Below are 57671 nucleotides of genomic sequence, written 5' to 3'. Positions count from 1 at the left end.
ATTTCCTCCCGTTTTCTCAAGCCACGCCGGCGCGATGGACGCGGGTGTTGCCGTATTCGAGCGTCTCGGCGACGTAGCCGGGCGGCACCAGGGTCGTTGAATCGTGCTGGACGAGAATCGCCGGTCCGCTCACCTTGTCGCCTGCGTAGAGCTTCATGCGATCGTAGCGCGGCGTCTCAAGCGTCCGGCCGTCGTCGAAGGTCGTCGCCCGAACGAACATCAGCGCCCGGTCGATGCTGGAGCCGTCTGTGGGCCTGACCTTCGGGATAGCGATCCGTTTCACAGCGGCGCGGCCGATGGCGCGCAACGTGATCAGTTCCACCTCCTGCTCGCGATAGCTATAGCCGTAGTCGAGTTGATGTTGGTCATGGAAGCTGGTGATGATCACCGGCTTGTTGGTTTGCGTGATTGGCCCTTCGGGCATCTTCGCTCGCAGTTCGAAGCCCTGGCCGTGATAGCGGCATTCCGCCACGATCTCGATCTTCTGCTGGTCGCGGGCGATGCCGTCCGCGTCGAGGTCTGCCACGACCCGCTCGCGCAACGCGGTGGCGGCGCGGTTGATGCGCTCGAGTTGGGCCTCGTCCGCCGCATTGAGTTCGACGATGACCGCCTCGGTCTGCTCGTATTGAAGATCGGTCTTCAACAGGCCGACGGCCGCCGTGATGCCCGGCGCCACCGGCACGATGACGTCTCGCGCAGAGATCGCCTCCGCCAGCGCGACACCGTGCAACGGCCCGGCCCCGCCGAACGGCAAGATCGAGAACTGACGTGGGTCGATGCCGCGGGCCACCGAATTGGAGCGGATGGCGAGCGCCATATTGTTGTTGATGATCTTGATAATGCCCAGCGCCGCGTCCGTCACCGACAGGCCGAGCGGTTTGGCGATCCTTTCCTCGATCGCTGACCTTGAAAGCGTCGGATCGAGTTTCAGGTCGCCGCCCAGCACCAGGTCGGGGTCGAGGCGGCCAAGCACGATCTGGGCATCGGTCACCGTAGGTTCCTTGCCGCCGCGGCCGTAGCAGGCGGGGCCCGGCTCTGATCCCGCCGAACGCGGCCCAACGTTGAAGGCGCCGGCCTCGTCGATATAGGCGACCGAACCGCCGCCGGCGCCGATGGTGACGAGATCGATCATCGGAGTGAGCACGGGATGGCCGGATACGTAGGTGTCGCGCGGGTTCATGATCTTGACCCGCCCGTCCGGAATGGTGCTGATGTCGGCTGAGGTGCCGCCGATATCGACGGTGATAATGTTTCTCACGCCCGCCATCTCGCCTTCCGAGGCACCGCCGATGACGCCGCCAGCCGGACCGGACATCAGGATGCGCACCGGGCGCGTTGCGCAGGCCTCGACGGTGGAGACGCCGCCGTTCGACTGCATGATGCGCAGCTTGGACGACACGCCGGCCTCGCGCAGCTTCGATTCCAGGTCGCGCAGGTAGAACGCGGTTTTCGGGCCGACATAGGAGTTCATCGCCGCCGTCGAGAAGCGCTCGTATTCGCGCATGACGTTGGCGACCTCGCTCGACAGCGTCACATAGGCATCCGGCATCTCCTCGAGCACGATGTCCCTAGCGCGACGCTCGTGGGCGTCGTTCAGGAACGAAAACATGAATCCGATGACGACCGAGTTGATGCCGCGCTTCTTGAAGAGCCTGGTCGCCTCGCGCACCTCGTTCTCGTCAAGCGCCGTCTCGACATCGCCGCGCGGCGGGAGGATGCGCTCGGAGATGGCGATGCGGTTGCGGCGCTTCACCAGCGGCTGGCTTTGCCATGGAACGATGAAGTGAAGCGAGAAATTGTGCGGCCGCTTGTGCCGCCCGATATGCAGGATGTCACGGAAGCCGCGCGTCGTGAGCATCCCTGTTTCCGAGCCGTTGTGCTCTATCGTGATGTTGGTCGCGGTGGTCGTCCCATGGACGATGACATCCACCTCGGACGGCTCGATCCCGGCCAGGCCGCAAATGCCCTTGACGCCTTCGACCACGCCGATGGACTGGTTTTTCAAGGTCGTCGGAACCTTGTGGTAGAACACCCCTCCGGCACATTCGAGCACCAGGTCCGTATTTGTTCCGCCGACGTCAACGCCGATGCGTGCCATGTTCACTCTCCCGATAGACGAAGGCGCGTCCCGAGGGACGCGCCAGCCAAGTCATTCCGCCGCGATGCGGGCGGTGTTGACCGTGTTGAGATACTCGACGCATTCGTCCACGCTGTGGACATCGGCGAACTTCGCGTCGATGTCGTAGAGATTCCACGCCACCGCGCCCGGAACGCGATCGCCGATGCACTCACGAACGGCGATGGTGCGGAAGCCGTCGGCCAGCCCGTCGCAGATCGTGGTGCGGACGCATGCCGTCGCGGTGACGCCGGTTACCAGGATGGTGTCGATACCGGCTGCCCGGAGCAGGCCGGCCAAGCCGGTGCCATGGAAAGAGCTCGCCCGCTTCTTGAGCAGCGTGTATTCGCCTTTCACCGGCGCAATGCGGGAATCGATCGCCCAGAGATTCTTGTCCTTGAGGTTCACCACATCGATCGGGATCTTGCAGTGCCAGAGGCCCATGTCGGTGAAACCGGCATCGCGATCGGTGATCTCGTAGGCCGTCGTAACGTGAATAACCGGGTGGCCGTTGGCACGGCAGGCCTTCAGCAGCCTCTGCATGCCCGGGATGATCTCGTTGTCCATAGCCTGCTGATCGCAGGTGAAAGGATTGCCGGGCCGGGTCCAAGCATTGGCGAGATCGACGCTGACCAACGCGGGACGCTTGCCGAAACCGACACGACGCTGGAAGCCGCGCTCCTGGTAGATTTTCGTCGATGCCGCGAACGCCTGCTGCAGCATTCGGTCGAGTTGCTTGTTGTCCACGTCGCTCATGGCGTTTCCTCTGCTTGGCCGGCAATGCGGCGCCGTTGCTGTCCGATGACCATGGGACATTTCCGTCCACCGGTTATCCGTCAAAAGATTGCCGCGTCTCGACCTTGAGCTGAAATGGTCTTTGGCCAATTATTCATGCGTCAAACGCATCAATTGACGGTGCCTGGTATGGAAGCGGAAGCAGGACTGGACCTCACCCATTCTTTTCTTGTCGTGGCGGAGGAATTGAGTTTTCGCCGTAGCGCCGAGCGGCTGAACGTCGACCAGTCAGCACTGAGCCGACGCATCCAGAAGCTCGAACATCTACTGGGCTTCGCGCTCTTCGAACGCACGACGCGCGAGGTGGCGCTGACCCCTGCCGGACGCTCCTTCTACGAGCAAAATGTCCGGCTCATGCAGACCTATTCCAATTCGGTGAAGGCGGCCCGCCTGGTTGCGGAGGGCAAGACCGGTAGCCTGCGCGTGGCCTATATGGCCTTTGCCGCAACTGAGCTTATGCCGTTCGCCGTATCGCGGTACCGGCGGCTCTATCCGCACATCGACGTCAGCCTCCGTTACATCCGCACTCAGGGCCAGAAAGTGGCGCTGGCGCATGATGAAGTCGATATTGGCTACATGATCGGTCCGTTCGATCACAGTGATTTCCATTCGCTGCTCCTGTCGGAGGATCCACTTTATGTGGTCACGCCAAGAAACCACCGCCTCACACGGCTTCATGAGGTGCATCCTACAGACCTTGCCGAGGAAGATCTTATTCTTGGGGACATGATCGAATGGGAGGCCTATCGTTGGCGGCTCGACGATATGTTTTCCGCCGAAGGCGTGCGACTCAACATTAGGCTTGAGGCCTCCAATACGCTCGCGCTGCTTGGCCTCGTCGCTGCCGGTCTCGGCGTAACCATCTATCCCGAAAGCCTGATCAATTTTCTCGGACGCAATGTCGAGGTCCGGCCGATCCTTCATCCGGGCTTTCGTAGCCAGACGGTGCTCGTATGGAAACGCACCAATCGGGCCAAGGCGGTGCTTAACTTCGTCGAGGTGGCAAAGCACCTGCCGGCGCGCGGATGATCGCCATCAGTGTCCCCAGTCATCGCCACGGAGACTGCAAAAAAGATCAAAGCGCTTGGCTGCAGTTTTGCGAACTTCCAGGCCTGCAGGGAGGCTATGTGGGTTGTCCGCGATTGATGATGAGAGAAGTGCGGCCTTTAGAAACAAGGAAACGCAGAACGCAAAAACCACCCCGGCTAGACCGGGACGGTAATTGATTTATGATAGAATTGGTTGCGGGGACAGGATTTTGGCTTGTTTGTCCTACGACGTCGGCTTCGCCTCCTTGCGGGCCCATGATGACAGTTCAAATCAGCCGGCCACCACAGCCAGAGGATAGGATGTGATCCTGTCGGCCCTGCTTGCGAGTACATTCAACAGACGAACTCGGTTGCAGCGCTGTACTGGCGGTAGCCCTCTCCCGCTACCAATCTCCTTCTATATTTTGAAATCATAGCTAAAACGCGAACCTCTGGTGGCGCTTCGCCCAAAGCCGTGCCTGCTGGCCAATGTGGCGCCAAGCAGCGCGATACTGAAGCCTGGTGACGACATGACGAATGTCTTGGCCGAGCCGTCAGCGAACGGCGGCTTCGCGGCACCGATTTCCATATGCGACCCCCCGCCTCTCCGGAATCGATCCGACCCCGAAATGAGCGCCTGGATGATCGCGACGAGCCACGAGCGAGCTGCTAGACCCGATCCTGTCGGCGTCTTATCTCCGCCGCGATCATCGACGCGTCGCGATGCAACGCGAGACGCTGAGCGGCCGCAAGCCCACGTTGCCAGGTTGAGATAGCCAGTTCATTGCGTCCATCCAGCCAGTGCGCCACGCCGACCCACAACGCATATTGCGGGACGCCTACAGAAAACACACGGCGAAAGCGCTTGAGCTCATGCAGTGCTTGCCGCTCCCAGTGCCGCCATTGGTCGTATTCTCTCGACAAACCCGCCTCGCGGCCGCGCAAGAGCACTTCGATCACTCCAGTGATGCCGGGCAGTGTGCTGTGCACGGTCGGTCGACCCATCTCGCGCAGGAGGCGTAGCGCATCCACAACCGCCCGGACGCTCTCTGCATGTTGCCCAACTCGTGCAAGGGCGAGCGCGAGGGAACCCTTTGCCGAAACCATGTCGGCGAGATCGGAAGACCCGACCATGGCGGACGTGGTCAGCCTGAGAATGTCGACCGCTTCCCGGGGGCTATCCGCCTGAAGAACGCACAAGGACTTGCATCGCAACGCCCAGACTTCCTGCTGGAGGTTTCCGCTGTTCTGCGCCCTTGAAAGCAATGCTTGGGCAGTGTGCTCCAGTTCGCCCGAGTGGCCTCGGTAGTACAGAGACCAGAAACGAATGGCCTGGGCGTTGCACCAACTCAGTTGATCTCCTGCTTGGAGACAAAGTTCTTGCGACTGATCGAGACGACGATCCACCATCATCCAATCGCAATGCCCGATACGCCATAACGCGTCGAGGTTGCAGAGGTGCGAGTGGATCGATGGGTCCGCCAGCGTGATCGCGACCCGTTCCGCCCGTGCCATGAAGTAGTGGCAGGCGCGCCGCCACCCGAGAATTCCCAAACCGCAAGCGAGTTGGGCGGACGCCACCGCCATCTCGGTCGTGACCCCAGTTCGCTCGGCATAGGTGACGGCCGCGACAGTGTGTGAGAATGCGCGTGAGAAGCGAAGTTCGAAATAATCCACGACGGCAGCCTGGTTCAGGCAGCGAGTCAGTTCCTGCTCCCAAGAGCCTAAGGCACCGTCCTGGCCTGATCGGGCCGAGGGTGGAAATATCTGTTGAAATGCGAGGCGCAGTCCGCTTCCGAGCAGCCTGGTCAAAAGAGCCACTGGTGAGCGTGGAACTGGCTCGCCTGCCAATACCAGCGCCCGTCTCACTGAAACGCCCTGAGCATGAAGGTCGCCGCGGCTATAGTGAGCCTCGCCGAGCTGCCTGCGCCAACGCACTGCCTGCAGCCTTTGAACGGCGCTCCAAGGCTGCTCGGACTCGTAGTTCAGGCAGATACCCAAAAATGACTCAACCTCGCGAAATGCACCGATCTGCAGGGCCTTGGTTGCGGCGAGATTTGCGTATCTTACTGCTTTGAGGCTGTCCCCAGCAGCCTCAAAGTGCTGGACAAGTGCCGCAGTGTCAGCGCCGGTAGCAGCCGACTGGCTTGACTCCATCCATGCGGCCAATGCTCCATGCAGCCTCTGGCGCACTTCACCGGGGATTGCGCCATAGACGACGTCCCGGATCTGATCATGGCGGAATTCGTAATTCCCTGAACTGACGACTTGACGCACGAGATGCGCGGCCGCAAGCGACTCGACGGCCGCGGCAACGGCACCGCCATGCAATACGCCCTTGAGCAAGGTCGCAAGCGCCTCGCGGCTGAAGGTGCGGCCGATCACCGCCGCCGCCTTGATCGCTTCTTGTGCGGCGGCTTCGAGCCGATCGACGCGCTCGCGAATGACCCGTTCGACCCCCTCGAAGTATCTAAGACGGTCCAACGGCCGAATTGGGCACCAGAAGCCGTCGCGCACAGCGATGAGTCCCTGGCTCTTCAGAGTGAGGGCGATCTCCTCCGCAAAGAACGGGTTGCCGCCCGCCAATGCACAAACCCGGCGCAAAAGCTCGTCATGTGGCGGCGCTTCCCCCAGCGTGCGGGCGACCAGTTCGCAAATCGATACGTCGTTGAGCTCTTCGAGATCCAAGATCCGACAAAACCGCGCCGGATCGTCGGCATCGGCTCCGCCTGTATTCATCCCCGGTGCCTCGGCCCGCCTGCGCAGGTTCTTCAGTTCCTCCGGTACCTCGTCCGAGCGCACGCACAAGATCAAGAGCAGCGACGATAACGAGGAGAGGATCCACTCCACGAGACGCCATGATGCCGAATCCAGCCACTGGCTGTCCTCCAATACCAATACCAGCGGACGTGATGACAACCTATCCATCAGATCGCCCAGAAGTCGCATGGTCGCATCAGCGCGATTGGCTCCTTCCAAATGCCTTGTCGCGTCGTTCTGCGGGATTTCGACGCCCAGCACATCACCGAGCAACGGCAGTCGCGCGGCGACCGACGGGTGGCCTTGGACACGCTCGGTGACACGTTGAAGAACCGTAACGCCGTCGCTTCCTGAGGAAAGCCCTAGAACGGCCGCAAGCAGCCGTCGCCAAGGCAAGAGTGACGTACGGCGATCGTCACGTTCGGCGCCAGCCACGAACACGGCGGTCCCAGCCGAGCGCAGTTCGTCCGTGAAAGCCTTGATCAACGCTGTCTTGCCGATCCCTGACTCGCCCAATATCACCACCAGACGCCTGCTTCCTTCCCGGGCTTCGTGAAATGTGCGTTCCAGGGCTCCTAGCTCGTTTCCCCGACCGATGAGCGAGGTCGTGTTGTGTTCGGGGGCGCGTTGGTCTGCCGGACAAAAGACGGCCGCCATATCCCCCAGCCCTTCGAGTTGCAGTGTGCCGCGTTCCTCGAAGCGAAATGACCTTCGGCTGGCTCTCTCGGTCGGTGCATCGCATAGAATGCTTGTTGATGCGGTCATAAGCCGAGCCGCACGATTCACCGGAGCTCCGAACACCATGAACTGCCGCCGGCGGGCGCTGCCGACGACACTGAAATGCGCATCGCCGGTCGCGATCCCTACGGACGTCGACAGTCCCAGATGTTGAGCCGTCAGACTGATCGCGCGGGCAGCATCGAGCGCGCGGATAGGGTCATCGCGATGAAAGCTGCCTCGCGCTCCGAACGTCGCAAAGAAAACCAGACCCTTGTCGTCCAAGAGCAGCTCGCCGGCTGGCCCGCCTCGCGAGCGCAAATCTTCCTGCAGGGCCATGTATAGCGATTGATAGCGAGCAAGGTCCTGAGGTTGGCTGTAGTCGAGCCCGGCTATTCGCGCGAACAGAGCGGTGATCGGTCTTATTTCGGCAAGGGTATCCAGGTGGACGGCTGTCCGGCGATGCTCTGTGGGGGTGACCGGAATGGCGCTGCCTTCGGCCGTCGGGCCTGATTCAACGTCAGTGATCAGATCCCTGAGCTGCAAAGGCAGAAACCGCGCTAGCCAATCGGCTGGAGGAGGGTTCGTGGCTCCGGCATCCAAGTTGGGTTGCGATCCAGACGGCCCCGCAAGGGCCTGACTGGCCTTTTCCGAAACCACATACTCCCATCTGCGCGCAACAGTCTGGGAGCGGGCGGCTTGGATGACCGCGCTTCCTCCGGCAAAGAGCGTCCAAATGCGCTGGCTGCCCAGAGCCGCGACCCAAAGGGGCCCCGCGCCGATACCAACATGCAGTGCTGGTGCGATGTCGCCTTCGCCGTTGTCCGGGCGGTCGTTCTGGTTACCGCAGATAGCCTCGGCGCAGGCAACCGCCGCTCGGACAGCGCTTGCAAGTCCGCCGCCGTCCGCCGCCCAATAGGCCAGCAACTCGTCGCCGGCGAGATATAAAACCTCTCCTGCACGCTCGTGGACCTGCTCCACACAGCGTGAATACGAGCGGCTGAGCAGGCTTGGAATTCGTTCGAGTCCTTCCTGTCCTCGGCGTGCCAGTTGCTCGACCAGGGCAGTATACCTGGACACATCGACAAACATCACGGCAGCCGGAAACTCGACGGCTGCAGGGCCGTCTGAGCGAACCGCATGGATTCTCCCAAGTAACCTAAGGGGAAGGAAACTCCCCAGTAGCTCGTGAGTTTCCCTCATGGTCCTCCCCCGCAGTCGCGACACCAGCACCCAAGGAGCAGAAGGTCGCAAACGCCTTGAAGAATACCACCACAATATGCCGGACGCGGCTTCCTGACGTTACATTAAATTTCGCGTATATTTCAGGCTTATTTCGGGGAGGGGCCAGTGTCCATTGATCTCGGGGGGGCCGAAAAGGCACGTGCAACAGTTTGGCTCTCGCGAGGGCTCGAAGCATTGGTCAGCGATCTGCCCCAGATCGCCAATCCACGCAGGAGACGCGCCAAGGACAAGTATGATTTCGACATTGTCATAGTCGGCAGCGGCTATGGCGGCTCCGTGGCTGCCGCGGAACTCAGCAACTGCAAGGATGCTCAAGGAAACCCGTTGAGGATCTGCTTGCTTGAACGCGGCAAGGAGTACCTGGCAGGAATGTTCCCAACCCGCATGGCCGATTTGGCGGGGCACGTCCGCTTCACGACGCCCTTCGCGGAGCGGCAGCGTGGTGTGTTCGATGGCCTGTACGACATGCGCTGGAGCGATGACGCCGCAGCGCTCGTTGCCTCCGGTCTGGGCGGGGGCTCATTGATCAACGCCGGTGTCATGGAGATGCCCCACCAGAAGGTTTTCAAGGAGGCGCGCTGGCCTGCCGAGATTCGTGACGAAACCAAGCTTGACGAGACGGCTAAACAACTGCGCGCTTGGTTGGGGGCCAATGCCATCGGCGGCCCCTCATTGGCCAAAACCGAAGCACTTAGGAAGCTGGGCGACGGCAACACCCAACCGACCCAGATAACGGTTGCATCCGATTGCCGTACAAATCCCGCGCGGGTCGCCATGAGTTCGTGCCTCCGGTGCGGCGACTGCGCCACAGGCTGCAACCACAACGCCAAAGAATCCCTCGACCTGAGTTTGTTGCGCCTTGCCCAACAAAGCGGAGTTCGCATTGTCACGGGCGCCACCGTCCTGCGCGTCTCGCCGTTGACGGACGGATGGCAGGTGGACGTCAACCACACCGACGGGCAGTTGAGAGATCGCCAACGGAAACCGTTTGCGCTGCGGACAAGGCGGGTGATTCTCGCTGCCGGGACGTTCGGCTCGACGGAAATCTTGATGCGCTCGCAGAATGACCGCACCAGGTTCTCCGACCAGTTGGGCCGCAAGTTCTCTGCTAACGGGGATATGCTCGTGGTTGCCCACGCCTTGACGACGCGGGTCAATGGAGTGGCCGATGAAACGCAGTTTCCGGCTGCAGGCTCTGCCCACGAGGGTGGCCGCGCGATCGGTCCGACAATAACCGCGATGATCGATCTGCGCCAAGGCAACGCAGATACCGACCTGGTGATTCAGGATCTGGCGGTGCCGGGACCGTTGCGCCGGCTTTTTGAGGAGAGCACCACCACATTCGATGTGCTCAATCGCGTGGTCGAGGGCGATTGCGGGAAACAGAAGCCAGATCCCTCATGGGCCGACGACGCTGCCGTCGACCCTGACGCCATCGCGAACTCCCTGGTGCTGGCGATGATTGGCCGCGACGACGCCGAGGGCGAACTGGCCCTGGGTAGCGCCATTCAAGATAACAGCGACGGCATGCTCACCGTGCGATGGCCGGAGTTGCGATTGGATCCGCGGTTCGAGAGACATCACAGGCATCTTGCCGACCTGCTTCAAAAATCGGGGTTGGGGGGGCGCGTGGTCAACAATCTGCTATGGCGGCCATTGTCCGATCGCCTGGAAGCGGTATTCGGCCGCCAACGCGGTCCCCTGGTGACGGTGCACCCGCTTGGTGGATGTGCCATGGGTGATGATGTCCGACAGGGCGTCACAGACCATTGCGGGCGTGTGTTCAACCCCGCCGGGACCGCCCCCAGCCCTTTCCACGAGGGACTGGTCGTGCTCGATGGCTCGATCATTCCCACGTCCTTGGGCATTAACCCGGCCCTGACCATCGCCGTTCTTGCGTTGCGAGCGATCAGCGCACTCAAGGAAAAATGGCACCTTAGCGGCGGCCGGTTGATCGACTCCCCTGTGCCCCGACATTCCGCCGGCACCCCGAGACCGGTTTATTCTACGCCACGAACCAACCCCGCACCCACTCCAACCCGGATCGAACTGACTGAACAGGTGCGAGGTCAGGTTCCCCTGGTGACAGGCAGCACTGGCACGGCAAGACTGCATACCGTCGAAGTAACCCTCACCACCAAGCCCGTGGTCCTGTCCGATCTCTTTTCTTTACGGGCACCAGGCGGCCGCTCTCTGCCGATCGCCGACGGTCGATTGCGCATTCTGCGAGCAGGAAAGCAGTTCGACCCTATCGCCGACCAAGCCTATGAAAGCGATGTCGCCGTCGAAGCCGAGATTTCGGGCACGCTGCGTCTTTTCGATCGCGAGGAGTCCGGTCCTGTCGGTCGAACAGCACGTGCTTTGCGGGCTTGGGCGATCAACCGTGGATTTCGCGATCTCGCCTACACCTGGACCCAGCAAGGCCAGAAATGGCTGCGTCTCAAGCCTCCGGACAGCGGAGGACTGTCAGGTTTCAGGTGGTGGGACATTCTGTACCTGTGCTCCCGTGCCGGTGGAGTGCGGTTGATTGAATACGATCTGCAAATCGACAAGATCGTCAAGGCCGATGACCTGGTGTCCAAGAAAGCCGCTGCGGACGCGGGGTTCGACAGCTCGATGTTCCAGCATGGGAAGATCAGAGCGGTCAAACGGCTCACATATGGACGCGGCGCCAGTCCTTGGACGCAGCTGATACAGATGTCGGTCGTGGCTTTCCCGCGCATGCGCAAGACTGCTCTCGGCAAGAAACCACCGGTGCTGGAACTCAACAAGCGCTACCTGGCCCGGCGGCAGGTGCCCCTGCTGCGAATAGTCGATCAGGAAAACAGGGTCGCCGCGCTGGCGGATTTGATGTCTTTCCTGCTCTACGGCTTGCGCGTCGTCCTTCAGATACACGCGCTGAGTTTTCGCCGTCCCGATCCTCCATCGGAGCGTGTGCCACAGAGACTGCCCGGGGTAATAGTGGGTTTGCCGAACCCGCAAATCGAATGGCTGACCTTGGGCACGGCGATGCCGTCGATTCGCATCCGCCTGGCGCGTTATGACGGTACTCCCGACGGACCGATCAACAGTAGCGTCCCGAAACGCCCGGTACTGCTTATCCATGGCTACAGCGCAAGCGGCACCACCTTTGCCCACACTGCCGTGCCCGGCAATCTTGCCCAAACTCTATGCGACGCTGGCCGCGACGTATGGGTGCTCGACATGCGCTCGAGTTCGGGCTTGACCACGGCCACCGGCAACTGGCCGTTCGAGGCGATGGCGGAGCAGGATATCCCGATCGCCATCCGTCACGTGCTGGCCGTCACCAAGCAGGAAAAGCTCGACGTCGTTTGCCATTGCATGGGCGCGGCAATGTTCAGCATGGCAATGCTCAGTGAGTCTGATCAGCAAAACATACATCAGAAAATTGGGCGGGTGGTTTTCTCACAGATCGGGCCCGTGATGCTTTTAAGCTCATCCAATGTACTCGCCGCCTATATAATGCGATACGTTCAATATTTTCTTCAAGTTCAGGATTATGTATTTAGCCCGCGTGGCGAAATTTCGTTGGCCGGTCAATTGCTCGACCGCGCCCTCGCGGCAACGAGAACGCCGTTTGAGGAGTTTCGACGCGAGAATCCGCTTTGGCCTCCAGGTAAGGTAACGCCTTGGGTCGGGACGAGGCATCGGATGGACGCGCTTTATTCGCGCACCTTTTCGCTCAGGAACCTCTCAGACGTCGTGCTCGACCAGATCGACGACTTCTTCGGCCCGCTTAGCGTCGAGACGGTCTCGCAGGTTATCCACTTCGCCGGTCTCAATACCGTTACCGATAGGGCTGGCGTAAATCGCTACGTGCTGCCTGACAGAGTCAGGGATCGACTGCGATTCCCTATGATGTCGATCCATGGCGCGGAGAACGGTCTGGTTGACCCTGCGACCCTGAGGCTGATGCGAAACATGCTCAGTGAGGCCGGCGTGCCGCACTTGAATTCATCCTCGGAAGCCGTCGAAGAGCCACAGTCAAAGGAAGCGATCAGGCGGGCTATCGATGAAAACCAGTCACGTCTGGGTCTCGGCCAGCCCTCCTATCTGACCTGGTGCGTACCTGGTCACGGTCATCAGGATTGCCTGATCGGCAAAGACGCCGCGTCGATTTGCGGTGTCATAGCGAAATACCTTGGAATTCCAGACACCTAATCAGAGGCCGCACCACGCAAGCGTTGGAGTGTTAAGCCATGACGCGTTCTCTTCCCTTCGAGGCCAGGGCGCCAGCGTTCGGCGTGCGCATTGGGGTCGAAGCTGGCAAGATCCGAGTTCAGGCGGCAGACAGCGGGGGGCGCGGGTTCCCCCATGCCGCCCTCCTTGTCCCCGTTCACCGAGCAGGAAATCGGCTTTGCATGGTCGAGACAGGGCCTGCACCTGGTCCCGACCAGATGGAACAAGGCGAGAGTTTGGTTGGTCTTTACAAACCGCAAAGTGCATCCCCGTACGTGTTCGATGTGCCGCTCCACGAATGGCCTCCCGCGGAGCAGGTCCTGGTGCTGCTGCTGTACGTACAGGCCGAGGGTATCGGCGGCCTTGCCCGGTTGCCGCGACGGCCCGATTTGTCAGCTCCAACGCCGGATGTCTTCGATACCCTTCCACACGCGCTGAAGGCCGTGACCGAGGCCGTCCGGGCGGCTCGTGATGCGCTGGAGGCTGACACGATTGACGACTTGCGCGGCGGCCTAATCGTAGGCGATCCTAAGAAATTGCGCCGAAGCTACGACCGCCAGACGGGTGGCCGGCCAACGCATATTCGTTTCGCCCTCGCCAGTTGCCAATATCCCAGTGACTTCCTGGACCATATGCCCGACAGCGAGCATGCCACACGAGGGCCTGCCGATGCCTCCCTGCTCGCGCTTGCCGATCTGCTAGGCGAAAGCGGTGCGCCAACCTTGCTGCTTCTGGCCGGTGATCAGGTGTACATCGATGCAACCGCCGGCCTCTTCGACCCCAAGGTAACCGATGATCGCTTCCGAATGGCATATGAACGTCGCGGTCAGAGTCGCGGTGTCATGGCGGTGATGCAGCGCTTGGATCTGGCGGTCGAAACCATGTTGGACGATCACGAAATCCGGGACAACTGGGCCAACGATCCCGATCCCAAAATGCGCAGCGAAGACACCGATATCGTGTCAGGCAAACAGGCGTACCTTAAATATCAACGTGGCAAAACCGGGCGCCTACCGGCTCATCTTTGGCGCAATTTCACCCACGATGGCATCCCTTTTTTCCTCAGTGACACACGTACGGAGCGGGAGGGGCGCACGGCTTCGAATTGGAACAAGGCGAGGATCATGGGCCCCAAACAGTTCGACAAGCTCTGCAAATGGCTGACCAGACCCGAATATGCCGAGCTGCCCAAGTTTGTTCTTACACCTTCAGCCATCCTGCCACGTCGGCGAGAAGTGGCCGAAGACCCCAGCTGCGCCTTACATTCCGACGCATGGGATGGATACCCACGCTCCGTGCACGCATTGCTCAAGTTTGTTTGCGACGAGGAAATCACGCGAATTGTCTTCCTGTCCGGTGATGAGCACCTCAGCAGCCTTGTTACCGCCCGCGTGACAAACTGCATTACCGGCAAGCAGTGCATCCTGCATTCGGTCCATAGTTCCGGTCTGTACGCGCCTTATCCGTTCGCGAATGGCGTTGCCGACAATTTCCAGGCTGATGAGACCTTCTTCTTTCCCGATTTGGCGAGCGGGCCGTATCGCTGCGAAGTCCAGACAAGTTTTGCACCGGGCGATGGCTTTGCGCTGCTAACGGCTGCCCATCACCCATCGGGTTGGCGCCTGAATGTCGATTTCCACAACGCCTGCGGCCTCAAAGTCGACGGGTCCTTCATACGGGAGTTGGGTTGATAACTGCATCATGATGCCGGGTTGAGACACACCCTCGAACTCCTTTGTCATGCCGGGACGCCGGCAGCGTTGATGGCGAATGAGTCCTGCTTCGGGCGGCCATGCTTTCGGAACCCAAGATCGAGCTTAATTGAATTCGCTCGGGCGGCGGCCTATACGTCGCCGATGGAAACCATAGCCAGCGCCCAGAAAGAAATCATTCCGCTGTCCGTCCGCGGGTCTCCCGCGGGGCGGGCAGCGCCATTCCTGCCGATGAGCCGCGCCGAGATGGCGGCGCTCGGCTGGGATGAATGCGACATCGTGCTCGTCACAGGCGACGCCTATGTCGATCATCCGAGCTTCGGCATGGCGATCATCGGCCGCCTGCTCGAATCACAGGGTTTTCGGGTCGGCATCATCTCGCAGCCCGACTGGCAGTCGGCGGAGCCGTTCAAGGCGCTGGGCAGGCCGAAACTGTTCTTCGGCGTCACCGGCGGCAACCTCGATTCCATGGTCAACCGCTATACGTCGGACCGCAAGCTGCGCCATGACGACGCCTATACGGCGGGCGGCGAGGGCGGCAAGCGGCCGGACCGCTGCACGATCGTCTATACGCAGCGCTGCCGCGAGGCCTACAAGGACGTGCCGGTGGTGCTGGGCGGCATCGAAGCCTCGCTGCGCCGCATCGCCCACTATGACTATTGGTCCGACAAGGTGCGCCGCTCGATCCTGGCCGACGCCAAGGCCGATCTTTTGATCTACGGCAATGCCGAGCGCGCCGTCGTCGAGGTGGCGAACCGGCTCGCCGCCGGCGACACGCCGCGCCAGCTCGACACCATAAGGGGCGTCGCCCTGTTCCGCCGCGTGCCCGAGCATTTCACCGAACTGCACGCCGACGATCTCGATTCCGCCGACGAGGGCGCGAGCCGCAAGCCGGGCGACATCGTAATCCGGCTGCCGTCGTTCGAGCAGGTCGAGGGCGACCGCGACGCCTACGCTCGCGCCTCGCGCGTGCTGCACCGCGAGGCCAACCCCGGCAACGCACGCCCGCTCGTCCAGCGCCATGGCGATCGCGACCTGTGGCTCAATCCGCCGCCCATCCCGCTGACCTCCGAGGAGATGGATGCCGTCTACGACCTGCCCTACGCGCGCGCGCCGCACCCGTCCTATGGCGACGCCAAGATTCCCGCCTGGGACATGATCAAGTTCTCGGTGACGGTGATGCGCGGCTGCTTCGGCGGCTGCACCTTCTGCTCGATCACCGAGCATGAAGGCCGCATCATCCAGAACCGCTCCGAAGGCTCGATCCTGCGCGAGATCGAGAAGATCCGCGACAAGACCCCGGGCTTCACCGGCGTCATCTCCGATATCGGCGGGCCGACCGCCAACATGTACCGGATGGCCTGCAAGGACCCCAAGATCGAAGCGGCCTGCCGCCTGCCGTCCTGCGTGTTTCCCGACATCTGCCCCAACCTCAACACCTCGCATGACGACCTGATCCGGCTCTACCGCAAGGTCCGCGAGGTCAAGGGCGTCAAGAAGGTGATGGTCGCCTCCGGCGTGCGTTACGACCTCGCCGTCAAGAGCCCCGAATATGTCAAGGAACTGGTGACCCACCACGTCGGTGGCTATCTCAAGATCGCGCCAGAGCACACCGAGCGCGGGCCGCTCGACAAGATGATGAAGCCCGGCATCGGCACCTATGACCGCTTCAAGGAGATGTTCGACGCAGCCGCCAAGGAAGCCGGCAAGAAATACTATCTCATTCCGTATTTCATCGCTGCCCATCCCGGCACGACCGATGAGGACATGCTGCATTTGGCCCTCTGGCTGAAGAAGAACCGCTACCGTGCCGACCAGGTGCAGACCTTTCTGCCCTCGCCCATGGCCACGGCGACGGCCATGTACCATACCGGCGTCAACACGCTGAAGGGTGTGCGGCGCGGCGCGACCGACAAGGTCGAGACCGTTCGCGGCGGGCGGCAGCGCCGTCTGCACAAGGCATTCCTGCGCTACCATGACCCCGACAATTGGCCGCTGCTGCGCGACGCGTTGAAGGAGATGGGCCGCGCCGACCTTATCGGTCCCCGCCCCGACCAGCTCGTGCCCGCCCACCAGCCGCCCGGCACCGGCAAGGCCGCCGGCACCAAGCGCCCCGTACGACCCATCGGCAGGGGGCAGCGATTCACCACCAAGGGCGTGCCCTTCCCAAAGAAGTAAGCAGATAGCACCGTCAGCATAGCTGATCTGCCGGGTGGCGATCCGAGCCACAGGCAGACCCGATTTCGCCGGCAACTTGGCGAGGCGGCCGTTACCGCTCTCGAAAGCCGACATTTTGGCCGACTATGCCGGGGGTCGCACATGCGCATTCGATGCCGAAGGAAGGCACATGTCTTGGAAAAAGCATGTGCAGCCGGCTAGGCTCCGGCGTACAGACAGCGGAGGACCAAGATTCCTAAGCCCACCTTCCTAGAGATTGCGCGCCGCGCCGGTGTCGGCACGGCCACGGTCGAGCGCGTGCTGAACGGCAGGGGTGGGGTTCGGCCGCAGACCGTCGAGAAGGTGGTGGCGGCGGCGCGTTCGCTCGATTATCCGCGCCGGCTGCCGGAGGCGCATCGCGGCGTCATTCGCATCGAGGTGATCCTGGTCAGGCCGGACGCGACCTTCTTCGCCCGTCTTTCCAGTGCCTTCGAGCGCATCGCCGCGACGCTCGACCGCTCGATCGCCGTGCACCGTACCTTTCTCGACGAGGCGAAGCCGGCGGCGATCGCCAAACGCATCCTGGAACCCGATCTGCGCCGCGCGGCGCTCATTCTCGCCGTGCCCGACCATCCGCTGGTCAGCGACGCCTTGCGGAAACTCGAAGCGGAGAACATCCCGACGGTGCAGATCGTCACCCAAATTTCCCGGACCAAAAGCACCTATGTCGGCATCGACAATTATGCCGCTGGCCGCATGGCCGGGCTGCTCATGGCCAAGATGCAGCGCCGGCCGGGCAAGGTGATCGCGATCTGCCATAGTCAGATCTACCGCGTGCATCGCGACCGCGTGCGCGGCTTCTTCGATTACCTGATCGAGGAGGGCCCGGACTTCGAGCCGGTCGCGGCCCTTTTCGGCTTTGACGATGGCGATCGTAATGCCGAGCAGTTGCACGAGGCGTTGAAGCGGTGGCCCGACCTTGCCGGCCTCTACAATGCTGGCGGCGCCAACACCGCACTGAACAAGGTGCTGCGCAAGCACGGCAGAGGCCGCGATATCTTCTTCGTCGGCCATGAACTCACCGAGCGCAGCACCAAGGCCTTGCGCGAGGGCACGATGGATGTCGTGCTCGACCAGGCGCCAGAAGCGCAGGCGCGCCGCGCCATTGACCTGGTGCTCGCCGAGCTCAACCTGCATGACTTGCCGGTCGGAAACCCGCCGATCCGCTTCATCACCTTCACGGCCGAAAACGTTTGATCTGATTTGATCAAGGAACAAGCGGCGCCAGCGAGCACGCGGTGCTATCCCCTTGCGAAACGGGAGGATGACCAGTGGCAAGGCGGCTGACGACATACGACCTGCGGAGCGCCAAAGGCAGCCGTAAATGGCTGCAGCTCCATGTCGACACGCCGGCCGAGGCCGCTGCCGCAGCCGCCTGCGATATCGTCATCCTCTCCTGCGAGCCCGATCACAATCTGGAAGCCATCCGACGGGCGGCACCTTACGCGTTCCTCTCCGTCGGCATGCCGCATGGCGCGGCGGCCTCGCCTGAGGAGGCGGTGCGGCTGGGCTTCGCTATGATGAAGCGCGGCGCCGATGCGGTCTATTCCTCACACTCGCCGCGCTTCATTGAGGCCATGGCGGCGGAAGGCATTCCCGTCACCGGCCACGTCGGCCTGGTGCCTAACCGCGCCACCTGGACGAATTTCCGCGCCATCGGCCGCACCGCCGAGGAAGCGCTCAACGTACTGCGCGCGGCGAAGGACCTCGAGAATGCGGGCGCCGCCTGCATCGAGGTCGAGGTCGTGCCGGTGCGACTCGCCGAGCACATCACCCGCTCCACTCCGCTGATCACCATGGGCATGGGCTGCGGCAACGCCTGCGACACGCAATACCTGTTCTCCTGCGATGTGCTGGGGACGCATGCCGGCCACTATCCGCGCCATGCCAAGCGCTATGCCGACTTTGTCACGTTGGAAGCCGAGCTGCAGGAAAAGCGCATCAGCGCCTTCCGCGCCTTCGGCCGCGACGTCGCCGAAGGCAGCTATCCCGAAGCGAAGCACCAGGTGGACATGGACGATGCCGCCTACGACCGCTTCCTCACCCTCTCTCAGTCTCTGTGAGGCCACCATGGACGACCTGCAATACGGCACGCGCAACAAAAGGGGTGATTGGGCTCCGAACGAACCGGCCGGCACCGCGCCGCTCTTCGTCTTCCCGCCGCGCCCGCTGGCGGTGCTGAAATGGCTGCCGAGCTATTTCCTGCCCTACAATCTGCTCTTCGCGCTTACGGCCGTCGTCTGGTGGCGCTACGTGCTGCCCGACGTCGAGGTGATGAAGACGCTCTCCGCCGGCTGGGTCCTGCGCCTGTTCATCGTCAACTGCGTGGCGCTGCTGGTCTTCTTCGGCGCCTTCGAGCTTCGACTCTACATTTTGAGAGCCCAGGGCAGCCGTTTCAAATACAACGGCAAATGGCCCTCGGAGCAGAAGAACAAGGCCTTCTTCTTCGAGAACCAGAATATCGACAACATGCTCCGCACCTTCGGCACCGGCATGCCGATCTGGACGGCGATCGAGGTGGCGATCCTCTACGCTTACGCCAATGGCTATGTGCCGTGGCTGACCTTCGCGGAGCATCCGGTCTACCTGCTCTGCCTGGCGCTGGTGGTGCCGATCATCCACGAGACGCATTTCTTCCTGCTGCACCGGGCGATCCATTGGGGTCCCCTCTACAAATGGGTGCATTCGGTGCACCACAATTCGGTCAACCCGTCCCCCTGGTCGTCGCTGTCGATGCACCCGGTGGAGCAGCTCGGCTATCTCGGCGTCGCTTTCTGGCACCTGATCATCCCGTCGAACCCGCTCTTGGCGCTCTACCAGCTCCACTATGCCGGCTTCGGCGCCATTCCCGGCCACGTCGGCTTCGACAAGATCGAGCTTACCGAAGGCGCCGGCGTCGATAGCCACGCCTATATCCATTACCTCCACCACAGATATTTCGAGGTGAACTACGGCGACGGCTTGATTCCGTTCGACCGCTGGTTCGGCACCTTCCACGACGGCAGCAAGGAAGGCGAGGCCCGCATGCAGGCCCGCTACGAAAAGAAGAAGGCACGCGCCAACGCGGCGGCCATCAAATGACATCTGCACGCACAGCCGCGTGCGGGGCCTCCGGGCGGCTATGAAGGCTATGCGGAGCTGCGCCGCGATCGAATTTTACGGATGGGAAAAATGACCAATTGGATCAGGGCTTGCGGCCTCGATGACATCGAACAGGAGGGTGCCCGACGTTTCGACCACGAGGGCCGGACCTACGCCGTCTTCCGCTCGCCCGACGACGAGGTGTTCTGCACCGACGGCTTGTGCACGCATGAGGCCGTGCATATCGCCGATGGGCTAGTCATGGACTACGAGGTCGAATGCCCGAAACATGCTGGCGCCTTCGACTACCGCACCGGCGCGGCCACGCGCCCACCGCCCTGCATAAATCTGCGAACCTACCCTGCGAGGGTGGAAGGCGGCTCCGTCCTGGTTGCGATGCCGGTGACAGCTGTCTGAAGACTTCGCGGGCCGATCGCCCTGGCATGACTGCTTGGGGTCAGTTCATTGGTAGGCAAGCGGCGTGCCTCACCGTCTCTGGCTATTTATACCTCAAGCTTCCGACCTGTTATCGGCCCCATTCGGGTCATTCAGGAAATGGACCGCGGATGGCTATGGGCGGCCCGCCTGCGAGCGCGCCTTCTCGCTGCATGACGGCAGCAAAGAAGCCGTCAGTGTCGTTGCGCGCGGGCGTCAGCGACAGATAGTCCGGATGAGATGAGTTCGTCAGCCGCGGCGCGGCCTCGCGAAGCGGCACGGCACGAAAGGCGGGATGCGCCGCTAGGAATGCGGCCACCTGGTTCTCATTCTCCTCGGACAGCATGGAGCATGTCGCGTAGACCAGCCGGCCCCCGGGCTTCACCAGGCGCGCCGCGCTCGCAAGAATCCGGGCCTGCAACGACACGAGCTTGTCCAGATCCTGTTCCTCCTGCGCGCGCCAGCGTGCATCGGGATTGCGTCGCCATGTGCCGGTGCCGCTGCATGGCGCGTCCACCAGCACGCGATCGAAACCGCCCTTATGACGCTTGATCCACCGATCCGTTTCGCCGGCCAGGAGCCTGGTCTCGATATTGTGCAATCCTGCCTGCCGGAAGCGCTCGGCGCCGCGCTTCAAGCGGCCTTCCATGACGTCGCAGGCGACAACATGGCCCTTGTTGTTCATCTGCGCGGCGATGGCCAGCGTCTTGCCGCCGGCCCCGGCGCAGAAATCGACCACGCGCTCGCCCGGCCGGGCATCGACCAGCATCGCGACAAGCTGCGAGCCTTCGTCCTGGATCTCGACCTCACCGTTTTTCAGCATCGGCAGGCTCGCCAGCGACGGGCGCTCATGCACACGAATGCCGTAAGGAGCCATGGCAGACACCTCCGCCCGCAAGCCGAGATCTTTCAGCGCGCGAAGCATGGCTTCGCGCGTCGCCTTGATCGGATTGACGCGCAGGTCAAGCGGTGCTGGCGTCAGAAGCGCGGCCATCTCCTGCCCGAACGCTTCCCTGAAACGGCGCCGCAGGGGATCGGCCGCCCAGGACGGGCATTCAAGGCGCACCTCTTCCGGCATGCCGGGATGGTCGATCGTGCCTCCCTGCAATTTGAGCAGCAGGGCGTGCTCGTGGTCGGTCAGCATGGCAGGCGCGAATTTCGCGCCATTGAACAGGCGTTTGACCTGATCGAGCGTCCTGCCTTCCTTCAGAGTCAGCCACGCAAGCAGCCGGTTGCGGGGCTCATCCTCGCGCCCATGCCTGCCCAGCCACCAGCCAAGCCGTGCATGGTGTCGCAGAAGCGCATAGAGCAATTCTAAAATCCGACCACGGTCGATGTCGTGGATATAGCGCCGGGCTCGAAACCAGGCCGAGACCACAGCATCCGCGGGACGCGCGACGCTATCGACTTCATGCATAAGTTCGATTGTGGCTTGCAGGCGGGCGGCAGGGGTCACGGATAGACGATCAGGCTGAAAAAACGCCTGTATAGGCGAGAGAGCCGCTCCTGGCCATCGCGCGCGTCGGCCTGCCACCAGCGGCACTACGCCGCCCGTGGCGAGATAGCGGGTGAACACGCTGAGACTGGTCAGCCGGGGCTTTTCGCCAGCATCTTTTCGGTAAATGCCTCGACCTCCCCTGCGCGAGGCTCCCTGCCGGTGTGCGTGAGCAGGTAGGCCGGCGTCAGGAACAGACGGTTGCTGACCGGCTCGACGATCTCGAGCGAGTAATATCCGATCTGCGTGAAGTAGAGCACGCGCGCCCGCACGAACGCTTCGGTGTCCGCATAGCCGTGCCGCGAGAACATGGCGCGGATGGCATCGACGCGCGCGTCGTCCTCCTCGTTGACGACCCGATGCACTTTTGCGGACTGGCGCGACCAGGCGCGCACCGCGAAATCCAGCCGCGGATTGAACAGCTTCTCGTCCAGCCAGCACTCGAAGATATTGAGCACCGCCTGCGTGATCGACGCAGCCGGCCGGCCGGCCTGCTCGACGATGAAACGGGTGTTGTTGTTGCGCCAGTAGTCCAGCAGCTGGTCGAGCAGGTCCTGGCGGCTCTTGAAATACCAGTAGAAGCTGGACCGGGAGACATTGAGCTTCTGCCCGAGCGCCAGCACGCGCACCGCCTCCACGCCCTCGGAGATCAACGTCTCCAGCGCGAGGTTCATCCAGTCCTCGCGCGTCACCTTGGTGTTGCCGATCAGGCCGGACCGCCGCACGACTTCATCAGCATTGGAATCGGAAAGCATAGCGGGCCGGCCGAGTTTGAACGCCGGCTAGATAGACCTGAAACCGCCCCCGCTACAATAGTTGCACCTGTTCGAGCCACTCCCAAACATAGGGGGCAAGGCTCCGCTCGACGTGGAAACGCGCCCGCTCGGGGTTGCCGAACCGGTAGAAGAGGACGCTGACGCCGGCGAAAAGGATTGACGCCGAAGGGCTTGCCGCTCCCGGATCGAGCGTCGTGCCCCTGGCGATCAGGCGATCCAGCTCCGGCCCCTCGATCTCGAACACATGCAGTCCCGCATCCATGACCGTGACCGCGAAGCCGGCCGCTTGCCAGCCGGCCGCAATGGGGAACGGCTGCGCCGCGACCGTAAGAAGGCGGTCGCGCGCGATCCGCACCATGTATTTGTCGCCGCTGGCAATTGCGCCGGCGCCGACGCCTTCGCCGGCAAGCCCCGAAGCCTTCGACCAGGCCGCGAGGTCGCCGCTGACCAGAAGCTGGTTCAGCCCGCCAACCGTCCGCACGCTGACGCTGCCTTTGCTGAGCGTGGAGCTGGCCCAGTCGGGCGCCGCCGGCCATTTTTCGGCAAGGTTACGCATGGAGCCGCCTCCCCTCCGGATCGAAGGCGCAAGGCGCGACGATCGTCGCCTGCCGCACGACACCCAGATGTTGAACGTCGATGGTTTCGCCGTGCCGCGCCGCGCCCCGTTCGATGAGCGCCAGGGCAACCGGGCGTCCCAGCGTCGGGCTCTGATAGTTGGAGGTGACGAAGCCGATGCTTTTGAGGCCGCTCCCGCCTTTCTCGACACCATGCGCGCCGGTGGCCAGCGGCGCCTCGCCTTCGCGAACGGCCAGGCCGACAAGCTGGTTGCGGTTCGTGCTGTTCGCCGCTTCGGTGAAAAGCGAGCGCCGGCCGACGAACTCATTGACCCTTTTGGTCCGCGGTCCGGCGACGCCGAGATCATGTGGCATGGTGGTGCCGTCGGTGTCCTTGCCGATGACGATGTAGCCTTTCTCGGCGCGCAGGATCATCAGCGATTCGAGCCCGAGCAGCACGGCGTCGAAGGCGCGGCCCTCCTGCCGCATCCTCGTCCACAGCGCCTCGGCCCGGTCGGCGCGTATGGAGATCTCGTAGCTTCGATCGCCCGTGAAGGAGACCCTGGCGATACGCACCTCATCACCGGCAAAGCGGCCGGCGGCGACGGCCATATGCGGCAGGCTGGCATCGTCAAGTGCTGCGCCCAGATCGAGCGCCTCCACCACCTGGCGCGCATTCGGACCCGAAACGGTCAAGGTGGCGTATTGCGCCGTGGCATTGTGGATATAGACCGAGTCGCGGCCGAAGCGGTCCTGCCGCCATTCCTCGAGGCGCGCATGGACCGCGGCGACATGCGAGGACGAGCAGGAGACGATGAAGCGATGCTCGTCCACGCGGACCAGGACGCCGTCATCGAAGACGACGCCGTTCTCCGACAGCATGAAGCCGTAGCGGCAATGGCCCGGCTTCAGGGTCGACATGGTGTTGTAATAGATGAAGTCGACGAACTCGGCCGCGCGCGGGCCGATCACCTCGATCTTGCCCAGCGTCGAGCCATCGAAGAGCGCCACGGATTGCCGGGCCCGCCGCGCCTCCTCCTGGATCGAGGCGCCGGCTTCGCCGCCGCCATAATAGGCCGGTCTCAGCCAACCGCCATATTCCTGGAACACTCCGCCAGCGGCGCGATGATTTGCCTCCAGCGGCAGGCGGCGGACCGGAGCGTGCATGCTGCCGCGGCGTGATCCGGCCAGGCTGGCGAACGGAACAGGCGTGAAGGGCGGCCGGTAGGTCGTGGTGCCGACTTCCGGAATGCCGCGCCCGGTGATGTCCGCCAGCAGCGCCAGGCCATTGAGGTTCGAGGTCTTGCCCTGGTCGGTCGCCATGCCAAGCGTGGTGTAGCGCTTCAGGTGCTCGACCGAGACGAAATTCTCCCGCACCGCGAGCTCGACATCCTTGGCGGTGACGTCGCTCTGATAGTCGATCCAGACGCGCCCCTTGGCCTTGGGTTTCGGCCACAGGCTGACGACGCCAAGCATTGCTTCCGAACCCGTGCCGCGAGGCGCCGGCGACGATGAGGCGAAGTCGCCGGCGGCCGCGACGCCGCTAGCCAGGGCCTCCGAAAGCGAGACCGTGCCGGCGACGGCGCCGGCGACGCCGATCCCTTCGATGGCTTCGCCGGGAATGAAGGCCGCAAGCTGATCACTCCAGGCGAGCTTGCCTTTCGCCTGCGAGAACAGATGCACGGTGGGTGTCCAGCCGCCGGAGACGAGAACGCAATCGACCGCAACGGTCGTGCCGTCGTCCAGCAGGACGCCCTGGACGGCATTGCGCCCGCGCGCCGCCGTGATCGTGCGCCCAGCCAGGACGCGAATGCCAGACTTCGCCTGCGCACCGCCTTCGCGCCGGCAATCGACCACCATCACCGAGGCGCCAGCCGCGGCCAACGCCAGGGCCGGCTCATAGGCGCTGTCATTGTTGGTCGCGACCACGATGTCCCGACCGACAAGCACACCATGCCGGCGCAGGTAGCTGAGCGCCGCATCGGCGGAAAGGATTCCGGGCAGGTCGTTGTTGGCGAACGGCACAGGCCGTTCGATCGCGCCCGTCGCCAGCACGATGCGGCGGGGCCGCACGCGCCATAGCGTGTCCGGCCTGCCGTCGGCGTGGCGCTGGTTGAGCGCGACCAGATTGTGGTCGTAAAGGCCGAAGGCGGTCGTGTCGCTCAGCACCAGCTGTCCGCCGCTGTTCAGCCTGGCAACAGCCGCCTCGACCCACGCCCTGCCCTCGACGCCGTCGATTTCGCCGCCGCGATGACGCAGCGAGCCGCCGGGCTGCGTCCGGTCGTCGACCAGGACGACCGAGTGTCCGGCCGCCGCCGCGCTGGCTGCGGCGGCAAGTCCGGCGGGCCCGGCGCCGACCACCAGGACGTCGCAATGGTGGTTGACTTGGTCCGAGACCTGGCGCGGCTTCCAGTCCGGGTCGACGACGCCAAGTCCGGCCATGGCGCGGATGCGCGGTTCGAACAGGTGCCAGTCCGGCCACATGAAGGTCTTGTAGTAGAAGGCGGCCGGCAGGAAGCGGGCGAAGCGGTCGAGCACGGCGTTGCGGTCGGTCTCGGCCGTCGGCGAAGCATTGACGCTCCTGACCCTGATGCCTTCCGCGGCTTGCACGGTCGTGGCGCGCGCGTTCGGCACCCGGCCGACCGCGCTCTCGACATCGACCAGCGCGTTGGGTTCCTCGACGCCGGAGCCCCAAATGCCGCGCGGTCGATGGTATTTGAAGCTGCGGCCAACCACCGCCTGGCCGCTCGCGAGCAAGGCCGAGGCGATCGTGTCGCCGGCAAAACCCTCGACGCGCCTGTCGTCGAAGGTGAAGCTCAGCGGGCAGCCGCGGTCGATGTCGCTGCCGCCGGTGGCGAGACGGGAAGCGCTCATGCGCCGTGCTCCACATCGCCGAGCACGGAAGAGCCCGACACCTTGTGATTGACGCTGTCGCGGCTCATGGCGAAGAACTCGCCGCAGGTCATATGCACCCAGATCTCCCGGGTCGGTCCCTTCGGATTGTCGCGCATATGGAGATAACCGGCCCAGCGCTCGGCGGTCACCTCGCCGTCGGGACGGAGATTGCCGGCCTCGCCGCCATAATGGAATTCGCTTTCTTCACGCGGCCCGCAGAAGGGGCAGGGAAAGAGCTGCATCTTGTTCTACACCTTCAATGCGCAATGCCGGAGCCGGCCGCCTCGTCGATCAGGCGGCCGCGCGCGAAGCGGTCGAGATCGAAGGGCCGGCTGATGTCGTGATGCCTGCCGGTGGCGAGCAGATGGGCAAGCAGCGTGCCGCCTGCGGGGATCGCCTTGAAGCCGCCCGTGCCCCACCCGCAATTGAGGAAGAGGCCAGGCAGTGGTGATTCACCAATGATCGGCGAGGAATCCGGGACGACATCGACGATGCCGGCCCATTGCCGCATCATCTTCAGCTGGCCGAAGATCGGGAACATTTCGAGCATGCCGGCGATCACGCCTTCCAGCACCGGCAGGTTGCCGCGCTGGCCATAGGACGGGATGCGGTCGAGCGCGCCGCCGATGACCAGTTCACCCTTGTCCGACTGGCTGACATAGACGCCCGTGTCCGGCGAGATCACCACCGTGTCGATGATCGGCTTGACCGGTTCGGACACGCAGGCCTGCAGCGCGTAGGAATTGACCGGCAGCCGGAACCCCGCCTTGGCCGCCAGCACAGACGAATGGCCGGCGACCGCCATGCCCGTACGCTCGGCGCGGATCGCGCCGCGCGTGGTGACGACGCCGCGGCAGCGACCGCCTTCGATGATGAAGTCGGTTATCTCGCAATTCTGGATGATATCGACGCCGAGGCGGCTTGCAGCGCGCGCATAGCCCCAGGCGACGGCGTCATGACGGGCGGTGCCGCCGCTCGGCTGCCAGGTGCCGCCATAGACCGGGTAGCGGGCGTCCGGGCTGAAATTGTAGATCGGCACGACACGGCGCACGTCCTCGACCGAGAACAACTCGCAGTCGATGCCGTTGACCTGGATGGCGTTGACGCTTCGCGCAGCGGTTTCCATTGCCGCTTCGCTGTGCACGAGCGTTAGAATGCCGCGCGCGGAAAACATCACATTGTAGTTCAGGTCCTTCGAGAGCGTCTTGTAGAGACTGTGCGCCAGACCGTAGATCGCCGCGCTTTCAGGATAGAAGTAGTTGGAGCGCACCACGGTGGTGTTGCGGCCGGTGTTGCCTCCGCCGATCCAGCCCTTTTCCAGCAGGGCCACGTTGGTGACCCCATGATTCTTTGCGAGATAGTAGGCCGTCGCCAGGCCGTGCCCCCCGCCCCCGATGATGATGGCGTCATAGCGCCGCTTCGGATCGGGTGAGCGCCAGGCCTTTTCCCAACCGGTCTGACCGGCGATGCCCTCCTTGAAGAGCGAAAGCGCCGAATAGTGTCTCGTCATGCGCTCAAGCCGCCGTCACAGGTCGGACATGTCGCTTCATCGTAAAGGCTTGACCGCCCTGTCTGCAGCCCGAGCTTGTGCATCAATCGCTCCCTGGACACTCGCCTTGCCATTGATCGCCGAACAGCGAACGGGCAGCGCGAAGCTCATGTCTAGCGCGAATGTACACTTGTGTCCATTCAAAGCGGCAACGATCGGCCAAGCGACGCCCACGCTCGGCCGCACTATTATCCCTTGCGTTCCTGCAGGATGTTGCCGCCATCCACCACGAGGACGGCGCCGTTGACATAGCTGGCTCCGTCGGACGCCAGAAACAAAACGGCGGCCGCGACTTCCCCGGGGCTGCCCGCGCGCCCGAGCGGCGTGTTGCGGGCAGCGGCGAGTTCCTCCGGCGTCGATGCGCCGGTCGCGATCCAGCCCGGAGCCACGGCGTTGACGGTGACGCCGCTGCGGCCAACCTCCAGGGCGAGCGCGTGCGTCAGCCCGATCATGCCGGCCTTGGCCGCGGAATAGGCGGCCTCGCCCTCATTGGATACGTAGGGGCCCGTCACCGAAGCCATGTTGACGACGCGCCCATGTCCGCGTTGCACCATGCCGGCCAGGAATCCGCGTGTGCTCAGGAACGCGGTTTTCAGGCTGACGTCGATGCCGCGGTCCCAGTCGCTTTCGCTGAGGTCGAGAAACCGGCGCTGCAGCGCCGGCTGGCCGACAGTCCCCATCCCGGCGTTGTTGACGAGGACGTCGATTTCGCCGGCCTGCGAGCACAAGCGCTCGACATCGCCCGAAAGCGTCAGGTCGGCCACGACGGCGCGGACATCAAGCCCCTCCGCCCGCAATTCCTCGGCCCGCTGCTCGACGCGCGCGGACGAAGCGGTGATGACGACTGAAAGGCCGGCCTCGCCCAGCGCCCGCGCGGTCGCGATACCGATGCCGTCGGCGGCGCCCGCGCCGGTCACCAGCGCCTTGCGAGACTTGCGGAACACGATCATTTCCTCTCCACGATTGGCATGCCGACGCGGGCAATCATGCCCGCGATGAAACCGCCCAGGCTTTTTTCAATAGCCGGCGCTGACGCCGAAATCGATCGAAAGCGCGGCCCCGGTGATCGGCGCCGCGTCCGGCTGGCAGAGATAGTGGATGAAGGATGCGATCTCTTCCACCTGAATGAACCTTGCTTTGTCCCCCTGCGGATAGTGCCCGAGAAGCCGGCGCTTGTAGCCGTCGGGATCGTCCCCACCATAGGTCCTGGCCTGATATTCGATCATCGGCGTTGCCGTATCGCCGGGGCAAACGGCATTGACCCTGATGCCTTGCGGGGCGAGTTCCAGTGCGAGAGCCTTGGTCAGCAGAACCAACCCGCCCTTCGAGGCGCAATAGACGGCCGCCCCATTGTTGCCGACGAGGCCGGCGTCGGACGCGATGTTGACGATCACGCCTTGCGCTGCAGCCAGATGCGGGACAGCCGCCGAGATCAGGAAGAACGCGCCCTTGAGATTGACGTCCAGCACAAGGTCCCACTGATCTTCCTCGACCCCGCTCGCCGGCCCCTCGAGCCAGACGCCGGCGGCGTTGACGAGGATGTCTATGGCGCCGCCCCAATCCCTGGCCTTGGCCACCACGTCGCGGCAGGCAGCGACGGAGCGGATGTCGAGCGGCAAGCCGACTGCATCCGTTCCGCTCGCGACAATCTTGGCCACGGCTGCGTCGAGCTTGGGGCCGGGAAGATCGGCGAGCGCGATCCGCTCGCCGTCGGCCGCGAGGCGCAGTCCGGTCGCAAGACCCATGCCCCCGGCGCCACCGGCGATCAGAACCGTCCTGCCAGCCATTCGATAACCTCCACGCCACGTAGCGCCCGGCAAAGGCAAACCATGTCCCTAAATCACGTCATGGGGCTCTGTCGCATGGACCAGCCAGGCAAAACAATGACTGCAGCAGCTTCGCCGGCCCCCGATCATCCCAACTCGAGCGTCGTGATGCCGAAAACCGTCGACGGGACGTTGCCGGGTTTGCCGCCCTTGTACATGCGTGTCGTCGCAAAGCCGGGGACCATGCCGGCGGCCTGAAGCATGGCGGTGAACTGAACCTGGCTGGCCGGGACGTCGATATGCAATGCCTCGTTGCCGATCCGACCCGCGAGGTCCGCCAGCAACGCCAGGGCAAGGTCCGTCCTGTCGGCGAATAGCGGCCCGACCTTGAAGCCTTCCCGGCATCGGCGGGCCGCGCCGTAGCCGGCAATGCCGCCCGATCCGCCAGAAAGCAGCGCAATCCGGGGCTGCCGCAGCCACTCCCGGAGGAAGGCTTCCCGCGGCGCCGGGAAACACCGGTGGTCACAGGCGAGTATCCCGGCCATGTCGTCGGCCGTCACTGGCCGTATGTCGCCACCCTCCGGCAATCCGGCGGGCCGGCCGCTGTAGCGGACGGTCTCATAAACCGGCACGAAGCCCATGCGCTGGTAATTGGCCCGTTGCTCGGCCACCCCGTCGAGACCGGTGATGCGGTTGCCGAGGCGTGCCATGCCGGCATCCCAGACCGCCTTGCCGTGGCCCTCGCCACGCCGGTCAGGCCGGCAGATATAGAGGCCGATGAAACCGAAGCCCGGGCCGTATGCGACGGCCGAAATGCCGGCCACCATCTCTCCGTCAACGAAAGCGCCGATGAATCCGTCGGGATCGGCCGTCCGGAACGCCGCGGCATCGCCAATGCCTGGATTCCATCCCTCCCTGGCCGCCCAGTCGACGAGCGCTTCCACTTCGCTGGCGGTCAGTGTCCGGATTGTTCTCGGCATCATTTCACCCGGGCGGCCTTGGCAAACGACGTCAAGGCATCAGGATAGGTAGCCGCTTCCACGCTGCAAAGTCCACACGAGAACTTCAGTTGACCTTCGATTACCGGTTGGCGCGCCCATCACCTGCCGACGCCCTGCTCAGCCGAGGCCAGGAGACATACGGTGGAAACCACGCCCATGGCTCGGCAGAACGCGGCCTTGTCGAAGCGGGGATCCTCGACCACCGTTTGCGTGTCGCCCGCCGGCCGGCCGGTGAAGAAGACATGCGCCGGCTGCCCGCTGCCGTGCGTGGCGGCGTTGGAGGCCACGGTGCTGGCGGCACCGACCGTCGGCATGACATTGGCCCGCTGCACCACCAGATTGGCGCCGACATAGGTCAGTTCGTAATTCGCCGACGCGCTCAGGCTGCCTTGTTCGATGGCATAGCTGCCCGGCTCGCTCGCCGTGGTCGCCTCGGTCGAAAGCGAGCCGCTGAGCATGTCGCCGGCGACCAGGCCAAGTCCGCTGATTGTGTAGGTGAGCGGCGGATTGGACATGCCCGGACGACGGCTTTGCGCATCGGCCGTGACGGTGATCGCCCGCCTGGCGATGGTGAAGTCGGCGCCGACGAAGGTGATGTCGTAGTTGGAATTTGCGGCATCGGTCAGCGAGCCTTGGCCGATCGCGTAATTGCCGGCATTCTCGCCAGCCTCGCGATCGAGCGCGCCGACCAGCGCAACGCCGTTGCCGAGATCGGAGAAACTGTAGCCGAGTGTCGGATCGGCATCGCCATAGGTCTTGTGCTGGCCCGCCGTCGCCGTCACCGTCACCAAGCGTTTGCCGATGTTGAAATTGTCGCCCTCGAAAGTGATGTCGTAATTGGCGTTGTTCGCATTGGTCAGCGAGCCTTGGCCGATCGCGTAGCTGCCGGCGTTCTCGCCAGCCTCTCGGTCGAGAGCGCCGACAAGGGCGACACCGCTGCCGAGGTCGGAATAGGTGTAGCTGTAGGATGAGGGGTCTGCATTGCCGTAGGTCTTGCCCTGGCCGGCATTGGCCGTCACCGTCACCGCCCGTCTGGCAATGTCAAAATCCGTGCTGACGAAGGTGATGTCGTAGTTCGAATTGTTGGCATCTGTCAGTGTGCCCTGGCCGATGGCGTAGTTGCCGACATTCTCGCCCGCCGCGCGCTCCAGCGAGCCGACAAGTGCCACGCCGTTGCCGAGAGAGCTGTAGGTGAAACTATAGGACGACGGATCGGCGTCGCCATAGGTCTTGCCCTGGCCGGACTTGGCCGTGACCGTCACCGCTCGCTTGCCGATCTCGAAATCCGACCCGACGAAGCTGATCTCGTAGTTGAAATTGTTGGCGTTGGTCAGCGTGCCTTGGCTGATGGCGTAGCTGCCGACATTCTCACCGGAAGCCCGATCGAGCGAACCGACGAGCGCCTCGCCGCTGCCGAGATCGGAAACCGAATAGGTCAAGGCAGGGTCAGCATCGCCATAGGACTTGCCCTGATTGGCGTTGGCGGTGACCGTGATGGCCCGCTTGCCGATGGTGAAGCCGGCGCCGACTACGGTGATGTCGTAATTGGCGTTGTTGGCATTGGTCATCGTGCCTTGGCCGATGGCGTAGGTGCCGACGTCCTCGCCTGCTTCGCGGCCGAGTGCGCCGACCAGGGCGACGCCGCTGCCGAGATCCGAAACCGAATAGGTGAGCGCCGGATCCGCGTCGCCATAGGTCTTGTGCTGATCGGCATCGGCCGTGACCGTGACCGCGCGCCTGGCCACGGTGAACCAGCCGGCGCTGTTGAAGGCGAGCCCATAGCCGTTCAAGACAGTGATATCGCCGGCGCCGACGGTGATCGCGTAGGTCCCGGCTCCGAGTTGCTGGGTGGCAAGCGGATTGGGCGTGGAGAGCGACGGCGCGCCGGTGAAAGTGGTGCTGGCGCTGTCGCCGAGATAGGCGTTGGCCACCCCTGCCTGATAGCCCGTCACCGTGTAGGTCAATGTCGGCATGGCGGCGTCGCCATAAACCTTGGAAGCACTTTGGGAGGTGAAGGTCAGCGTCGGCTGGTAGGCGAAGACATAGCGATTGCCGGCGGCGCTCACGGCGCCGCCGGCCGCCGTGTTCCAGACCGCGGTGTTGCCGCTGTTGAGATTGCCGAATGTGTTGCCGGTCGGCGCGGCGGCGTAGACCAGCCAGCGCCCGCTCGTCGCGGTCACGGCATCGCTGCCTCGGCTGTTGATGAACTTGCCGCCTGCCGCCAGCACCGGATCGGTACCGCTGACCTTCGCGCTCGCCGCGATCGTCAGGTCGCCGGTGGTTTGCAGTTGGACCTGCCCCGTCGTGTTGGCGCCGGTTGTCGTCACGCCGCGCGCGCTGGCGGCGCTGCCGATGACGAGTCCGCCGAGATCCGCCAGGTTGACCGATCCGGCATTGACGGCGACGGTGCCGACCTGGTTGCCGGCATTGGTCAGGTTGAAAGCGCCCGTGCCGCCAAGCCATAGCGAGCCCGCGCTCAGGCTGCTCGTCTGTGTGACCGCGCCGTTCGACGACAGCGCCAGCGTGCCGCTGCCGATCGATATGGCCTGGTCGAGCGCGAATGTCGTCGCCGCCGTCTCGATCTGCCAATTGGCGAAGGAGAGGCTGCCGACATAGGTCGATCCAACGGTCGCCGCGGCGACGTCCTGCAGCGCCGAAAGCGACGTGATCGAGGCGTCCGCCTCGTCGAGACGCCAGTTGCCGTAGACATTGAGGTTGGAGACATTCCCGTCCGACAGGCCCGTCCGGAGCGTCACCGCGTTCTGCGCCCCGGCGGCGTTGGGGCCGCCGTCCTGCACCGTATAGACCAGGACGCTGCTGCCGATCGTGCCGGTCGGCGTCGCGATGTAATAATAGCCGTTGACGCCGGTCGATACCGTGCCGAGGTCGACGCCGTTGGCGACCGCCGTAACGAGCCCGGGATTCTTCACATAGTCGGGCTGGCGCGTGCCCGACGACAGCGGCGTGGCGCCGCTGTCCTTGTAGGCGATGCCGGAGATCGCCTGCACACCGTTTGGATAGAAGCTTTTCAGATAGGGGTAGAGGCCGCCCGAGCCGCCGCCGAAGGCAGTGCTCAAACCATTGCCGGCGCCGTTCTGGAAGTCGGCGGTGGTAAGGCCGATTGCGCTGCCCGCGTTGCTGCCGCCGCCAAAGGCGTTGCTCAAGCCCGATGTCGTCATGTCGAAGGCGCCATTGGTGACGCTGCCGTAGTTCAGCCCCACCAATCCGCCCACCGTGGGCTCTCCGAGCGTCCCACTGGCTGGCCCGGTCGAATACGAATCGCTGATCGACCCCTGGTTCTGTCCCACAAGCCCGCCGACGAAACGTGAGCCAAGGACCCAGCCATACGAATAGGACTGGCTGATCGTCCCGCCGGCAGCATTGAAGCCGACAAGCCCGCCAGCATTATTGTCGTCACGCGCATTCACCCCCACGGTCGAGAATGACCGGGTGATCGAGCCGTCGTTCCGGCCGACCAGTCCGCCTGTAGAGCCGGCGCCGTGGATCTGCCCGCTTGCCCACACGCCGGAGATGGACCCTTTGTTCCAGCCGGCAATGGCGCCTGTTTCGTAGGAGGCCATGACGGAGACATCGACAAGCCCGACATTGCGCACCGCGCCCCCACCGCCGATATAGCCGAACAGGCCGGCATAGTTGGCCCCGCCTGGTGTCGACCGCAGATAGTCGATGGTGTTGCCGAGGCCGTCGAACGTGCCGTTGAAGCCGTTGCCGCCGTTCAGGATGTTGGTGTTGCCATCGGTGCCGAGCGGTATGAAGCCCTTGACGCCGTTCCAGTTGTAGGTGTCGCTGGCATCGATGGTGTTGGCGAGCGCATAGCGCCCGCTGAGGCCATTGTTGATCGCCTGAAGGCCGTTGACGTCGTAGATCAACGTGTAGCTCTGACCGTTGATCGACAGCGCCTGCGCGCCTTGGGTGCCGGTAAACGTCACCGAGGTGCCGAGCGCATAGGACATCACGCCGCCGCTGCCGCCATGATTGGTGACCAGCGCCAGCCCGCCGACACCGCCGATCGTGGCATCGGCGTTGAAGACGATCGAATGATAGGCATCGAGCGTCAGCGTGTTGGCGCTCCAGGTAATCGGCGCCGCAACCGTGATGTCGCCGGCCTGCGAACCGCCGCTGCCCGTCGAGATGGTGACGTTGGCGGTCGCCAGCAGGTTCTGCAGCATCGTGACGTTGATGACGCTGTCATCGGTGTTGACGCTCATGCTGCCGCCGGTGTTGCCTGCAGCGTTGGAGATGGTGACGTTGTAGGGATCGAGCAGAAGATCGCCCGTATAGCCGAAGCGGGCGCGAAGATCGGCCGAACCGGTGAAGTCGAGCCTCTGCTTGCCGGAGACTTCGACGAAGCCGCCATTGCCGCCTTGGTCACCGCCACGGGCCGAGATCTTGCCGGCGAATGCAGTCTGCTCGTCGGACCAGACGATTACGGTGCCGCCGTCGCCATTGCCGGTCGCATCGGCGCTGATCGTCGTGTCCTTGTCGATCTCAGTGGTCGCGGCATGCTGCAGCGTACCCGAGCCCTGCTTGTCGCCGCCGATCTTGACCGTGCCGCCGCCATCCTTGCCCGAGGTATCGACGGTCGCACCCTTCAGCTTCAGTTTCCTGCCTGTGACGGTCACCTTGCCGCTCTGGCCGCCGGCCTTGGCCGAAGCGTCGAGCTTGCCCGACACTTCTACCGAGCCGTCGCCGCCGCCAAGCACGATCTCGCCGGATTGGCCAGAGACAGTGCGCGCCTCGACAAGCCCCGACATGTTGACGGCTTGCCGCGCCGCTTCCTTGGCCGCAGCCGCCTTGATCTCGACCCGGCCGCCATCGGCGCTGATCACGCCCGAATTGCCGACCAGCGCGCCGGTGCCATCCGCCTTGGTCGGCACCGCGATCTGCAGGAATCCGTCGCCCGACAGATCGAGTGTCGCCTCCTCGCCCGAGCCCAGCCCGACCTTGCCGAGCGGCACGCTGACCGTGCCGGAATTGTCGACGCTGCCGCCGAGCAAGGCCGCATATCCCCCGGAGCCGATCGAGACGGACCCTTCATTCGTCACCGCGGCGGAAGCGCCCTTGCCCTTGAATCTCAGCTTGCCGGCCTTGAAGTCCTCATCGCTGATATCGAGCGAGGAGCCGACGAAGCCGGCCGCGCTCACCTTGCCGGTCTTGGAGATGGCGATGCCGTTCGGGTTGACCAGGAAGACCTGCCCGTTGGCTTTGAGCTGGCCGGCAATGGTCGACTTGGTGTTGCCGGTGACGCGATTCAGCATAACCGACGACGAATTCGGCTGATCGATATCGACGCTCGCGCCGGCGCCGATGGAAAAGCTCTGCCAGTTGACGATGGCCGAATTGGTCGACTGCTTGATTGTAAGCTGCGACGATGACGGCTTGGATATGGTCACGCCGCCCGAGGCGACGCTGCCGCCGGTCGGCAGTTCCTGCGCCTTGGCCTGGGCGAAGCCGACAAGCGCGGTGGACGCCAAAAGCAGCGCCGTCAGCGGCAGGTTCACGGTCGGAAGGATTTGGAAAGTATCACGCATGGGCTGACCTAGAACTGGATGGCGCCGCTCAACGAGAAGCGATCGCTGATGGGCTGATGGTCATTACGGTGCTGGCGGCCCCATTCGAGAGTCAGGCTGGTGTTGGTGGGATCGCTTGCGAAGGCCGTGCCGAACTTGACGCCAAGGCCGTAGGAGGCGCCGACGATGCTGGCGCTCTCGAGCGCCGTCGGCATTTCCACACGGACTTCGCCGACGGCTCCGAACAGATAAGGCGAAAGCTGGACCACGTCGCCGGCGAAGGGCACGTACCAGGGCGAGGACAACTCGCCGCGAACCACATAGCCGGAATCGCCCTGCAGGGCGCCGGCATCGAAGCTCGACAGGCCGGTTGCGCCGGTCAGGCCGATCTGCTCCGACTGCAGCAGCGGCTTGCCGAAGGATGTCTGCGCCCGCGCGAACAGATCGAGCCCGACATGCTCAGCCAGCGGCTGGTTGTAGTTCGCCGAGACCTCCAGCTTCTGGAATTCGGCATCGGCGCCCTGGCGCGACAACGGCAGGAGCGGCGTGGCGTCGGCTGCCGACCGAGCGCCGAGACCGTCTATGCCGAACGAAGCCGAGACATTGCCGACGAAAACGCCGCCGACCGGCGTGAACCAGGTGGCGTCGGCGCCGAACCGGATGATGCGCAGCCGGTCCTCGGCGATCGGCAGCGAGACCGGGGTAACGGCGTCGAGATCGTCGTTCTGCGCGTCAAAGGACAATTCGCTGCTCACCGTCAGCGCCCGGCTGCGTATCCAGGGATAGCGCAGGCGCGCCGAATAGCGTTCGAATTCGCTGCCGAAGCCGAGCGAACCCGGCTCGGCATTCGGATTGGCGCGGGTGCGGCTGGCTTCGAGATTGAGCGTCAGCCCGTCATAGCCGATCGGGAGGACGATACCGGCCGCGTAGTTGCGGTTGCGTGGGCCGTCGCTGAACAGACCCTGGTCGCCGCCATTGGGATATCCGCCGGCCCGCAGGTAGACGAGTTCGCCGAGCCCGAGCAGCGAATTGAAGTCGACGCCGACGCCGGTCGACCAGCGCTGCAATGAAGGCGACAGCGAATTGTCGACGGTGAGTTGACCGCCGACCGGCCGGTATTTGCCGTCGATGACAAGCACGCTGGCGCCCTTGGCCGAGCCTGCCTTCAGTGTCGAGCGGAGCCTTGCACCCGGCGTATCGCCGGCCAACAGCAGCTTGCGCTCGATCGCGGACAACTTGATGCCCTTTTGCCCGACCAGCGGCGCCAGTGCCGCTTCGACCCTGCCCCTTATCCGTTCCGGCAGATTGCCGGTGTCGATCTTTTCGAGGAAGCCGTCGACGACGATCAGCCGCAATGTCGCGCCGTTGCCCAGTTTCTGCGCCGGCAGCACCACCCGCACCAGCGCATAGCCGGCGCGCGCATATTCGGCTTCCAGCTGACGCGCCGCGACAAAGATTTGGGCGGCCGTGACCGTACGGCGGGAAAGGCCGGCAGTGATCTTGCGCGTCGCATCGGCCATATCGGGGAGGCCGCCCTCGATATGCACCGCGGCAAGCTTGACCTGCAGCTTTTCAGCGCCGGCGGGTGCCTCCAGCCCTTTACCCTCAGGGATGGAGACACCTGCCGTGTCCGGCCCGGGTGGTGGCCGAAACGTGGGTGGCGTGATCTGGCTTGCGGTCTGGGCGAAGGCGCTGGCCGAAAGCCAGAGGCAAGCCGAAGCGACGGCAACCGCCGTCTTGATGCCGCTTAAGCCAGACCTTCCCGCCGCGCCAGGCCTGGGCCGGGCGCCGTGTCGAACATTGCGGTTTTCATCGGCATGGATGCCGGTTCCGCCCATATGGCTCACGCGGTCACTCTTGATCCGTGACGGAATCCGGGCGCAAAGCGTTGCCACCGCCGATGCCGCGCATCGGGCGCCAGACCCTGTCCTTGTTTCTTCTTTCCCGGGATAGCGCTCCCCGCAGCCCCGATACGCGGAACCTATGTCTGCTCGACGGGACTCGTCAATTCAACGCCGGGCTGCGGGCCGGACTATTATTGGGACGGGTTTCCCGAACCGATGCAAAGAGTTAGCAACAAACGCGCCGCTTGATCGTTCGTTGTTCCAATAGGCAACTGGACACGACCGGCGAACACTGGGAATCTTCATTTGTCGTTCTTCGAAAATCGCCTGGAGTACCGCAGGAAATGCCGCTGAGTGCCGCTGAGATCGCCCATCATCCGGCAGCGCTTCGCTGTATCCAGGAGCAGGCGCGCGCGCTCATCCACATTTACGAAACAAGCCCGCGACTGGCCGCCGTGTTCGCCACCCAGCAGCGCTGGCTGCTCGGTCACGTCGGTCTGGCCTTGCATTTCCGGCGTGACCCCAACGACCGCCGCACCGAAATGACGATGGCTCGGTTCATCGAGGTCGTGCGCCGCCATTCCGTGGCCAGCCGCAACACGGCCGAGGCCTTCGTCAAGGAGATGCTGCGCTACAACATCGCCGAGTATATTTCGGCCAGCGGTGACGGCCGCGCCCACCCCATGCGGGTCACCGAGGGCACCATCGAAACCTTCACCGGCTGGATCCACGCGCATCTGAGGACGCTCGACCGCATAGACGGCGGAAACCGCCTGACGACTTTCCTCGATCGACCCGGGATGCTGTCCAGGCTGCAGCCGCTCATCGCCGACGGACTGCTGGCCAGCGACGGCGTGCGGGAGCCTGGGCGGACTTTCTCGTTGTTTATCTGGCTCAACAATGGCGGCATCGTCATGGACTGGCTGATGTCCGGTATCGATCCGGAGGACGTTCATCTCGACAGGATACCGACCAGCGTCATCTCGGTCAGTGAATTCGCGCACTGGCTGAAGCTGTCGCGCACCCACTTGGCGCGGAAACTCAACGATGGCGAGGCGCTTGGCAGCATCGGCTGGGTCGGCCAGCGCGGTCATTCCGTCATGTGGGTTTCACGCCAGTTCTTCGACGAGTACATGGCGGTGCAGGCGTCCAAGCTCGCCGTCGTCGACCTGGCTTTCGAGGACAGTTTATCCCAGGCGGACGAGAGCTGATCGGCGCAGCGATCGCTTCTCGGATCCAGCCGACAAATACCGCAGGTTGCGCTGGCAGGCGCCAGCCAAAACTGCTATCCGCATCCGCATATTGCGATATTTGGCCGAGTCTGGGGGGATGGCGCTGAACTTCGAAGACATTGTCGGTCATCCGGCGCTGAATGCCGCTGTCCAGGCACAGGCCCGGGCGATGCAGCAGGCCTATGAAGGAAACCCACGCGCGTCCTCGGTCTTTGCCACCCAGCAGCGCTGGTTGATGGCGCATATCGGTCTTGCCCTGCATTTCCGCAGGGATCCGAGCGACTACCGAAAGGAACTGACCGCCGCGCGTTTCGTCGACGTCACCGTTCAGCATGCTGTGGCAAGCCGAAACACCGCCCATGCCTTCATCAAGGAAATGCAGCACTATAATTTCATCGAGGTCGGTCCAATGGCCGACGACGGCCGCATTCGCCCCTTGCACCTGCCCGCCATAACCCTGGACCCGTTGATCGGCTGGATCCATATGCATCTGAGCACGCTTGATGCTCTTGACGGCGGGAGCCGGCTGGGAACATTCCAGGCACGGCCGCAAATGCTGGCGCGGTTGCAGCCGCTGATCGCGGACGGGCTGATCTCCTCGGTGCCGGTGCGGGAGCCGCAACAGACTTTTTCGCTGTTCACATGGCTCAACAATGGCGGCGTCGTCATGGATTGGCTGATCGCCGGCGTCGACCCGCGGAATGCCGGCCAGGAGCGCATCCCGACCGGCGTGCTGTCGATCGGCGACTTCTCCAAATGGCTGAAGCTGTCGCGTACCCATCTTGCGCGCAAGCTGCGCGACGCCGAGGCGCTCGGCAGCGTCGGCTGGCTTGGGCGGCGCGGTCATTCCGTGATGTGGATCTCGAATGAGTTCTACGGCGAATACCTCACCGCGCAGGCGGTCAAGCTCGCTATCATCGACGCGGCTTTCGCCGCCTGCATGGAGCAGGCGACCGGCTGATCGTCAGACGTTTTCTATCCGGCCTTCAGGATGGCGGAAAAACGCGGATCGAAGGCCCGGCTGATCGGTTCGGCCGCGGCGCCCACCGCGATCGCCCAGGGATCGGTGGTGCCCAGTTGCAGCCGCGGCAGGCGGCGGGCGGGTCGATCCGCGATCGACGGCAGCAGCGGATGCATGGCCTGAAGCAGAAGCCGAGCCAGCGCCTCGGGCGCGGTGCTGGTGAGGATGACGGTTTGCGGATCGAAGATCGTTTCGATCAGATGTACGCTCCAGCGCAAGTCGGACGCGGCTCTCTCGACCCAGCCCATGATCCTCGGGTCCCCCTGCAGCGCCAGCGCGCCGAGCGTCTCGTAAAGCCCCCTCTCGGCGGGGTCGAGGCCGAGATGCTGGTAGAGCGAGGCGAGCGAGGCGCGATGCTCCAAAGGCGTCGAGCCTGGACCGGCCGGCGACAGCAGCGCCCTGCCGATCTCGCCGGCATTGCCGTTGCCGCCATTGTAGAGCTCGCCGTTCAGGATGAGCCCGGCGGCGATGCCGTAGCCGATATAAAGGCAGATGGCGTGATCGACGCCATGCGCGGCGCCGACGATCCGCTCCGCCGTTGCACAGGCCGCCGCATCGTTCTGCAGCCCGACATTCAGTCCGGTGCCGGCGGCAAGCGTCTCGAGCAGCGGGAATTGCTGCCAGGCTGGCATCATCCATTTGTCGTCGGATTCCTTCAGCCCGAACGGCCCGGGCATCGCGACGCCAAGGCCGACCAGCCGCCGTTCGGACTGGGCGAACAAGGAAGCCAGCTCGCGCCTGACACGGTCGACCAGGCCGAGGATGATCTTGACGCCCGCTGATGGCTCGTCGAGCGGCAGGCCCGCCTCGGCGCGCGCGATCACCTTGCCGACGAGGTCGACCACCACCACGCGTGTCAGATGTCTGTCGATCTGCAGCCCGATGGCGAAGGCACCCTCGGGCACCAGCCGGTAGGGTGTGAAGGGCTGCCCCCTGCCCTTGCGCACCGCGTCCAGGGCGACAACCAGCCCATCGCGCTCGAGATCCTCGATGATGTTGGAAACCGCCTGCTTGGTAAGCTGCGTCGCCCGCGCCAGGTCGGCACGCGACAGCGCGCCGTTGAGCCGCAGCGCCTCGATCATGACGCGGCGGTTATGCGCGCTGGTGCCTTCCTGGTTGGTGCCGCTTTTGGCGCGGATCGGGCTGATATCGTGCACCGTCTTTTCCCCTCTTGACTCCATTAAAGGATTGATCGACTAATTAAGTCAAGCGAATTGACTTAATAGGTGAAACCCGGGCGGCTCCACAAAAAGACGGCAAAAGCCTCGAGCTCCCGCCGCGCGCCGTTCAGGACAGATCCGGTCACACGCGATGCAATTCGAGGAAGCGGCGGCACAAGCTTCGCCGCCCACTTGCAGCTGTCGAAATGGGAGAAAGACAAATGCTGAAATCGATCGGTAAGACACTTCTGGGCGCGGTGTTCGTCGGCGGGCTGTTCGTTCCCCACGCCTTCGCCGAGACCACCTTGAACGCGCTCTTCATGGCGCAGGCCGCCTATAGCGAGGCCGATGTGCGCTCCATGACGGAGGCCTTCACCAAGGCCAACCCGGACATCAAGGTGAACCTCGAATTCGTTCCCTATGAAGGCCTGCACGACAAGACCGTGCTCGCCCAAGGATCGGGCGGCGGCTATGACGTGGTACTGTTCGACGTGATCTGGCCGGCCGAATACGCGACCAACAAGGTACTGGTCGACGTATCCTCGAAGATCACCGACGAGATGAAGAAGGGCGTGCTGCCCGGCGCCTGGACCACCGTGCAATATGACGGCAAGTACTACGGCATGCCGTGGATCCTCGACACCAAATATCTGTTCTACAACAAGGAAATCCTCGAGAAGGCCGGCATCAAGGCACCGCCGAAGACTTGGGAAGAACTCGGCCAGCAGGCCAAGATCATCCAGGACAAGGGGCTGCTGAAGACGCCGATCGCCTGGAGCTGGTCACAGGCCGAAGCCGCGATCTGCGACTACACCACGCTGGTCAGCGCCTATGGCGGCGACTTTCTCAAGGACGGCAAGCCCGACTTCCAGAACGGCGGCGGCGTCTCGGCGCTGAAATACATGGTCGACAGCTACAAGTCGGGCCTGACCAATCCCAATTCCAAGGAGTTCCTCGAGGAAGACGTCCGCAAGGTGTTCGAGAACGGCGATGCGGCCTTCGCGCTGAACTGGACCTACATGTACAACATGGCCAACGATCCGAAGGACTCCAAGGTCGCGGGCAAGGTCGGCGTCGTGCCGGCGCCCGGCGTTGCCGGCACCAGCGAGGTCTCGGCCGTCAACGGTTCGATGGGTCTCGGCATCACGGCAGTGTCGAAGCACCCCGACGAAGCCTGGAAATACATCGAGTTCATGACCTCGCAGGCGACACAGAACCAGTATGCCAAGCTCTCTCTGCCGATCTGGGCTTCGTCCTATGACGATCCGGCTGTCACCAAGGGCCAGGAAGAGCTGATCGCCGCCGCCAAGCTGGGTCTCGCCGCGATGTATCCGCGCCCGACCACGCCGAAATACCAGCAGCTATCGACGGCGCTGCAGCAGGCGATCCAGGAATCGCTGCTCGGCCAGACGACGCCGGAAGACGCGCTCAAGACCGCCGCCGAAAACAGCGGCCTCTGATCTGGCGTTCCTCGACGCGGACGGCCTCATCCACGAGCGCCGCCCGTGCTATTTCTGACCGGATGAAGGGAAAGAGGCGCCTCTGATGTCAGGCACCTGGATGACGACTCGTGCGTGGCTGTTGATGCTGCCGCTTCTGGTGATCATGGTCGCCGTCATCGGCTGGCCATTGGTCGATACGGTCAGGCTTTCCTTCACCGACGCCCAACTGGTCGGCACCGCGGGCAATTATGTCGGCTTCGACAACTACACCAAGATGCTGACAAGCTCGAACTTCACCCGCACGCTCTCGACCACCACCTGGTTCGCGGTTGTCTCGGTCGCCGCCGAAATGGTGCTCGGCGTGCTCGCGGCTCTCCTGCTCAATCAGGAATTCCGTGGTCGCGCCATCTTGCGCGGGCTGATGATCCTGCCCTGGGCGCTGCCCACCGTCGTCAACGCGACGCTCTGGCGACTGATCTACAACCCAGAATATGGCGCGCTGAATGCGGCGCTGACGCAGCTCCACCTGATCGATGACTACCGCTCCTGGCTGGGCGAGCCGGGCACGGCGCTTGCGGCGCTGATCGTCGCCGACTGCTGGAAGAATTTTCCGCTGGTTGCGCTGATCGCGCTGGCCGCCCTGCAGGCCGTACCGCGCGACATCACAGCCGCGGCGCTTGTCGACGGCGCCGGGCCGTTCAACCGCTTCCGCTTCGTCATCCTGCCTTATCTCGCCGGTCCGCTGATGGTGGCGCTGGTGCTGCGCACCATCGAGGCCTTCAAGGTCTTCGACATCATCTGGGTCATGACCCGCGGCGGTCCGGCCAACAGCACGCGCTCGCTGTCGATCCTCGTCTACCAGGAGGCCTTCTCCTTCCAGCGCGCCGGCTCCGGCGCATCGCTGGCGCTGATCGTCACGCTGCTCGTCACCGTTCTCGCTGTCGCCTATGCGACAATGGTCCGCAAGACCGCGGGGAGCGCTGCCTGATGGAACGCAAGAGCCCCGTCTTCACCGCCTTCGTCTATGTCTGCGCCATCCTGCTCGCCGTCGTCATCCTTGCCCCGCTTGCCTGGCTCTTCGTCATGAGCATATCGCCGGCGGCCGATCTAGCCGCCAAACCCCTGCGCTGGTGGCCGCAGGCCGCGGATTTCTCGCGTTACGAGCAGCTTCTGTCTAGGGCCGAGAACAGCGCCGGCGCCGCCTTCACGTCTTCGCTGCGCAACAGCCTGGAGGTCGCCGGCATGGCGACGCTTGCCGCCGTCGTCCTTGCCGTGCCCGCAGGCTGGGCCGTCTCGCGCACACCTTCGGTGGGCTGGTCGCTGTCGATGGTGATCGCCACCTATATGCTGCCGCCGGTCGCGCTCTCCGTGCCGCTTTACATGGGCCTGTCCTGGCTCGGCCTGCTCAACAACGTCCTCGGCCTGGCGCTGATCTATCTGACGATCCTGGCGCCCTTCACCACCTGGCTGATGAAATCGGGCTTCGATTCCATCCCGCGCGAGATCGAGGCCGCGGCGATGATCGACGGGGCCGGGCTGTTCCAGACCTGGCGCATCATCACCTTGCCGCTGGCCGCGCCCGTGGTCGCGACATCGGCGCTGTTTGCCGTGCTGCTGGCCTGGGACGAGTTCTTCTACGCCCTGCTCTTCACCTCGGACCAGCGGGCAAAGACGCTCACCGTCGCCATAGCCGATCTCGCCGGCGGCCGCGTCTCCGATTACGGACTGATCGCCACCGCCGGCGTGCTCGCGGCCCTGCCGCCGGTGCTGATCGGCCTCGTCATGCAACGCGCGCTGATCTCGGGCCTCACCAGCGGCGGCGTGAAAGGATAATGATGACCACTCAAAAACCACGTCCCTCCGGCCTGCTTGCGATCGACCGCGAGATGGCGCGCCAGCATCAGGATGCGCTCGCCTCGTTCGAGAGCAATCGAGAGGCAGCCGCCAGGGTCGCCGCCTCGATCAGGAAGAGCGGCCGGCTCGTTCTGCTCGGCATGGGCGCCTCGCATGCCGTCGCCCGCGCCGTCGAGCCGCTTTATCGCGCGCACGGCATCGACGCGATCGCGCTGCCGCTGTCGGAACAGCTCGGACAGCCATTACCGCTTGCCGGCAAGACGGTGATCGTGACCTCGCAGTCCGGCGAGAGCGCCGAGGTGCTCCGCTGGTTCTCCGAAACGGTTCCGCAGGCTGACACCTTCGGGCTGACGCTGGAGGCAGGTTCGTTCCTCGGCCGCACGGTGACTTGCCTCGTCGGCGCCGGTGGCACCGAGCTTGCCTTTGCCGCAACCCGCAGCCTGACCGTGACCTTCGCGCTGCATCTCGCCGTCCTCGAAGCGCTTGGCGAAGACCCCGCCGCCGCGCTCGCGGCGCTCAAGGCGCCCAAAACGGTCGAGATCGATGCAGCCTTGGCGGCGCTGAGCAAGGTCGCGACCATCGTCACATCCGGCCGCAAGCTTCAAGGCATAGCTGAAGCCCTGGCGCTCGGCTTCACCGAACTGTCGCGCCTGCCATGTTTCTCGCTCGAAGGCGGCCAGTTGCGCCACGGGCCGATGGAGATGCTGGGCCCAAGCATCGGCATCGTTCTTTTCCGCGGCGACGACCCGACCGCCGACCTCGTCACCGTCATGGCCCTGTCCGTCGTCGAGACCGGCGCGCCGCTGATCGTGTTCGACGCTTCGGGCAAGCCGCCGGTCGCGGGCGCCGTCACATTGACCTTCAAGCCCGCCTCCGGACTGGCGGCGATCTTTGCCATGCTGCCCGTGGCGCAAAGCCTGATGATCTCCTTCGCCGATTCCCGCGTCGAGAATGCCGGAACGCCGGTGCGCACCACCAAGATCACCAGGAGCGAATGATGCGGCCGCTCGCGGTGATCGGCAACGTCAATGTCGACCTGATCGTCGGCCCGGTTGCGCCATGGCCGAAGGCCGGCACCGAGACCGTCGTCGACCACGACGACCTGCGCGTCGGCGGCCAGGCCGGCAACACGGCGCTTGCCTGGCAGGCGCTGGGCATCGACTTCGAGATTGCCGCCAATGTTGGCGACGACCAGTTCGGCCGCTGGCTGCGCGAGGCGTTCGGACACCGCGCGCAGAAATGGCCGGTTCGTCCCGAGGGCACGACATTGTCGGTGGGCATGACCCACCCTGACGGCGAGCGCACCTTCTTCACCACGCGCGGCCACCTGCCCCGCTTCAGCCTGGACGATGTGCTTTCGGTGCTCGACGGCAACCGGCTCGCAGGGGGCTATGCGCTGCTCAGCGGCTCCTTCCTCACCGACGATCTTACGCGCGACTACGGCGCGCTCTTCGACTGGGCGGAGGCGCATCGTATTGCCGTCGCGCTCGACACGGGATGGCCGATCGACGGCTGGACCGAGGCGAACTGCGCGGCGGCGCGCGGCTGGCTGTCGCGCTGCGAACTGGCGCTGTTCAACGAGGTCGAAACGACGACATTGGCCGGCCTGGCAAATCCGGCGGAAGCGGCGCGCAGGATCCGCCACGGCATGAAGGACGGCGCGACGGTCGTCGTCAAGCGCGGACCCGATGGCGCGATCGCCATCGGCACTGACGGCGGGTTGATCGAAGTGCCGGCGCCGCGCGTCACGGTGGTCGACACGATCGGCGCCGGCGATGTGTTCAACGCCGCCTTTCTGGCCGCCCTGGCACAGGGGCGCTCCCTGGAAAAGTGCCTGTCCACCGCCATCCGCGTGGCCTCGCGCGCCATCTCAACCTTGCCCCGCGACTATGGCGGGCCGATCCACTCCGAGGATGCCCTCCATGAGCGCGCTTGAAATCCGCGACGTCCGCAAGAGTTACGGCAGCGTCGAGACGCTGAAGGGCATCGACATCGCGCTCGAAAATGGCGAGTTCCTGGTGCTGCTCGGCTCGTCGGGCTGCGGCAAGTCCACCCTGCTCAACATCATCGCGGGTCTCGCCGAGGCAACCAGCGGCGACGTGCGGATCGGCGGCCGTTCGGTGCTTGGCGTGCATCCGAAGAACCGCGACATCGCCATGGTATTCCAGTCCTACGCGCTCTATCCGAACCTGACGGTGAGCCGCAACATCGGCTTCGGCTTGGAGATGCGGAGGGTTCCGGCCGCCGATCGCGACAAGGCGGTGCGCGAAACGGCAAAGCTTTTGCAGATCGAGAACCTGCTCGATCGCAAGCCGGGCCAGCTCTCGGGCGGCCAGCGCCAGCGGGTCGCCATCGGCCGGGCGCTGGTGCGCAAGCCGCAGGTGTTCCTGTTCGACGAGCCGCTCTCCAATCTGGACGCCAAGCTCCGCCTGGAAATGCGCACCGAACTGAAGCGGCTGCACGAGATGCTCAAGACCACGGTCGTCTACGTCACCCATGACCAGATCGAGGCGATGACGCTGGCGACGCGGATCGCCGTCATGCGCGACGGCCGCATCGAGCAGCTGGGCACGCCGGAAGAGATCTACAACCAGCCGGCAACGCTCTATGTGGCCGGTTTCGTCGGCGCGCCGGCGATGAACATGCTGGAAGCCACCGTCGAGGACGGCAAGCTCGCCATCGCCGGCACGGATGCGCGTCTGGCGCTGCCGGAGCGCCTCGCAGGTGCGGCCCGTACCGGCGCCCAAGTCATTGTCGGCGTGAGGCCGGAAGCGCTCCGCCTCGGGCCCGGCAGCAGCACGGACCTGTCGCTGCCGGTCGAGATCGACGTCGTCGAATTGACCGGCCCGGAGCAGGTCACGACCGCCCGGGCCGGATCCCAGCGGCTGACGGCGACCTTGCCGCCGCAGGCCCGTGTCGCCAAGGGCCAGCCATGCGCGTTTGTATTCGACGCGGAGGCGCTTCGCCTGTTCGATCCGGCCACCGGCAAGGCTTTGTGAAAAGCGGTATCAGGCGCCGCAGTTCACGGCGCCCGCGCCTGTCATCAATCGATGTCGAATGACACGCCCTGCGCGAGCGGCAGGGCCTTGGAGAAGTTCACCGTGTTGGTGGCGCGACGCATATAGGCCTTCCAGGCATCCGAGCCGCTCTCGCGGCCGCCGCCGGTTTCCTTCTCGCCGCCGAACGCCCCGCCGATCTCCGCGCCCGAGGTACCGATATTGACGTTGGCGATACCGCAATCCGAGCCGTCGACGCCGAGGAAACGTTCCGATTCCTGCAGGTCGCGGGTGAAGATCGACGACGACAGGCCGGCGCCGACCGCATTGTGCAATTCGAGCGCCTCGTCGAAATCGGAATATTTCATCACATAGAGGATCGGCGCGAAGGTCTCTTCCGTCACCGGCGAGACTTGGCTAGGCATTTCGACCAGCGCCGGATGCACATAGTAGGCGTCCGGATGACCGTTCTCGACGCGCGCGCCGCCGGTTACCTTGCCGCCATGCGCCGCGGCCTCCTTCAACGCCTTCTGCATGTTGTCGAAGGCCGCCTTGTCGATCAGCGGGCCGACCAGCGCCTTGCCTTCCAGCGGATTGCCGACCGAAACGGTCTCATAGGCCTTCTTCAGCCGCGGCAGCAGCGCGTCATAGACACTGTCATGGACGAAGAGGCGCCTGAGCGTCGTGCAGCGCTGGCCGGCGGTGCCCATCGCGCCGAAGGCGATGGCGCGCAGCGCCATATCGAGATCGGCGGTGGGCGTGACGATGCCTGCATTGTTGCCGCCGAGTTCCAGCACCGCGCGGGCGAAGCGCTTGGCGAGCCGAGGACCGACTTCGCGGCCCATGCGGGTCGAGCCGGTGGCCGAGACCAGCGGCACCTTCGGATGGTCGACCAACACCTCGCCGGCGGCGCGGTCACCGATCAGCACCTGCAGCAACCCCGCCGGCGCATCGGCGCCGAAGCGCTTCGCGGCGCGCTTGAAGATCGCCTCGCAGGCAAGCGCGGTCAGCGGTGTCTTTTCCGACGGCTTCCAAACCACCGCATCGCCGCAGACGAAGGCGAGCGCTGCATTCCACGACCACACCGCGACCGGGAAGTTGAAGGCCGAGATCACGCCGACGACGCCGAGCGGATGCCAGGTCTCCATCATGCGGTGTCCGGGGCGCTCGGTAGCGATGGTGAGGCCGTAGAGCTGGCGCGAAAGACCGACGGCGAAATCGCAGATGTCGATCATCTCCTGGACTTCGCCGAGGCCCTCGGACGGGATCTTGCCGACCTCTATCGACACCAGCCGGCCGAGTTCGTCCTTATGCGCGCGCAATTCTTCACCCAGCAGCCGCACCAGTTCGCCGCGCTTCGGGCCCGGCACCAGGCGCCAGGCTTGGAACGCCTTGTGCGCCGCATCGATGGCCTTGCCGGCGTCGGCCGCCGAAATCTGCTTCAGCGCCGCGATCTCTTCGCCCGTCACCGGGCTGCGCACGGTGAGGTCGCCTCCGGCAAGCGCCTCCTTGGCAACGCCGAGTTTCTCCAGAAGTGAAGCTGTTTCCTTCGCCAATGTCATTTTTGTTCCTTTCAGATCCCGCCTCTCGTGGGACGGGCGTAGAAGCCATGCGCCATCTCTCGGATGTGCGGTCGGGCACGGTCCGGGCGCTTTTATGGCGTGGCATTACTCGTTTCGGGGAAAAACCGCCACCCCGGCATGGTCCAAGGCCGGGGTGCGAAATTGGGCCAGAGGGTGAAGCCGGATCAACGCGCCTTCTGGATCGACTTCTCGCTGCTTTCCTTGATCAGCCGATCGATATGCATGCGGATATGCGCCGCCTCGGCGGCCGTATTGGCCAAAGCGATGGCGCGGTCGAAGGCGACGCGCGCCTCTTCGTTGCGGCCAAGCTGCATAAGCAGCCCGCCCCTCAGGCCGAAGAAGTGGAAATAGCCCGACAACCGCTCCTCCAGCGGCTCGATCATGGCAAGCGCTGCCTCCGGGCCGCGCACCTTGCTGACCGCGACGGCACGGTTCAGCGTCACCACCGGCGACGGCTGCATCTGCTCCAGCAGGCCGTAGAGCAGGTCAATCTCGGTCCAGTCGGTATCCGCGGCCGTCGCCGCCCGCGCATGCAGCGCCGCGATCGCCGCCTGCACCTGGTAAGGGCCGGGCTTGCGGTGGCGCAGCGCCTTGTCGACCAGCGCCAGGCCCTCGTCGATCATCTTGCGGCTCCACAGCGAGCGGTCCTGATCCTCGAGCAGGACGATCTCGCCATTCTCGTCGAACCGCGCCGGCGCTCGTGCGTGCTGCAGCAGAAGCAGCGCGGTCAGCCCCATGATCTCCGGCTCGGCCTGGAACAGCCTGAGCAGCAGGCGCGCGAGCCGGATCGCCTCTTCGCACAGCGGCGCGCGGGCCGGCGCCTCGCCGCCATTGCTCGAATAGCCTTCGTTGAAGATCAGATAGACCATCGCCGCGACTGCGGCGAGCCGCTCCGAGCGTTCGACGGCGCCCGGCGTCTCGAACGGCACGCCGGCGTCCGCAATGCGCGCCTTGGCGCGGGTGATGCGCTGCTCCATGGCGCTCTCGCCGACGAGGAAAGCACGCGCGATCTGCTTGACGGTGAGGCCGGAGACAATGCGCAGCGCCACCGCGATCTGCTGCGTCGCCGGCAGATCCGGATGGCAGCAGATGAACAGAAGCCGCAAGATGTCGTCGCGATAATGCGCGCCGTCGAGCCGCTCGGCCATGTCGCCCTCGGCATCCTCCAGGTCGGAGATCTGGTCCTCTTCCGGCATCGGCGCCTGCTTGGCGCGCTTGCGCACCGCGTCGATGCCGCTGTTGCGGCCGACGAAGATCAGCCAGGCCGCCGGATCGCGCGGCGGCCCGTTCTTCGGCCAGTTCTTGAGCGCCCTCAGGCACGCGTCCTGGAAAGCCTCTTCCGCGGCGTCGAGGTCGCGAAAGTAGCGCAGCAACGCGCCCATCGCCTGCGGACGGGCGTTGCTGATCGCCGTGCTTATCCAGGCAAGGTCCGTCATACCGCGACCTTTGTCGGATTGAAGACCGAGACCGGCCGGATCTCGTAGGAGCCGCCGCTCGGATTGACCTCGGAAAGCTCACGCGCGAATTCGACGGCCTCGTCGAGGTCGCGGCATTCGAGCGTGTAGAAGCCGAGGAACTGCTCCTTGGTCTCGGCGAACGGGCCGTCGAGCACGACTGCCTCGCCCTTGACCTTTCTCAGGGTCGTCGCGGCAGTCGTCGGCAAAAGACGCGCCACAGGCCCGAGCCGGCCGGCCTTGGCGTATTTGTCCTGCACATTGAGGAGCTTTGCCATCACCTCGTCGTCCTGTTCCTTGCTCCAGGAGCAGACGACGTCTTCGGAGGCGTAGCAGAGGATGGCGTAGAGCATGGCAGGTCCTTTCCGTATCAAAGGACGCGACACTAGGACCCTTCCCGACACAAGGTCGATAAAAAAATTCGGCGGGTAATCACGGGCTTGGTTGTCCCTCGCGCCTGACCGTCAGGCGCCATGCGCCTGCAGCCATCTGAGCACCAGCGTTTCTTCCTCGTCGAGCCCAGGTATCAGGCGTTTGCGTTTGTTGGCCTCGGCCATTTCGTCAAGCAGACACCCCCCGGTCCAGGCCTCGAACACCAGCGGATGGATGTAGCATTTGCGGCAGACCGCCCGGGTATTGCCCAACCGCTCGGCGACCTTGTCGACGACGCTGTTGATCACACGCTTTTGCTGTGCCTTGCTTTCCGGCAGTTCGGTCCCGGCAAACAGCGACGCGGCATGGATGGTGCCGCCCCAGGTGCGGAAATGCTTTGAGCTGAATTCGGCGCCGGATGCCTCGCGGATATAGCGGTTGACGTCCTCCGAGCGCACCGGACGCCGTTCGCCATCTTCGTCGAGATACTGGAACAGCTTCTGTCCGGGCAGATCCTGGGCACCGCGCACCACCTTGGCGATGCGGCGGTCGACCAGCTTCAGCCTCCATTCCTTGCCCGACTTGCCCTTGAAGGCGAAGCGCAGGCTGGAGCCGTTGATCTCGACATGGCGGTCCCGCAGCGTGGTCAGCCCGAAACTCTTGTTGTCGCGTGCATAGGCCGCATTGCCGATGCGGATCATGGTGTTGTCGAGCAGCCAGACCACCGAGGCGACGACGCGCTCCATGGGCAGCCCGCGCCGGCGCAGATCGGCATCGATCTGGCGCCTGAGGGCAGGCAGGCTTTCCGCGAAGGCGACCAAGCTAGAATATTTGACGCCGTCGCGTTCCTCGGTCCATTGCGGATGGTAACGATACTGCTTGCGGCCGCGCTGGTCCCTGCCGGTTGCCTGGATATGGCCGTCCGGATCGGGCGAGATCCACACATCCGTCCAGGCCGGCGGGATGACGATCGCCCTGATGCGCGCAAGCGTCGCTTCGTCGACGGCTCTGCCATCTGGTCCCAGATAGGTGAATCCCGCGCCTTTCCGCAATCTGCGGATGCCGGGATCGGCATCGTTGACATAGTTGAGCGACGTGCTGTCGGCCGAACTGCGGGCGCCGTTCCTCCGGGTTTCCTCGGCCCGCGCCGAACGGTCCGATGACGCTTGTGAATGCTGTAACATGCCGGCTCCGCGAAATGACCCGTAGATAAAGGCGCGCGCCGGCGACTTGTTCCAGAAGGGCGTCAGCCTTGGTGGTCGAGCGATAAATCCGCCATCCAGAGCCCGCCGTCGTCGGCGTGGGCGGGAAAGTAGCCTCGTCCGGCCGGTACGGCTTCGAGGATCATTCCCGCCTCGTCCGCCAGATAGTCGTAGCCGATCTGCTGCAGGCGGCGATCCGGATCGAGACGATTGTAGAGGTCGCGACGCGCCACGCGCCGCTTTGGCTCGATCATCTTCAGATGATAAAGATTGAGACCGCTGTCCCTGAGCCTGAAGCCGATATCGTCGGGAAACCAAGCGCCGTGCAGATCCTGCGCGCGGTAGCGGTCGGGGTGATAGGCGCCAAAAAGCCTGTGCTGCATCTTCAGGCCCCAGGGACCGTCGACCCGGTAGCTGGCCGGCGTATACATCTCCCGGCAGCGGAATCCCCAGGCGACATGCCCGGACCCATTGATCAGCCTGCCAATCCGGCTGGCGACACCGTTTTCCAGTCTTTCGTCTGGATCCATGGCCAGGATCCAATCGGCGCCCGCCTCGTAGGCGGCGGCAACAAGCGCGCGCCGCCTCTGTGTCTCGCTGCTGAAAATCTCATTCGCGGCCCGATCGTCATAGGCGATCCAGCCGTCGACGATTGCGTCGAGGTTGGCGAGAAGGTCGGGCACAAGATGCGCATCATAACGATAGCTGAAGACAGCGACGATCCTTTGCCGAGACCAAAACCATCGGCCGCGGCGCCGGCGCGGCGGCTTCATCTCGACCGTCATCATGGACGCTGACTCTCCTTGTCGGCATGCCACGCACCAACGGCAGCCCCCAGCGACTTGGCGAACAATGCCAGCCAGACGATCGGCAGCGACAGCATGGCGAACCTTCTATCCTTTTCGGGCAAGCCTTCCTTTGCGAGCTTGCCGACATTGTGTCGATCCCGAAATACCCCTCTGAAAATTCGCCGTGGTTTTTTGCCTTCAACGGATCTGAGGTAGGCGCCGTATCGGCGCCCGCGCCGATACTGGTCGGCAATCAGCCTGACCAGCCGTGTCTCGTTGCGATGGACGGTGAGCACCGTGGGTTCCCACAATGGCTCCATCGCCTTCGGCAATCTCACCATGAACTCGGTGTCTTCCCCCGACCCCATTTGCTCATCGAACAGCCCATAGCGATCGAACAGCATTCGGTCGAAGGAAACGCCGTAGCGAAGCGCCTTGTTGGCAGGGAGGCCCGGCAGGCGTCGCATATACGTGGCGAGATGCGCTGCACATGCCACCAGATTGCGCGGATGGCTATTTACAATCGCGCTCGCCACGGCCGGGGCACCCTCATGATGACGCCGCAGTCTGGCCGCAGCCCACCCGGGACACGCCAGACAGTCATCTGCGAGAAAGGCGATGAAAGGAGCCTTCGTCGCCGCTATGCCGCGGTTCCTTGCGGCGCCGACCAACAGCCTCTGTTCGAATTCGATGACAGGCACGTCGAGTCCGGCGTCGGCGAGAAGCGCTTGTGCATTTCCCCCGCCGGAATTCACGACCACGATTTCAAGCGGGATGTCCTGGCCGAGCACGGATCTTACCGCCGCGATCAGTCCACTCGGCGCCCTGAAGCTAATCACGACAACTGCGAGTTCCGGCCCGTCGGCCATCAAGCGCCTTGCAACTGGATTCTATGGACCGGGAACCAGCGTCGCGCGGCGATTTTCAATCGGTAGCGCACACAGCGCCAGATGTCCAAGGAAGCCTTGGGGGCGGCTTCGGCAACCGTCAGGAATTTTGCGGCGGTCTCCAAGTCGCCTCGTGCGTAGTGAACGCGTGCGATCTTGAGCGCAACCAGTCCTTGTCTCGCCTTCAGTGACGATTTCGGAATGCCGCAGTCGCCCAGTTCCCGCAGCGCCAGCCGCCATTGGAGAAACCGTGACGCCGGCTTTACCATGAACCGATCGTCGGAGCGCTCCGATGAAACGAGGTAGACCATGATAGGTCGGCTTGTCACCGCGAGCGACGCTTTGCTCATCACGCGGGCCCAGAACAGCGTATCCTCGTCATAGGGCAGCCCTGTCGGGAAGCGCGTCTGACCAATGGCGCGCCGCGCGACCAGCGCGCTGCCGACCGCGATCGACCGGATCCGCCCTTCCAGATAGGCGGAAGCGTTGGCGAGCCCCGCGGTGGTGTAGCCGCTCGGCATTTTGAACTGCCGATCCACACCATCGGTTCGCCGGCGATACGCGCCAACGACCATATCGGGCGCTGGCTGGATACCGGTCTCGGCCAACAAGGCACGCAAGCCGCCTTCCAGATGAAGGTCGTCGGCGTCGATCATGTAGATCCAGGGAAAGCGGGCTTGCTCCAGCGCCAGATTCCTGGAGCCGCCGGCGTCGCGGCAGCTCGACTTGATCACACGCAGCGGCAAGGCAAGCCGCAACGCCGCTTCCACCGCGACGGTGGCGGTGGCGTCGGACGATGAATCGTCGACCAGAAGCACCTCGCCGATAATCGCTTTTTCCGATGCCAGCGAGGCGAGCGTCCGGGCAATCGTCCGGGCCGCATCGTGTGCCGGAATGATGACGCTGACTGCTTCCAAACCTGTCTCCGCGCTGCAACCGATCGCAAGCGGCCGCCGTTCCCCGTCAATCCCAATGCTCACGATATCGGCCGCGCCCGTGCTTGAGAAGCGTCTATCGGGCGATCGGAGTTGCCGTCACACCTTTTCCATAGCAACCGGGATGACGTCGACCGCCTGCTCGCCGACCTGGCCGCCCGTCGTCTTCAGCACGCCGACGATCGGCGCCACGTCGGAATAGTCGCGGCCATAGCCCACGGTGATATGGTCGTTGCTCGCCCGCATACCGTTGGTCGGGTCGAATTCCTGCCAGCCGGCATCGCGCCCGCACCAGGCCTTGACCCAGGCATGCATGGCGTCCGCGCCTTCGAGCCTCGGCTTGCCCTTCGGCGGAATGGTGCGCAGGAAGCCGCTGACATAGCCGGCCGGAATGCCCAGCCCACGCAAGCCGGCGATCATGATATGCGAGAAATCCTGACAGACACCGCGTTTCAGAACGAACGCGTCGCTCGCCCGCGTCTGCACCGTGGTCGCCTTGCCGTCATAGGCGAAATCGCGATGGATGCGATTGCACAGATCGGCCGCCGTGGCCACCGTCGAGGAGGCCAGGCTGTCCCGCGCATACGCGGTGATCGCCGCATCGATGCCTGCATGATCGCTGGCGGCGAGGAAATGATGCGGCGCGGAGGGCGACAAGGAGCGCACCAGATCGAGCTGCGCCCTCAGCCCGCTTATATCGGGCGAGACATCGAGGTCCGGCTCGGGCCGCAAGACCGATACGCGCGCATTCATTCGAATGTCGAGCGTCTCATGCGCGTCGCGAAAGGCGATCGATGTAACGTTGTTGCCGAAGAAATCGGAAAAATCGGCACGCTCGGCCGGCATCGGCTGGAAGGACAGCGAGGCGGCGATCACGCGCTGCACCCCGGCGATCGTCTGCGGCATGACGCGCACCTGGTGCCGTCCGCCGCCGGCGGCAGCGGCATAGTCGTAATGCAGATGGAGTTTGATGTCGTAGAGCATCTAGCTGAAATAGGCTTTGGCCAAGCTGTTGTAGAGATCGCCGATCTGGCCGGCGAAGTCGTCGAGCACCTTGGCGCTCATGTCTGACGGCTCCATGACGGCGATTGCGGTGTTGAGCTGCAGGATCTCCTTGGCGGCCGTCGACATATGCCCCTCGCCGCCGACCGACGGCAGCATGCCGATCTCGGCCTTCAGCCGCTCGAGCTGGAACAGGATCGAGCGCGGATTGAGCGGGTCGAGCGCGAGCAGGTCGATGACCGTGCGCCGCCCGGCCTGCACCGGATATTGCCGGCGGTGGGTCATGACGCTGTCGCCGATCTCCAGCATCATGTCGAGCGCGCCTTCCGGCGCCCCGCTCCCGGTCAGCCGGCTGAGCGTGCGGGCAATCTGGATGCCGCGTTCCAGCCTGCGTCCGATCTCCAGGAATCGCCAGCCCGTGAAGCGGTACATGTTCTCATGCAGCAGGCCGGAAAAGCCGGCGAGCTTGCGCAGCATCACCGTCATCGCCCGCGTCGCGTCGTCTCCGGGCGCGACCGTATTGGCGAATTTGTGGATGGTCTTCGACAGGTCCTTCAGCGCCAGCCAGCCATCGGGCGAGAAGCGGTCACGAATCTGGCCGGCGCTGTAGACCGCGCTGTCCAAGGTCCCGATTAACCCCAGCGGTATCGCCGTTTCGACGTCGATGCCATACGGCTCGAGATAGTCCCTGATATCGGCAAGCAACGGCATGTCCGGATCGGACGTCTCGGCAAGCCGCACGTGATAGGCGCGCAGCACGCGCACCGTGTCTTCCGAGCGCTCGATATAGCGCCCGAGCCAGGTCAGGTTCTCCGCCGCGCGGCTGGGCAAGCTGCCTGGCATGGTGCGGGTGAAGCCGTCATGCTCCTGCGGCAGCAGCGTCTCGCGCTCGACCGGCCTGTCGCTGACCACCCAGACATCCGCCGCCTGGCCGCCGCGCTGCATGGCGATCGCCGTCGGGTCGAGCGAGAAGCCGACCCGGGCGAAGCCACCGGGCATCACCGTCCAGCCTTCCGGCGTGCGCGCCAGATAGACGCGCAGGCTGGCGGGCCGTGGTTCCAGCAAACCGCCGACAAACACCGGCGTGGTCGACAGCGTCACCGCTTCCTGGCCGACGAAACCAGCGCCGTCCGCTTCGATCCGCGCGACGAGCTCGGCCCGCTCGCCGGCCGACAGGGATAATCCGAGCCGGGTCGCGCCGTCGTCCTCGAAGGCGAGCCGGGTCGAAAGCGCCGGGCCGACCACCATGCTGTCGATATTGGCCAGCACATGGGCGCGCTCAGTCTCCTGCCCACACCACCAGGTGGCGATGTTCGGCAGCTTGAGGTCGTCAGCCTGCAGTTCCCGCGCGATCCTGGGCAGGAAGGACAGCAGCGCCCGCGTCTCCATCAGGCCTGAGCCCAGCGCATTGACGGCCGACACCGTGCCGCGCCGGATCGCCTCGACAAGCCCTGGCGTGCCGATCTGCGAGTCCGGCTTGAGTTCCAGCGGGTCGGCAAAAGCGGCATCGAGCCGCCGCCACAAGACGCCGATCGGCATCAGGCCGGAAACGGTGCGCACCATCAGCCTGCCGCCCGAGACAGTCAGGTCCTCGCCCTCGAGCAGCATGATGCCGAGATAGCGGGCGATATAGGCATGCTCGTAATAGGTTTCGTTGAGCGGCCCCGGCGTCAGGATGGCGACACGACCGCCCGACTCTTTCGCCATGCCGTTCAACGCGTCGCGAAAACGGCGGAAGAAGCCGGCAAGGCGGTGCACATGCATCTCGCCATAGATGTCCGACAGCGCGCGCGTGGCAGCGACACGGTTCTCCAGCGCGAAGCCAGCGCCCGAGGGCGCCTGGGTGCGGTCGCCCAGCACCCACCAGCGGCCGTCCGGTCCGCGGCCGAGCTCGAAGGCGACCATATGCAGGAAATGCCCGCTGGCCGGCCTGACGCCGGCGACGGGGCGCAGATATTCCGGGCTCGCCGCGATCAGCCCGGCCGGCAGGATGCCTTTCTCGATCAGCCGGTTCGGCCCGTAGATG

General features: G+C 64.2%; 40 protein-coding genes (1 of these 40 only partly in view). 16 read left to right on the top strand and 24 right to left on the bottom strand.

What is annotated here, in order from left to right; all coding sequences use genetic code 11:
• Positions 1-16: 16 nt before the first annotated feature.
• Together DPM35_RS07435 and DPM35_RS07430 are read right to left on the bottom strand one after the other, a co-directional pair.
• On the bottom strand, positions 17-2098 hold the full coding sequence (locus DPM35_RS07435; RefSeq protein ID WP_112126651.1) for a hydantoinase/oxoprolinase family protein: 2082 nt from the start codon (positions 2096-2098) through the stop codon (positions 17-19).
• A 51-nt stretch (positions 2099-2149) separates the two neighbouring features.
• Positions 2150-2872: an isochorismatase family protein gene (locus DPM35_RS07430; RefSeq protein ID WP_112126650.1), complete on the bottom strand. Its 723-nt coding sequence runs from the start codon at positions 2870-2872 to the stop codon at positions 2150-2152.
• A 114-nt stretch (positions 2873-2986) separates the two neighbouring features.
• Here DPM35_RS07430 and DPM35_RS07425 point away from each other — a divergent pair, with 114 nt between their 5' ends.
• Complete coding sequence (locus tag DPM35_RS07425) at positions 2987-3940, top strand: LysR family transcriptional regulator (RefSeq protein ID WP_245431463.1); 954 nt, start codon at positions 2987-2989, stop codon at positions 3938-3940.
• Between the two features lie 668 nt (positions 3941-4608).
• On the opposite strand, the gene DPM35_RS07420 is transcribed toward DPM35_RS07425, so the two are convergent.
• Entirely contained in the window at positions 4609-8508 is a 3900-nt protein-coding gene (locus DPM35_RS07420; protein ID WP_181591947.1) for an AAA family ATPase, read from the bottom strand.
• A 258-nt stretch (positions 8509-8766) separates the two neighbouring features.
• Between DPM35_RS07420 and DPM35_RS07415 the strand changes: the two genes are divergently transcribed.
• From DPM35_RS07415 to DPM35_RS07385, 7 genes are all read left to right on the top strand, one after another.
• Positions 8767-12843 carry a GMC family oxidoreductase N-terminal domain-containing protein gene (locus tag DPM35_RS07415; RefSeq protein ID WP_112126647.1) on the top strand — a complete coding sequence of 1359 codons (4077 nt, stop codon included), beginning with the start codon at positions 8767-8769 and terminating at the stop codon, positions 12841-12843.
• A gap of 200 nt (positions 12844-13043) precedes the next feature.
• Positions 13044-14552, top strand: a complete 1509-nt coding sequence (locus DPM35_RS07410; protein WP_181591946.1) for an alkaline phosphatase D family protein — start codon at positions 13044-13046, stop codon at positions 14550-14552.
• A 165-nt stretch (positions 14553-14717) separates the two neighbouring features.
• Positions 14718-16751, top strand: coding sequence for a YgiQ family radical SAM protein (locus tag DPM35_RS07405; protein ID WP_112126645.1), 2034 nt, complete (start codon positions 14718-14720; stop codon positions 16749-16751).
• A gap of 231 nt (positions 16752-16982) precedes the next feature.
• Positions 16983-17987: a LacI family DNA-binding transcriptional regulator gene (locus DPM35_RS07400; RefSeq protein WP_112126644.1), complete on the top strand. Its 1005-nt coding sequence runs from the start codon at positions 16983-16985 to the stop codon at positions 17985-17987.
• A 74-nt stretch (positions 17988-18061) separates the two neighbouring features.
• Positions 18062-18853 carry a 3-methyl-2-oxobutanoate hydroxymethyltransferase gene (locus DPM35_RS07395; RefSeq protein WP_112126643.1) on the top strand — a complete coding sequence of 264 codons (792 nt, stop codon included), beginning with the start codon at positions 18062-18064 and terminating at the stop codon, positions 18851-18853.
• Between the two features lie 7 nt (positions 18854-18860).
• Entirely contained in the window at positions 18861-19871 is a 1011-nt protein-coding gene (locus DPM35_RS07390; protein ID WP_112126642.1) for a sterol desaturase family protein, read from the top strand.
• 90 nt (positions 19872-19961) lie between these two features.
• Positions 19962-20288: a MocE family 2Fe-2S type ferredoxin gene (locus tag DPM35_RS07385; protein WP_112126641.1), complete on the top strand. Its 327-nt coding sequence runs from the start codon at positions 19962-19964 to the stop codon at positions 20286-20288.
• A 127-nt stretch (positions 20289-20415) separates the two neighbouring features.
• Here the strand turns inward: DPM35_RS07385 and DPM35_RS07380 are convergent, their stop codons facing one another.
• From DPM35_RS07380 to DPM35_RS07330, 11 genes are all read right to left on the bottom strand, one after another.
• A complete protein-coding gene (locus DPM35_RS07380) occupies positions 20416-21882 on the bottom strand; it encodes an RsmB/NOP family class I SAM-dependent RNA methyltransferase (RefSeq protein WP_245431462.1) in 1467 nt (488 codons plus the stop codon).
• Between the two features lie 11 nt (positions 21883-21893).
• A complete protein-coding gene (locus DPM35_RS07375) occupies positions 21894-22556 on the bottom strand; it encodes a TetR/AcrR family transcriptional regulator (protein WP_112126639.1) in 663 nt (220 codons plus the stop codon).
• Between the two features lie 52 nt (positions 22557-22608).
• Complete coding sequence (locus tag DPM35_RS07370; RefSeq protein ID WP_112126638.1) at positions 22609-23133, bottom strand: aminomethyltransferase family protein; 525 nt, start codon at positions 23131-23133, stop codon at positions 22609-22611.
• Entirely contained in the window at positions 23126-26005 is a 2880-nt protein-coding gene (locus DPM35_RS07365; RefSeq protein ID WP_112126637.1) for a sarcosine oxidase subunit alpha family protein, read from the bottom strand. Before DPM35_RS07365 ends, DPM35_RS07370 begins: the two co-directional genes overlap by 8 nt.
• A complete protein-coding gene (locus DPM35_RS07360; protein WP_112126636.1) occupies positions 26002-26268 on the bottom strand; it encodes a sarcosine oxidase subunit delta in 267 nt (88 codons plus the stop codon). The genes DPM35_RS07365 and DPM35_RS07360 overlap by 4 nt, the downstream gene beginning before the upstream one ends.
• Before the next feature lie 14 nt (positions 26269-26282).
• On the bottom strand, positions 26283-27536 hold the full coding sequence (locus DPM35_RS07355; RefSeq protein ID WP_112126635.1) for a sarcosine oxidase subunit beta family protein: 1254 nt from the start codon (positions 27534-27536) through the stop codon (positions 26283-26285).
• A 227-nt stretch (positions 27537-27763) separates the two neighbouring features.
• The gene (locus tag DPM35_RS07350; RefSeq protein WP_112126634.1) at positions 27764-28525 is read right to left on the bottom strand and encodes an SDR family NAD(P)-dependent oxidoreductase; all 762 of its coding nucleotides are present in this window, start codon (positions 28523-28525) and stop codon (positions 27764-27766) included.
• Positions 28526-28591: 66 nt separating this feature from the next.
• Complete coding sequence (locus DPM35_RS07345) at positions 28592-29362, bottom strand: SDR family NAD(P)-dependent oxidoreductase (protein WP_112126633.1); 771 nt, start codon at positions 29360-29362, stop codon at positions 28592-28594.
• Positions 29363-29487: 125 nt separating this feature from the next.
• The gene (locus DPM35_RS07340; RefSeq protein ID WP_112127090.1) at positions 29488-30321 is read right to left on the bottom strand and encodes a GNAT family N-acetyltransferase; all 834 of its coding nucleotides are present in this window, start codon (positions 30319-30321) and stop codon (positions 29488-29490) included.
• Between the two features lie 119 nt (positions 30322-30440).
• Positions 30441-35894, bottom strand: a complete 5454-nt coding sequence (locus DPM35_RS07335) for an MBG domain-containing protein (RefSeq protein ID WP_112126632.1) — start codon at positions 35892-35894, stop codon at positions 30441-30443.
• A gap of 8 nt (positions 35895-35902) precedes the next feature.
• Positions 35903-37711 carry a ShlB/FhaC/HecB family hemolysin secretion/activation protein gene (locus DPM35_RS07330; protein ID WP_112126631.1) on the bottom strand — a complete coding sequence of 603 codons (1809 nt, stop codon included), beginning with the start codon at positions 37709-37711 and terminating at the stop codon, positions 35903-35905.
• Between the two features lie 350 nt (positions 37712-38061).
• On the opposite strand from DPM35_RS07330, the gene DPM35_RS07325 reads away from it, so the two are divergent.
• Positions 38062-38928: a hypothetical protein gene (locus DPM35_RS07325; protein WP_112126630.1), complete on the top strand. Its 867-nt coding sequence runs from the start codon at positions 38062-38064 to the stop codon at positions 38926-38928.
• A 118-nt stretch (positions 38929-39046) separates the two neighbouring features.
• Positions 39047-39910: a hypothetical protein gene (locus DPM35_RS07320; protein WP_112126629.1), complete on the top strand. Its 864-nt coding sequence runs from the start codon at positions 39047-39049 to the stop codon at positions 39908-39910.
• Between the two features lie 14 nt (positions 39911-39924).
• On the opposite strand, the gene DPM35_RS07315 is transcribed toward DPM35_RS07320, so the two are convergent.
• A complete protein-coding gene (locus DPM35_RS07315; RefSeq protein WP_112127089.1) occupies positions 39925-41127 on the bottom strand; it encodes an ROK family transcriptional regulator in 1203 nt (400 codons plus the stop codon).
• 224 nt (positions 41128-41351) lie between these two features.
• On the opposite strand from DPM35_RS07315, the gene DPM35_RS07310 reads away from it, so the two are divergent.
• From DPM35_RS07310 to DPM35_RS07285, 6 genes are all read left to right on the top strand, one after another.
• On the top strand, positions 41352-42590 hold the full coding sequence (locus DPM35_RS07310) for an extracellular solute-binding protein (RefSeq protein ID WP_112126628.1): 1239 nt from the start codon (positions 41352-41354) through the stop codon (positions 42588-42590).
• Between the two features lie 85 nt (positions 42591-42675).
• Complete coding sequence (locus DPM35_RS07305; protein WP_112126627.1) at positions 42676-43560, top strand: carbohydrate ABC transporter permease; 885 nt, start codon at positions 42676-42678, stop codon at positions 43558-43560.
• On the top strand, positions 43560-44405 hold the full coding sequence (locus DPM35_RS07300; RefSeq protein WP_112126626.1) for a carbohydrate ABC transporter permease: 846 nt from the start codon (positions 43560-43562) through the stop codon (positions 44403-44405). The genes DPM35_RS07305 and DPM35_RS07300 overlap by 1 nt, the downstream gene beginning before the upstream one ends.
• A 2-nt stretch (positions 44406-44407) precedes the next feature.
• A complete protein-coding gene (locus DPM35_RS07295; RefSeq protein WP_112127088.1) occupies positions 44408-45424 on the top strand; it encodes an SIS domain-containing protein in 1017 nt (338 codons plus the stop codon).
• Positions 45424-46362, top strand: a complete 939-nt coding sequence (locus DPM35_RS07290) for a PfkB family carbohydrate kinase (RefSeq protein ID WP_112127087.1) — start codon at positions 45424-45426, stop codon at positions 46360-46362. Before DPM35_RS07295 ends, DPM35_RS07290 begins: the two co-directional genes overlap by 1 nt.
• On the top strand, positions 46349-47425 hold the full coding sequence (locus DPM35_RS07285; RefSeq protein WP_112126625.1) for an ABC transporter ATP-binding protein: 1077 nt from the start codon (positions 46349-46351) through the stop codon (positions 47423-47425). The genes DPM35_RS07290 and DPM35_RS07285 overlap by 14 nt, the downstream gene beginning before the upstream one ends.
• Positions 47426-47469: 44 nt before the next feature.
• Here DPM35_RS07285 and amaB read toward each other — a convergent pair whose 3' ends face one another.
• From amaB to DPM35_RS07240, 9 genes are all read right to left on the bottom strand, one after another.
• Positions 47470-48984 (bottom strand): L-piperidine-6-carboxylate dehydrogenase, encoded by a 1515-nt coding sequence (gene amaB, locus DPM35_RS07280; RefSeq protein ID WP_112126624.1) that lies wholly within the window; start codon positions 48982-48984, stop codon positions 47470-47472.
• A 185-nt stretch (positions 48985-49169) separates the two neighbouring features.
• The gene (locus tag DPM35_RS07275) at positions 49170-50441 is read right to left on the bottom strand and encodes an RNA polymerase sigma factor (RefSeq protein ID WP_112126623.1); all 1272 of its coding nucleotides are present in this window, start codon (positions 50439-50441) and stop codon (positions 49170-49172) included.
• Positions 50438-50812, bottom strand: a complete 375-nt coding sequence (locus DPM35_RS07270; protein WP_095817189.1) for a YciI family protein — start codon at positions 50810-50812, stop codon at positions 50438-50440. Before DPM35_RS07270 ends, DPM35_RS07275 begins: the two co-directional genes overlap by 4 nt.
• A gap of 111 nt (positions 50813-50923) precedes the next feature.
• The gene (locus DPM35_RS07265; RefSeq protein WP_112126622.1) at positions 50924-52015 is read right to left on the bottom strand and encodes a DNA topoisomerase IB; all 1092 of its coding nucleotides are present in this window, start codon (positions 52013-52015) and stop codon (positions 50924-50926) included.
• Positions 52016-52077: 62 nt separating this feature from the next.
• Entirely contained in the window at positions 52078-52821 is a 744-nt protein-coding gene (locus DPM35_RS07260; RefSeq protein ID WP_112126621.1) for a glycosyltransferase family protein, read from the bottom strand.
• The gene (locus DPM35_RS07255) at positions 52818-53690 is read right to left on the bottom strand and encodes a glycosyltransferase family 2 protein (RefSeq protein ID WP_112126620.1); all 873 of its coding nucleotides are present in this window, start codon (positions 53688-53690) and stop codon (positions 52818-52820) included. The genes DPM35_RS07260 and DPM35_RS07255 overlap by 4 nt, the downstream gene beginning before the upstream one ends.
• Positions 53690-54625, bottom strand: a complete 936-nt coding sequence (locus tag DPM35_RS07250) for a glycosyltransferase family 2 protein (protein ID WP_112126619.1) — start codon at positions 54623-54625, stop codon at positions 53690-53692. Before DPM35_RS07250 ends, DPM35_RS07255 begins: the two co-directional genes overlap by 1 nt.
• A gap of 117 nt (positions 54626-54742) precedes the next feature.
• On the bottom strand, positions 54743-55627 hold the full coding sequence (locus DPM35_RS07245) for a transglutaminase family protein (protein WP_112126618.1): 885 nt from the start codon (positions 55625-55627) through the stop codon (positions 54743-54745).
• A protein-coding gene (locus tag DPM35_RS07240; RefSeq protein ID WP_112126617.1) for a circularly permuted type 2 ATP-grasp protein crosses the window boundary here: on the bottom strand, positions 55628-57671 show its 3' portion. It continues 368 nt past the right edge of the window; 2044 of the gene's 2412 nt are visible here — the last part of the coding sequence; its start codon lies beyond the right edge, outside the window; it ends in the stop codon at positions 55628-55630.

Origin of the sequence: Mesorhizobium atlanticum, assembly GCF_003289965.1 — a bacterium.
Taxonomy (GTDB): domain Bacteria; phylum Pseudomonadota; class Alphaproteobacteria; order Rhizobiales; family Rhizobiaceae; genus Mesorhizobium; species Mesorhizobium atlanticum.
This window is presented reverse-complemented; position numbering and strand designations above follow the sequence as displayed.

Coding starts and splice junctions, on each gene's coding strand:
- DPM35_RS07435 (WP_112126651.1), bottom strand. CDS start 2,098: ATGGCACGCATCGGCGTTGACGTCGGCGGAACAAATACGGACCTGGTG.
- DPM35_RS07430 (WP_112126650.1), bottom strand. CDS start 2,872: ATGAGCGACGTGGACAACAAGCAACTCGACCGAATGCTGCAGCAGGCG.
- DPM35_RS07425 (WP_245431463.1), top strand. CDS start 2,987: ATGGTCTTTGGCCAATTATTCATGCGTCAAACGCATCAATTGACGGTG.
- DPM35_RS07420 (WP_181591947.1), bottom strand. CDS start 8,508: ATGTTTGTCGATGTGTCCAGGTATACTGCCCTGGTCGAGCAACTGGCA.
- DPM35_RS07410 (WP_181591946.1), top strand. CDS start 13,044: ATGGTCGAGACAGGGCCTGCACCTGGTCCCGACCAGATGGAACAAGGC.
- DPM35_RS07405 (WP_112126645.1), top strand. CDS start 14,718: ATGGAAACCATAGCCAGCGCCCAGAAAGAAATCATTCCGCTGTCCGTC.
- DPM35_RS07390 (WP_112126642.1), top strand. CDS start 18,861: ATGGACGACCTGCAATACGGCACGCGCAACAAAAGGGGTGATTGGGCT.
- DPM35_RS07385 (WP_112126641.1), top strand. CDS start 19,962: ATGACCAATTGGATCAGGGCTTGCGGCCTCGATGACATCGAACAGGAG.
- DPM35_RS07375 (WP_112126639.1), bottom strand. CDS start 22,556: ATGCTTTCCGATTCCAATGCTGATGAAGTCGTGCGGCGGTCCGGCCTG.
- DPM35_RS07370 (WP_112126638.1), bottom strand. CDS start 23,133: ATGCGTAACCTTGCCGAAAAATGGCCGGCGGCGCCCGACTGGGCCAGC.
- DPM35_RS07365 (WP_112126637.1), bottom strand. CDS start 26,005: ATGAGCGCTTCCCGTCTCGCCACCGGCGGCAGCGACATCGACCGCGGC.
- DPM35_RS07360 (WP_112126636.1), bottom strand. CDS start 26,268: ATGCAGCTCTTTCCCTGCCCCTTCTGCGGGCCGCGTGAAGAAAGCGAA.
- DPM35_RS07355 (WP_112126635.1), bottom strand. CDS start 27,536: ATGACGAGACACTATTCGGCGCTTTCGCTCTTCAAGGAGGGCATCGCC.
- DPM35_RS07350 (WP_112126634.1), bottom strand. CDS start 28,525: ATGATCGTGTTCCGCAAGTCTCGCAAGGCGCTGGTGACCGGCGCGGGC.
- DPM35_RS07345 (WP_112126633.1), bottom strand. CDS start 29,362: ATGGCTGGCAGGACGGTTCTGATCGCCGGTGGCGCCGGGGGCATGGGT.
- DPM35_RS07340 (WP_112127090.1), bottom strand. CDS start 30,321: ATGCCGAGAACAATCCGGACACTGACCGCCAGCGAAGTGGAAGCGCTC.
- DPM35_RS07335 (WP_112126632.1), bottom strand. CDS start 35,894: ATGCGTGATACTTTCCAAATCCTTCCGACCGTGAACCTGCCGCTGACG.
- DPM35_RS07330 (WP_112126631.1), bottom strand. CDS start 37,711: ATGGGCGGAACCGGCATCCATGCCGATGAAAACCGCAATGTTCGACAC.
- DPM35_RS07325 (WP_112126630.1), top strand. CDS start 38,062: ATGCCGCTGAGTGCCGCTGAGATCGCCCATCATCCGGCAGCGCTTCGC.
- DPM35_RS07320 (WP_112126629.1), top strand. CDS start 39,047: ATGGCGCTGAACTTCGAAGACATTGTCGGTCATCCGGCGCTGAATGCC.
- DPM35_RS07310 (WP_112126628.1), top strand. CDS start 41,352: ATGCTGAAATCGATCGGTAAGACACTTCTGGGCGCGGTGTTCGTCGGC.
- DPM35_RS07305 (WP_112126627.1), top strand. CDS start 42,676: ATGTCAGGCACCTGGATGACGACTCGTGCGTGGCTGTTGATGCTGCCG.
- DPM35_RS07300 (WP_112126626.1), top strand. CDS start 43,560: ATGGAACGCAAGAGCCCCGTCTTCACCGCCTTCGTCTATGTCTGCGCC.
- DPM35_RS07295 (WP_112127088.1), top strand. CDS start 44,408: ATGACCACTCAAAAACCACGTCCCTCCGGCCTGCTTGCGATCGACCGC.
- DPM35_RS07290 (WP_112127087.1), top strand. CDS start 45,424: ATGCGGCCGCTCGCGGTGATCGGCAACGTCAATGTCGACCTGATCGTC.
- DPM35_RS07285 (WP_112126625.1), top strand. CDS start 46,349: ATGAGCGCGCTTGAAATCCGCGACGTCCGCAAGAGTTACGGCAGCGTC.
- amaB (WP_112126624.1), bottom strand. CDS start 48,984: ATGACATTGGCGAAGGAAACAGCTTCACTTCTGGAGAAACTCGGCGTT.
- DPM35_RS07275 (WP_112126623.1), bottom strand. CDS start 50,441: ATGACGGACCTTGCCTGGATAAGCACGGCGATCAGCAACGCCCGTCCG.
- DPM35_RS07270 (WP_095817189.1), bottom strand. CDS start 50,812: ATGCTCTACGCCATCCTCTGCTACGCCTCCGAAGACGTCGTCTGCTCC.
- DPM35_RS07265 (WP_112126622.1), bottom strand. CDS start 52,015: ATGTTACAGCATTCACAAGCGTCATCGGACCGTTCGGCGCGGGCCGAG.
- DPM35_RS07260 (WP_112126621.1), bottom strand. CDS start 52,821: ATGATGACGGTCGAGATGAAGCCGCCGCGCCGGCGCCGCGGCCGATGG.
- DPM35_RS07255 (WP_112126620.1), bottom strand. CDS start 53,690: ATGGCCGACGGGCCGGAACTCGCAGTTGTCGTGATTAGCTTCAGGGCG.
- DPM35_RS07245 (WP_112126618.1), bottom strand. CDS start 55,627: ATGCTCTACGACATCAAACTCCATCTGCATTACGACTATGCCGCTGCC.